This window comes from Pseudoalteromonas sp. S3178 (assembly GCF_005886985.1).
GTDB classification, from domain to species: domain Bacteria; phylum Pseudomonadota; class Gammaproteobacteria; order Enterobacterales; family Alteromonadaceae; genus Pseudoalteromonas; species Pseudoalteromonas carrageenovora.
The window spans coordinates 1-51,300 of sequence record NZ_PNCW01000014.1 but is presented as its reverse complement, the minus strand read 5'-3'; the positions used below and the strand labels follow the sequence as shown (position 1 = coordinate 51,300).

Sequence of the window (51,300 nt, the reverse complement as noted above, 5' to 3'; positions counted from 1 at the left end):
CTAAAAGCTAAAAGCTAAAAACTAAAAACTAACAGAGCAGTAAAACAGTCACAATTTAAGATTAAAACTATAAGTTACTCCATGTAGCAACCGTTCAAAGTGAGGAGAAAGTAATGTCAGCAGGATTAAAATTTAAACAGGCTATTGCTAATAACCGTCCATTGCAGGTAGTGGGTACTATTAATGCGTACACAGCTATGATGGCAGAAAAAATGGGCCACCAAGCAATTTACCTCTCTGGTGCAGGTGTGGCTAATGCCTCTTTTGGTATGCCTGATTTAGGTATGACTAGCCTTGATAACGTACTTGAAGATATTCGCCGTATAACCGGTGCAAGCGATTTACCACTACTTGTAGATGCTGATACAGGGTGGGGTGGCGCGTTTAATATTGCTCGTACCGTTAAAGAAATGTCCAAAGCAGGCGCGGCGGGTTTTCATATTGAAGACCAAGTAGCGCAAAAGCGTTGTGGTCATCGCCCTAATAAAGAAATTGTAAGCCAAGGTGAAATGGTTGACCGCATCAAAGCGGCGGTTGATGCTAAAACCGATAGCGACTTTTACATAATGGCCCGCACCGATGCGTTTCAAAAAGAAGGCTTAAGTGCCGCGATTGACCGCGCAGCAGCATGTGTTGAAGCGGGCGCTGATGCTATTTTTGCAGAAGCAGTACACGACCTTGCTGATTACCAAGCATTTTCGAAAGCGATTAATGTACCAATTTTAGCTAACATTACAGAGTTTGGCCAAACGCCTATTTACACTAAAGAGCAGTTAAGCGAGGTAGGTGTTGAAATGGTGCTTTACCCGCTAAGTGCGTTTAGAGCTATGAATAAAGCCGCACTTAATGTGTACTCTGCGATTTTAAATGAAGGTTCTCAGCAAAGCCAAATTGAGAATATGCAAACACGCGCCGAGTTATACGATTTTTTAGATTATCACACATACGAAAACACACTTGATAACCTTTTTTCATCAAAATCTGACAAATAATAACTATTAAAATCACACACAAATTTAAGATAGGAGAAGATCATGGTAGATAAAGCATTAGGCGGTGCAGGCTTACGCGGCCAAGTAGCAGGGCAAACAGCATTATGTACAGTAGGGCAAACAGGCTCTGGTTTAACGTATTGTGGTTACGATATTAGCGAACTTGCCGAAAAAGCGCAGTTTGAAGAAGTGTCTTTTTTACTTTCGCGCGGCGAGCTACCCACAGCCAGTGAATTGGCTGAATATAAAGCTAAATTAAAAAGCTTACGTGGCCTGCCAGATGCACTAAAAACCGTGCTTGAAAATATTCCTAAAGACGCGCACCCAATGGATGTTATGCGTACCGGTTGCTCTATGCTGGGTAACCTAGAAATGGAACTTGATTTTAGCCAAGCAAACGATGCGATTGACCGTATGGTTGCAGTGTTCCCAAGCATTATTTGTTATTGGTACCGCTTTACACACGATGGCGTTCGCATTGAAACACAAACTGATAACGACTCAGTAGGCGCGCACTTTTTAAATTTATTACACGACAAAGTACCCAGTGAGTTATTTGCTCAAGTAATGAATGTGTCACTAATTTTATACGCGGAGCATGAGTTTAATGCCTCTACCTTTACAGGGCGCGTGTGTGCATCAACGCTTTCTGATATTCATTCTTGTGTAACCGGTGCAATTGGCACGCTACGCGGGCCACTTCATGGTGGTGCAAACGAAGCCGCTATGGATATGATTCAAAACTTTACAAGTGCAGAGCATGCCGAGCAAGAAGTTATGGGCATGTTAGAGCGTAAAGATAAAATAATGGGCTTTGGCCATGCAATTTACCGCGAATCAGACCCGCGTAACGTAATTATTAAAAAGTTCTCTGAAAAACTAGCGGCTGAGGTGGGCGATGATGTGCTTTACCCAGTGTCGGTTAGATGTGAAGAGGTTATGTGGCGCGAGAAAAAACTGTTTTGTAATGCCGATTTTTTCCATGCATCGGCATATCACTTTATGGATATTCCAACCAAATTGTTTACGCCAATATTTGTTATGAGCCGAGTTACAGGCTGGACTGCACATGTTAAAGAGCAGCGTGCTAATAACCGTATTATTCGCCCAAGTGCCGATTACACAGGGCCAGACGCACGCAGTTACACGCCAATTGAATCAAGAGGCTGATTAGTTACACATAATACCAATCCGTAATAATTATTAATTAATCGGATTGGTATAGGGTGAGCAACACGCTCACCTTTTTGCCTTTTTATTTCCCGTCACCTATTAGCGAACATGTATTATGACCATAATTAATAACACCCAATACCGAAAACCCTTGCCTGGCTCAAATGTAGATTACTACGACACGCAAGCTGCAGTAGATGCAATAAAGCCAGGCGCTTATGCCACATTGCCTTACACATCGCGTGTACTTGCCGAAAACTTAGTGCGCCGCTGTGAGCCTGCTATGCTAACCGATGCGCTTGATCAGCTTATTGAGCGAAAACAAGATTTAGATTTTCCGTGGTATCCGGCGCGCGTAGTGTGTCACGATATTTTAGGCCAAACTGCCTTGGTTGATTTAGCAGGCCTGCGCGACGCCATTGCTGCAAAAGGCGGGGATCCGGCAAAAGTGAATCCGGTAGTACCAACACAGCTAATTGTTGATCACTCATTAGCGGTTGAGCACGCAGGCTTTGAGCCCGACGCATTTGAAAAAAACCGTGCAATAGAAGATAGACGCAACGATGACCGTTTTCATTTTATAAACTGGACTAAAACCGCCTTTAAAAATATTGATGTTATTCCGCCTGGTAACGGCATTATGCATCAAATTAACCTTGAAAAAATGTCGCCTGTTATTCAAAACCGCGATGGCATAGCATTCCCCGATACATTAGTAGGTACCGACAGCCACACTCCGCATGTTGATGCACTTGGCGTAATTGCTGTCGGTGTTGGTGGGCTTGAGGCTGAAAGCGTAATGCTTGGCCGCGCCTCTTACATGCGCCTGCCTGACATTGTCGGTGTTGAGCTTACGGGCACTCGGCAGCCTGGCATTACTGCCACCGACATAGTGCTGGCTATTACCGAGTTTTTACGCGCTCAGCGTGTGGTTTCGACCTATTTAGAATTTTACGGTGAAGGCGCCGATGCACTCACCCTTGGCGATAGGGCAACTATTTCAAACATGACGCCAGAATTTGGTGCAACTGCGGCAATGTTTTATATAGACGATAAAACAATAGATTATTTGCGTTTAACAGGGCGTGATGAAGAGCAAATAGCGCTTGTAGAAAACTACGCTAAAACGACAGGCCTTTGGAGCGATAGTTTAAAAACCGCAAAGTATGAGCGTGTTTTGACCTTTGATTTATCAAGCGTTGGACGCAATATTGCTGGGCCTTCAAATCCGCATCGCCGTGTATCAACGAGCGATTTAGCAAAAGAAGGTATATCAGGCAAGGTTGAAAACGAGGAAGGCTTAATGCCAGATGGCGCGTGCATTATTGCCGCTATTACCAGTTGTACTAACACCAGTAACCCACGAAACGTGATTGCAGCAGGGCTTATTGCGCGTAACGCAAATGCCAAAGGCTTAATGCGTAAACCGTGGGTTAAAACCTCTCTAGCGCCTGGATCTAAAGCGGTGCAATCTTATCTTGAAGAGGCAAACTTACTCCCAGAGCTTGAAAAGCTCGGTTTTGGTATTGTGGGTTTTGCCTGTACTACCTGTAACGGCATGAGCGGCGCATTAGACCCTGTTATTCAAAAAGAAGTAATAGATCGCGATTTATACGCAACAGCGGTACTTTCGGGCAATCGTAACTTTGATGGGCGTATTCACCCCTATGCTAAGCAAGCGTTTTTAGCATCACCGCCATTAGTTGTGGCTTATGCTATTGCCGGTACTATTCGTTTTGATATTGAAAAAGATAGTTTAGGTCAAGATCAAAACGGCAACGATATAACGCTAAAAGATTTATGGCCAAGTGATGAAGAAATAGACGAAGTAATAAAACAAAGCGTCAAGCCAGAGCAATTTAAAAAAGTATACGAGCCTATGTTTAATTTAACCGTAGATTACGGTGAGGACAATGACCCACTTTATGAGTGGCGCGAGCAAAGTACGTATATTCGCCGCCCGCCATACTGGGAAGGCGCACTTGCAGGTGAGCGCACCATGATCGGCATGCGCGCTCTTGCTGTACTTGGCGATAACATTACAACGGATCATTTATCGCCATCAAACGCAATTATGGCAAGCAGTGCCGCAGGTGAATACTTAACTAAAATGAATGTCCCAGAAGAGGACTTTAACTCGTACGCAACACACCGAGGCGATCACTTAACAGCGCAGCGTGCCACGTTTGCGAACCCTAAATTGTTAAACGAAATGGTGCTTGATGAAAACGGCGAAGTTAAACAGGGTTCATACGCGCGTTTAGAGCCTCAAGGCACTAATACCCGTATGTGGGAAGCAATTGAAGCTTATATGCAGCGTAAACAGCCGCTAATAATTGTAGCGGGTGCCGATTATGGCCAAGGCTCATCTCGCGATTGGGCTGCAAAAGGTGTAAGGCTTGCAGGCGTTGAAGTGATAGCCGCAGAAGGCTTTGAGCGCATACACCGTACTAACTTAATTGGTATGGGTGTTTTACCGCTTGAATTTAAACCAGGTACTACCCGCAAAACGCTTAACATTGATGGCAGCGAAAGCTTTGATGTAAAAGGCGATCCAACACCTGGCGCGACCATTGATTTGGTGATTACGCGTAAAAATGGTGAGGTACTAACGGTACCTATGAAGTGCCGACTTGATACGCAAGAGGAGCTTTCTATTTATGCTGCTGGTGGTGTATTACAGCGTTTTGCACAAGACTTTTTAGAAGCAACGCAATCAGCATAAGGGGCGTGCATTATGTTTAAACCACAAATTAAAGTACCAGCAACTTACATGCGTGGCGGCACCAGTAAAGGCGTGTTTTTTAAATTAACCGATTTACCAAAACCTGCCCAAGTGGCAGGTGAGGAGCGCGATAATTTATTACTACGTGTTATAGGCAGCCCCGACCCATACGGCAAACAAACCGATGGAATGGGCGGTGCTACCTCAAGTACTAGTAAAACAGTTATTTTAAGTAAAAGTGAGCAACCTAACTACGATGTTGATTATTTATTTGGGCAAGTTGCCATTGATAAGCCGTTTGTAGATTGGAGCGGTAACTGCGGTAATTTAACTTCGGCTGTAGGCGCATTTGCAATAACGAATGGCTTAGTTGATAAAAATAGAGTGCCCGAAAACGGCGTTGCTATTGTGCGTGTGTGGCAAGCTAATATTAAAAAAAGTATTTTAGTTCATGTGCCTATGACCAATGGTGAAGTACAAGAAACCGGTGATTTTGAGCTCGACGGTGTTACCTTTGCTGCCGCCGAGGTAAAGCTTGAATTTTTAGACCCCGCAGACGGTGATGGCGCGTTATTTCCAACAGGTAACGTAGTGGATGAATTAGAAGTACCGGGCGTTGGCACTTTAAAAGCCTCCATGATCAACGCAGGTATTCCTACTGTATTTATTAATGCAAGTGATATTGGCTATACCGGCACTGAGCTACAAGATGACATAAATAATGATGTTGCCGCGCTTGAAAAGCTTGAAACTATTCGTGCCTATGGCGCAGTAAAAATGGGGTTAATTACTAATATTGACGAAGCACAAGCGCGCCAACATACACCTAAAGTGGCATTTGTTGCAGGGCCTTTAGACTACACTTCGTCGAGTAATAAGCATATTAGTGCAAACAGTATTAACTTATTAGTACGCGCTATGTCGATGGGCAAGCTTCACCATGCCATGATGGGTACAGCCGCAGTTGCTATTGGTACTGCCGCAGCCATAGAAGGTACGCTTGTAAATATAGCTGCTGGTGGCGGTGCATTAAATGAAGTTAACTTTGGTCACCCCTCGGGCACGTTAAAAGTAGGAGCCGAAGCTAAAAATATAAAGAGCGACTGGCAAGTTACCAAAGCAAGTATGAGCCGAAGTGCTCGTGTACTGATGGAAGGGGTTGTAAGAGTTCCCGAGTAACTGCATTTTAAACTTAGGTTACTTATATCTAGCAGCTAAATCGTTAGATATAAGTACAATTATAAAGTGCCTTGTTTAGCCGTAATTATAGTAAATATAAACGGACTGTTTATATTACACCATCCATAAATCCTCTAAAACCAATTCTTTATTACTAATAAAAGCTAAAGTGTCATTTTTTTTCGTGTATCTGCCGCATTTACTTGAAGAATATTATTAACAAACTAAATTAAATGTAATATTCGTTTAATAAAATGAATATATTGTTTAAATGGACGTAGGTTCTTTATGAGTTCCCATAGGTATTTGAATCCTAAAGGTGCTGATAAAGAAGTTATGTACCAGTTAAATCAAAAATACTTACTTAAAATGTATAAATATGTAGCAAAACCACATAGCTTAATGGTATTTTTAAAGTTCTAGTAACAAAGGTTATGAATGTGTGCTTGTTTATTGTTTTTGTAAACATAAAGCGTATGCATATCATTATCAACTAAACTAATTTTGATACTCATTCCAGGCTATCAAGGAGAAATAAATGGCAAAGCGTATGATCAAATTTACACCTATTGCAGCTTCAGTTGCACTTACTTTAGGCTTAACAGCATGTGGTACTGATAACGATAGAAACACCTATGTGCCACCTGTTGAATCTTTCTCAGCAACTGGAGAAGCTCAATTTAGTGTTGAAGTTACCGGTAAAGCAGTTAAAGGCGCAATGAAAGGTGCAGTTGTTTCAGTTACTACTTTAGATGACTCAGGCCAAAGTGTTCCTGTTGCTTTTCGCTCTGCGGCTTCAGCAGAAGCTGAAACATTTTCAGAAGAAGGCTTATCTCAAGATGCTGCTGATGCAGCTGTAGAAGCAAGTAAGCAAGCTTCAAACCCTGACGTAGTTACCGATGAAAGCGGTCGTTACAGCATCTATTTAGAAAGTGACTTTATTGGTCCTGTATATATTACAGTAAAAACATCTGCTGAAGGCGATGATAGCTTTTTACGCTGTGATGCTTATGTAGGTTGTGGTGATTACGATGAAGCTCCAGTAGCTGATGACGTAAACGACGGTGACACTAAAATTGAATTTGGTGAATGGTACAAAACAGACTTAGAACTATCTGTAGTAAAATATATCCCAGCGGTAGAAGCTGATACATCGGGCGCAAGTGGCATAGCTGGCGAAGAAAATGTTGATAGCTCTTATAAAGCTAATGCAACTTTCTTAACAACACTAGTAGCAAGTATTCTTATTGAATCTGGTGCTTCTATTGATGAAAGTGCAATTGCATCTGCAAGCCTTGATACTGTTATACAGGTACTAGGTCCTGATGCAGCACTATTATTATCATCTATTATTGGTGATTTATCTAACGGTGGCGCAGTTGATTTAAGTGAAGTAGACGGTGAAGAAGAGCTAAGCGAAGGTATTTTAGCTATTGCGCAGCTCTCATCTTCAATCCAAGGCTTGCCTTCAATTGCAGATGTAATGAGCAGCATTAAAGCTGGCATCCAATCAGGTCAGTTCAAAAATAACACTGATGAAGGTATTGCTGCAATTGCTACAATGTTACAAAGTGCTGTGACAAGCACTTCAAATGTTTTTGTTGCGATTGCTACAGGTAGTGAAGACGATATTAAAGCTGCATTAGAAGCCGCTTACGCTGCAAAAATTCCAGCGCCTAGCGCAGGTGAAATTGTTGCATTTGCAGCAAACTCAGCTGGTATTGCTAAAAAAGCAAAAGAAGCTAAAGATAAAGCAGTTAAAAATGGTGCAGCAACAGACGCTGGACTTGCCGCTGCTGCAGAAAAAGTTAAAAAAGCATTAGAAGTAATAGGCTGTACTGATGCAGGTTGTACTGTAGATGAAGATTTTTACGTTGCTTTAGCTGCTGCTTTAACAGCAGAGATAACAGCTTCTCAAACTTCACTTACAGCACTTGAAATGGATATTGATAGCGCTGAAAGCTCACTTGAAGATGTACAAGCAATGGGTGGTGACGCGCTTACTGCAGATAACGCAGCAGCATTTGTAAGTGCCGTTACGCTTCTTAAAAACGAAGCAGATACAGCTGGTTTATCTGTTAAAGCTGGTTCTATTTATGTTAAATCTCAAGGTTATGTAACTGCAGCAAATGCTTTAGTAGCAGAGAGTTCTGATTATCAACAAGTTCTTGACTCTGCAACATCACTAAATACTGATGCGCTAACAGCTGTTACTGATGCAGTGGCCTATGATGTTGCACTTGCTGCATTAGTTGTTGAAGCTGATGCCGCAATTGAAGAGTTTGATATTGAACTTGCTGCTGCTAAGTTAGTAGCAGAAGACACTGCTGATGTAGCTGACGTTAAAAAGACTGCTGCAGATATGGCTGAAGCTACTTCTACAAGCGCACTTGCTACAGCTGAAGATGCAATGGTAGATACAGCTGAAAATGCAACCGAAGCTCAAGAGCTTGCAATGACTGCTGTTGAAGCTGCTTCAGAATTTGCGGCTGCAGTTGATGCTCTAGAAATTGCTATTACTCAAGCACTTGCTGCTGCAAATGACTACTTAGAACTTGAAGGCGAAGGTGCTCAAGCAATGGTAGATGCATTAGTAGCAATGCAAACAGCTGCTGAGGCTCAAGGCGAATTAGCAAATGAGCAATTTGTAACAGCTTATAATTTACAAATTACTGCTGAAGAAGCGGTTGCTAAATTTGCAGTACTTACTTCAGTTAAAGCTACTTCTGAGTCGCTTTCAACAATGACTGTACTTACTAACACTGGTGGCCAAGCAGTTATTGATGCCGCTGATGTTTTAGCAGACGTTATTGATGAGCTAGCTGATATGGGTAACTCAGGTGAAGGCACTTCTACTCGTCAACCTGAGTGGGATTACAATTATAGTTTAGATGATTTAACGCTAGTTCTTACAAACGACACAACTGATGAAATGATCAGCGCTGCCGCATCTTACCAAGGTGAAAAATTAGTAGTTGCTTGGGGAGCTACACTTGTAGGCGGTGATGCTACTGTTGAGCTAATGACTGCAGACACTCAAGCTACTGCACTTCAAGACTGTGTTGATTTCTCTGCTGGTACTATTGATGAAACGCAGATTGATTCATGTTTAATCTTCACTTTTGATGGTGAAGTAGATGCTGACACCGTTGATGATGCAGAAATCGTTAACACTGAAACCTGGAACCACGTTGAAATTATGGACGGTGAGTCTGGTTTTGCGGGTATGTTAAATATAACTGCTAATGATGCTACTGATATGGGTACAGTTACCCTTGAAGGTATGTCTGGCGACCTAGACTTTAAAGTTATGGGCATGGTTGATAGCAGTGGTGATGAAGACGAAAGTACATTAGATGTTATGGTTAAAGGTGATACAGCAATGGGTTACACTTTATCTCTAACTGGTATGGAGTCTGAAGGTTACACAGGTGATGTGAAGGCAATGTACAATGGCGAAATGATGTCATTTGGTACTGCGACTAAAGTTACTAACGGTGTATCAATCACTTACATTGATGGTGATGTAGTGCCTTACACAGATGTAGATTTAATCGACGCAAGTAAGTAATTTAAAACTATAAAAGGGAAAAGCTGTGCGCTTTTCCCTTTTTTTATAGAAAGCGATTTTATTATGAAAAAAAAAATTCTCTTGTTAGGATTTTCGACAGCTCTTATTTCTCCTCTTGCATCCGCAGATAATCAATTTCAAATTTTTACCCACTTTGACGCAGAAATTTATACCGAGGCACAACCAGTACAAGCTTTTGTTGATGATTTTGACGCGCCACTTAAATCAGGTGATAGTGCATTTACCTACAATATATTTGAAGTAGGTGTTGGTTACGGAAATTTTAAAGTTGGTCTACAAAGTCGTTACGATTACGTACTTAATTTTGATCCTGATACTGCGCTATATACTCATACAGAAAAAAACGATTTAGCTTTTGAAGATAGGTTTTACACTTATTATTTAGATGCTAAACAAGCAACCTCTAACGGTGTTTTTGTATCGTATGACTTTAAATTTTTAGACAAAAATGCATTAACGATTACACCTAAACTATCTATTTTTGCCAGTTCTCACTTTCAAGATGCAACTGTAAATGGTCAAATTTACAGTGATGAAGTTGAAGGGACCGTAACCGTAGACTACAACTTTTCAAAAGACATTTTATTTAAAGAATTTACTCCCTCACAAAAACCAGAAGGTTTAGGCTACAGTTTGGATATTTTTGCTGATTGGCAAGTAAACGATGAGCTTCAAGTAGGGTTTAGCGTAAAAGATTTACTTTATAAAACAGGTTACGACGATAGTGGTTCAGTAAAAGGGCAAACAACCGAGATCCCTTTTAGAGAAGATGATAATGGCGATATTGTTACTCAACCAACGGTTTTATTACAAACGTCTGCTTATGGAAACACTCAATCACATGATTTAGAAATGGAAATGCGTTTACAAGCATTTGCTGATTATAGAATTAATGAGCGCTTTTCAACTCAGCTAACAATTAAACGCTACGATCAAGACACATTTAATCAATTAAAAGGGCGTATTCACTTTTGGGACCATTGGAAAGTCCAAGCTGGTTACGAAACAAAAAGTGAGGCTTTTTTGGTTGGTATAGAAAACGAGTATTTTGGTCTTAATTTACAAACTGATAGTTTAGATTTAGATAAAGCCTATTATGCAAATGTGAATTGGTATATGAACATTAAGTTTTAAGGAATGAAGATGCTAAAACAAATTTTACCTTTAGGGGTTGCTATCGCATTAGTCGGTTGTGGTGGGTCTTCATCTGATAGTGAAGATACTCAAAGTGTTGCCGTTACTGTTGCTTCAACATCTTCCACTGTAAATTTTTATGTTGCAAATTGGCAGCCTTCTCAAGGCACTTTAAATGTTATAAATAGTGATGGTGTTGTTCAAGAGTCGATTGCTGTAGACAATATTAATACCGCAAGCGTTAGTGTAGATCCACTTACCTTTAACAGCTTTGAATTTATTCCAGATGATAGCACTTTAACATGCCCTCGTTTTACAGGTTGTGGTAGAACTGTTCGTGGAGATATTAACGATTTAAACGAAAACCGCTTGATTGATTATCAAGAGCCAACCGCTGTCACTTTAAACTACAAAGCGAGCGCTTTTAGTGCACCGGGTGAAAATACAGTTTATTTATCGCCACTCAGTAAAGTGATTTCTGATCAAGGCTATAGTGCTGTTGCAGCAAGTTTAGCAGCAACTCCTTTTTATCATTTAACACACAGTAATTTAAGTGCAAGTGTTGAAGCTGAAATGGTAACTAATGCATTTACTTACGCTGCAATAATTGCCGGTGCTACAGATACAAGCTTTAGTGTTGAGAATGCATTTACTGACTTTGCTACCAAGCAAGAAGATCAGCAAGCATGGCAGGATTATAGCGAGTTGGCAGCGCAATACGTTACTGATAATTTATTTAGTGATCAAGGTAATGCGTTATTACAAAACGTTGCCGGTGAAGTGAAACAAACGATAGCAAGTGTAACTACCTACTCTAATTGGCAAGAACGAACACAAGTTACGCAAAGCTTAGATTCAAGAGAATTACTTGTTGATACTCGTAATATTATAGGTGTTACAAGGCTTCAAGAAAAAAGTTACTCAGATGAGCTTGATTCTAAATTTGAAGAGCTTGAGGGCGCTTTTGATGAAGATACTCAACAAACGCTTGATGCACTGATTAATTCACTAAACGAAGTTATTACTAATTATTCGCCATTAGCAGACGATTCGACACCAGCAGGGCAATATAAACTTCGAGATCTAGATATAGATTATAGTAAATCGCCTTATACTTGGACTATAACCGGTACATATGATGATTTACCTATTACTATAGATTTATCTATTCCGACATTTCGTGTGAGCGGCGTACTAGGTGATAAAATTGAAGGCGTAATGACTGCTTCAATTACAAATGGTGCAACGGTACTTAGCGTTGACGTTAGCGAGTTACTGATACAGTTTGATGGAATTGACGAAGTTAACGAGTTAAACCCAGATGCCGAGACAGGAATTGCTCAGTTAACTACTAATGTCATTATAACTAAAGCTGCGGGTCAGCTTGATGGTGATTTATCGCTAAGTTTAGAGCGCTTTGTAAACTCATTTGGTGAAGTATCAAACACATTATCAACGTTTGATTTTGTTGGTAATTACGAAAGCAGTATTCAAAATACAGATTTTCATATTACGGCTGTAGAAGCTTCACCGTTTATAGGTGAAGAAAATGACGATTTAGCATTTACCTTTGAGCTAGATTTTCCTTTAAGTGGTGCAAGTGATTTTAAATTTGCTTATGTAGGTGAAGCCGCAAACTTATCAGAGCTTACTTCAACAGATATTTTTGTGAGTGTACAAAATAGAGCTTTAGATCTTCGTATAAGAGATGTAAGTGGCAACCTTAATCTTATTGCTAAAGGTGAAAATGGCCGTTGGTTAGATGTAAAACAAAAAGGTCGTAACTACAGTGGAGGTCTATATTTTGGTGATACTAAAATTGCTGAAGTTACTGCTGTGAGAGGAATCCCAGGTGTATTATTTCCTAACGGTGATTTCGAATCATTATTTTAAGTAGTATTTAGAGATAACTTATAAACATAAAGCCCAACACTAGTTGGGCTTTTCGTTTATTGAAAAGGTGTTTTTACAAAAACTCAATACTTACCGTTTCACCTTTTGCAATGCTACCGCTTTGTGCGGGTACTACAATTAAGCAATTTGCTTTACTAAGTGACGAAAGTACGCCTGAGCCTTGTTTATTAAATGGCGTTACAAGCAAGTCACCTTGCTCATTTGTTGTAGCTGTAGCGCGTTGAAAGTCGGCTCTGCCAGGACGTTTTTTAACAACTGAGGTTGTAATAGCATTAAAACGCATTTTAGGAGTTACTTGCCCAAGTCCAGAGAGCTTTTGTAGTGCAGGCTCTACTAGTTGATTAAACGTTACTGCGGCTGATACGGGGTTACCTGGTAAGCCAAAAAAGTAGCTGTTGGGTAACTTACCAAAAGCAAAAGGTTTACCTGGCTTCATGGCTATTTTCCAAAAATGGATATTACCAATTTCATTTAATACTTCTTTAGTAAAGTCAGCTTCGCCAACAGATACACCACCTGAACTTATTACAGCATCTGCTTTTTCATCTGCACTTAAAAAAGCTTGAGTAATGAGCGCTTTATCATCGCTGATGATACCTAAATCAAGGACATCTATGTTTTGTTGCTGTAATGCACTAATTATTACGGCCCGGTTACTTTCATAAATAGCGCCTTTTATAAGGAGCTGTCCAGGCTCAATTAGCTCATCACCTGTAGAAAACACGGCGACTTTTAATTTGCGAGTGACATTTATTTTGGCAATACCTAAAGAGGCGAGTAAGCCTACATCAACGGCTTTAAGTTTATCGCCTGCATTTAAAATAACGTCATTTATTGCAATGTCTTCACCGGCAAAACGAATATTTTCATTAACGGCAGGCTGCGCAGTAAATGTGATTTGATCACCATCAACCGATGCGTTTTCTTGCATTACAACGCCATTAGCACCCGGTGCAATGGCTGCTCCCGTCATTATTCTTACGCACTGTCCGGGAGTAAGTGTGCCTTCAAACGTTTGCCCTGCAAATACGCTCCCTACTTGTGTATAGGTTAAGCTTTTATCTGAAATACAAACAGCATAGCCATCCATAGCAGAGTTATTGTGAGCAGGCACATTAATATTAGATTTAACATCACTGGCTAAAACCCGGCCAACACTTTGCATTATGGAGATGGTTTCATTGTGCGAAATTGCATTGATAGAGCTTAGTATGTTTTGAATTGCCGTTTCTATTGGTAATAAACCGGGTGCATTGCAAACATCGTTCATATATATTGCTTACTTAAATCATTTTATTTTTAAAACAATACTTATAATGTCAAAGCTTTACAATACATGGCTGGGTTATTTTTTGGTTGTATTTTGCGTGTTCTCAAGCACGTTAAGTGCAAAAGAAACATTGCATGTCGCAGTAGCAAGTAACTTTAAAACTGTCTTACAAACTTTACTGCAAGAATCTCCTTTACCCGGCGTACAAGTAAAAATATCAGCGGCTTCCAGCGGGGTTTTATATTCTCAAATTGTACATGGTGCGCCGTTTGATGTGTTTTTATCAGCAGATGATGTTCGCCCGCAAGCATTAATAAAAGAAGGGTTGGCGAGTCAAGGTAGCTTAGTTACCTACGCGTTAGGTGAGCTTGCATTGTGGCAGCCCAATGCTAATAAAGTAAACAATAAAATAGCCATTGCTAACCCTCGTTTTTCACCTTATGGTCGTGCATCGCAGTTTTATGCTAATGCCAACTTTAAAAAGCCAATAAGTTACGTATACGGCAATAACATTACGCAGGCCTTTCAGTTTGTACAAAGTGGCAATGTGTCAATTGGGCTGGTGGCGGTGTCTACGTTAAAAGCTGCGTATAGCAATACACAAAACCCTAAGTATTTAGATTATAAAGTGCTAGAGGCGAGTGAATACCCCGATATTATCCAACAAGGCGTTATTATAAAATCGACAAAAAAAATGGCTAGTGCAAGAAAGCTTATGGATTTTTTAATGACAAGTAGCACTCAACTTAAGCTTATTAAATTAGGATACAGATCAAAGGACAGCAATGCTTCAAAGTGATTTAACTGCGCTGTGGTTAACAATAAAACTGGCCTTTATAACCGCTATATTACTACTCGTTTTTTGCATTCCGGTTGCTTATAAATTAGCAGGCTACAAAGGTAAATTTAAACCTTTTTTAGAGGCATTAATTGCTATGCCTTTAGTATTACCACCCACTTTATTAGGTTTTTACTTATTGGTTATTTTTTCGCCAGCGCACGCTTTTGGGCAGTTTTGGTTTTGGTTAACGGGTACCCAGCTTGCTTTTAGTTTTCAAGGTGTGGTTATTGGTTCTCTTTTTTATTCTTTGCCATTTGTAATGCAACCTTTGGTTGCAGGTTTTAAACAAATAAATCAAACCTATAACGAGGCTGCAATAGCGCTTGGGCTTAGTCATTTTAAGCGTTTTGTGTATTTAATTTTACCATTACTAAAGCCTAGTATTGGTAGTGCGTTTGCCTTGGGGTTTGCTCATACACTCGGTGAATTTGGTTTGGTATTAATGATTGGCGGTAATATTCAAGGGCAAACACAAGTTGTTTCAATTGCTTTGTACGACCATGTTGAATCGCTAAATTACGCGGCTGCGCATCAGCTCTCTCTTATTTTATTGGCTATTTCATTTGCGTGTTTGGTGCTGTTATTTAAATTTAATAAAAGCATAGTGGGGGTTAAACAATAACATGATTAAATTAACCCTATTTAAAGCACTTAATAACTTTGATTTAGATATAAACCTGCAATTAGAGTCGTTTAATATTGCAGGTGTTTTTGGTCCGTCCGGATCAGGTAAGTCTACATTGCTGCGCTGTATTAGTGGCCTTGAAGGTAAGCAAAGTATTTATATTAATAATCAGCCTGTGCATCATTTACCTAGTGATAAACGCGGAGTAACACTGCAAGTGCAATCTTGTCCGTTATTTCCTCATTTAGATGTTGCCGGCAATTTAGCATTTACCCAAAAGCACTGCGCTAATAGGCAAACCGACTTATCTGAGCAAGAAGTTATTACAGCTCTTGAGCTACAACCACTCCTTACACGCAACGTGCAAAGTTTATCGGGCGGGGAGCGCCAACGGGTGGTGTTTGCACGCACATTGTTAGCAGGTCAAAAACTTATAATTTTAGATGAGCCGTTTAGTGCGCTCGACTGGCCACTTCGCTTTAAAACACTAACAACATTAAGTGAGTTAGCAGCTAAATTTAATATTAAATTTATAATAGTGAGCCACTCTTTAAAGGAGCTACTGTTTTGCTGCGACACTCTAATTCAGCTTGAAAAAGGTAAGGTGATAAACCAAGGAGCAAGTACGTTAGTTGCCAAGGCTATTTATGCTAATAATAAGCAAACACCACTGAGCTTACTTAATTATGACATTATTAAATTTGATGAAAAATACGCTGTTTATCACCTTCAAATAAAACAAAGTGAGCAGCAGTTATTTGTATCCCCAAGCGCAGTTGAGCAGGGCGGCAAGCTAATTATTGAAAGCGAACAAATATCAATTAGTGCTATAAAACCAATACTCACAGAGCATAGTAACATATTGGTTTGTATACTTATTAATGCTGAAATGATTGATAGCAATTGGCAGCTTACACTTAATGTTGATGGGCAAACATTGTATTGCTTACTTTCAGCAAGAGTATGGGATCAAAGTAATTACAAAGAGGGCGATACACTTTACGCCGCTATTCATAACCTAGAGTAAAAAATTAAAACGCGAGTTACTTACTACAGGTGGGACACTGGCTATTTTTAGGAATTTTAAAGCGGTTAAACTCCATGCTGAGCCCATCCACCAGCAATAAATGTTCACTTAAGCCGCTTGGTAAACCCGCAAGTATTTTTAGTGCCTCAGTTGCCTGAATACTGCCAATTAGCCCTACAATAGGGGAGAGCACGCCAGATTCAGAGCAGCTTTGTGTTTGTTCATTAAAAAACTGCGACAAGCACTCGTAGCAATGGCTGTGTTGTTTCATGGTAAAGCAGGCAACTTGGCCTTCCATTCTAATTGCAGAGCCTGAAACTAGCGGTATCTTAGCCTTATAACAGGCGCTATTGAGTAAATTACGTGTAGGCAAGTTATCAGAGCAATCAATGACTATATCAATATTACTTAATAGCTCGTCAAGCTTTGACTGATCATCTAAAAATGCATCGATTGTATGTATATCTATTTCATCATTTAAGCTAGTTAACTGCGCTTTAGCGGCGTGTGTTTTTAAGCTACCTACATCTGTTTTTTTGTAAAGCACCTGCCTTTGCAAGTTTGTAGCATCGACCAGATCGTTATCTACAAGCGTTAATGTTCCCACACCTGAGGCAGCTAAGTACTGTGCAACCGGGCAGCCTAAGCCACCTAAACCCACTATAAGCGCATGAGATTGCCATAGTTTTTCTTGTCCATCTATATCAAGTTGTACAAGCATAATGTGGCGAGAATAACGTAATTGCTGTTGATAAGTTAATGGCGGTTTTTGCATAAATGTACGCTCAAATTTTTTTGTAACAATACCAAGTAGTTAAAACCTAGAGCAAGTAAAGCTTTAAAAATCTTTGCACTGTTAACGCCCATCGTTGCTACTTAAATAGTGCAAAGCGAAATTATTATCAATAGCGAAAATTGTAACTTACTGAATTTGTTATTTATTAATTGTTGGCTTAGTAATTGCTGACTGTGGTTAACGTTAATTTAACAATTCGCATAGTATAAATGCTACCAAAGTAGTATGTACTATTTAAAACAATAATCGTTACAAGGAAAAAATAACATGCAACCGAGTACTGGGTTTAATCTCATATCGTTTAGCGGAAAAATGAAAATACTTCACTTAAGCTGGATGGTGTTTTTTATCTCATTTTTTGTATGGTTTAACCATGCGCCATTATTGGGTGCTATTGCAGGTTCGCTTGGCATCACTATGGCTCAAGTTAAAACACTGCTTATATTAAATGTTGCCTTAACTATTCCTGCTCGTGTCGTGGTTGGTATGCTTACCGATAAATTTGGTCCACGTATTGTGTACGCAGCACTACTTATTGTGTGTAGTATTCCGTGTTTTATGTTTGCCCTTGCAACAACGTTTGAGCAAGCAGCTATCGCCCGTTTTGCACTTGGCTTTATTGGTGCGGGTTTTGTTGTTGGTATTCGTATGGTGAGCGAATGGTTCCCGGCAAACGAGTTAGGTACAGCCGAAGGTATTTACGGAGGCTGGGGTAACTTTGGCTCTGCAGCAGCCGCTATGCTACTACCAATATTAGCGCTTATGTTTGGTGGCGAAGATGGCTGGCGTTATGCGGTCGGTGTAACAGGCGTACTAAGTGTAATATTTGGTATTATTTGGTACATAAACGTAACTGATACGCCTAAAGGCGGTACATACTTCAAGCCTAAAAAAGTAGGGGCAATGGAAGTAACCAGTAAAGGCGACTTTGTACTACTGCTTATAATGAAACTACCTATGTACGGTGCTTTAGCGCTACTTACCTGGAAGCTTTCTCCTACTGGCGCAAATTTACTTTCTGAAAATTTTGTAATGGGTACATACGTGTTTTTAGTACTGCTTTATATTTACGAAGTGTATAAAACCTTTGATATAAACGGCCATATTTTTAAACAACCTGTTCCAGAATCACACCGTTACGACTTTAAGCAAGTGGCTGTTTTAAATATTCTTTATTTTACAACATTTGGCTCAGAGCTCGCCGTTGTATCTATGCTGCCATTATTTTTTATGGAAGTATTTGGCCTTGATATGGTGTACGCAGGCTTACTTGCATCAGCCTATGCATTTATGAACTTAGCCTCTCGTCCTGGTGGTGGTTGGATCTCAGATAGAATGGGTCGTCGTAAAACGCTTATTGTACTTACCACAGGCTTAGCTGTAGGTTATTTTGTTATGGGCTTAGTTGACGCTAGCTGGCCGCTTTGGCTTGCAGTTGCAGCTGCCATGGCGTGTTCGTTTTTTGTGCAAGCAGGGGAAGGTGCTGTATTTGCGGCTGTGCCACTTATTAAACGCCGTTTAACTGGGCAAATTGCAGGTATGACGGGAGCTTACGGTAATGTAGGGGCTGTTGTATATTTAACGGCGCTCTCATTAGTTGATTACCAAACATTCTTTATGATTATCGCTGCCAGTGCATTGTTAGGTTTAGGTGCATTATTTTTCATGAAAGAACCAGATGGCCACATCACTGAAGTAAACGAAGATGGCACCGTTGAACTTATTTCTGTGACTTAAGGCAACCTTATGTTTGATGAAACCCAAAAAGCCAGCGCACTTACAAACGAACTTAACGTTGAGTTTGGTGGGCACAGTAGCAAAGGTATAAAAACCGAAAACCAAGATGCGTTTGCTGCTCTTAATACTCAAGCGCAAGAAAAAGAGTCAAAAGGGGTTATTGCCTGCTTGGCCGATGGGTGCTCATCAGCAAAAAATGCTAAACAAGCGTCACAGTTATCGGTAACGCACTTTATAAATGAGTATTTAAATACACCGCCAAGTTGGGCCGTTAAAAAGTCGGTATCTAAGGTATTGGCCAGTTTAAATCAGTGGCTGTATTCGCAATCGGTTAACTACAATCACCTTGGCCAGCGCCAAGCAGATTGGATGACCACGTTTACAGCGCTTATTTTAAAATCGGCCACGGGTTATATTTTTCATTTAGGTGATACCCGAATTACGCGTTTACGTGCAAAAAGTATGGAGGCGATAACACGCGACCATAAAGTAAACGATACCCTAACGCGAGCTTTAGGCGCACAACTACATCAAGAAATTGATGTATACGAAGTTGAACTTAAAGCTGATGATATTTATATACTTACCTGCGATGGTGTACACGATGTGTTGCCATACAGTGATATACAAAAGCTAATTGATGAGCATACTAATTTAGAGCACGCATCAAAAGCAGTGACAGAGCTTGCCATAGCAAGAGGCAGTGATGACAACGTAAGCTGCTTACTTGTAAAAGTGAATAGTATTGCAAAACAAAATTTAGACGAGTTATATCACTCTTTAACTCGGCGAAAAATTCCGCCACCGTTAAAGGTTGGCCAAAAAATTGATGACTTTACTGTTATCCGTGAATTACACGCTAGTAGCCGCTCGCACATTTATTTAGTACAAAAAACACCCGATACGCCTCCTGTTGTATTAAAAGCGCCTTCGGTAAATTTTGAAGACGATGTGCACTACCTTCAAGGCTTTATAAGAGAAGGCTGGGTGGGGCAACGTATTAATCATCCCAATGTAATGAAGGTTTTAAATACGCAATCGCAAAGCCGATTTTTATATCATATTTGCGAATACATGGACGGGCAAACACTGAGTGATTGGAAGCATGATGTGCCGCATCCAGAAATTACCCAAGTGCGCAGTATTATTGAACAAATAGTACAAGCACTTAGAGCGTTTCAGCGTTTGGATATGGTGCATCGCGATTTAAAACTCGATAACGTGATGATAGACGCTCACGGCAAAGTAACATTAATCGATTATGGCACGGTAAGTGTTGCGGCTATGGATGAGTCGGTAAAGCAAATTGCTGATGATTGCCCGCAAGGTACGGTAGATTATACCGCACCAGAGACGCTTATTACTATGCACGCCGATTTTAAGAGTGATTTATTTTCGCTAGGCGTTGTTGCGTATGAATTATTATGTTCAAAATTGCCGTATCAGCCACTCGCGCATAATCACGTACCAAAAGATTACAGTCACTGGCAATACACAAGTATTCGTAAACACAGAGCAGATATCCCGTTTTGGTTAGATCAGGCTTTAATGAAAGCATTGGCTCCCAAACCCGAATTTAGATACCACGCATTTTCTGAATTTATAAGTGATATCAATAAACCTAATCCATATTTAAAAAGTACCGCCCCGAAAGACTCAATAATGAAACGCGATCCGGTTTTAGTCTGGAAAAGTATTTCGTTGTGTTTGTTTATAGCCTTGGTGTGTGTACTCATAATTAAAAATTAAGAGATAAACATGTTCAATCATAAAAAAAACTTACCTATTATTTTTATACTAGGTAGCTTAACTGCGCCTTCAATAAGTCAAGCGGCGCAAACCGATCTTAACTTTAGACTGCGTTTTGAAAGCGCAGAGCAAGATAACGCGTTAAAAGATGCAAGTAGCTTAACGCTACGTACACGCCTTACCCATAAAACAGATGAAGTGAATGGTTTTTCTGCACTTATTGAAGTTGAAGACAGCCGAAGCGTGTTAGGTGTAGACGATTACAACAATACACTGGGTAAAAATACCAATTACTCAGTAATAGCCGACCCAGAAACCACAGAAGTAGACCAAGGTTTTATAAAATACGCGAAAGATGCTTTATCAATTAAAGTGGGTAGGCAAGTAATAGCGCTTGATGGACAACGATTTGTGGGCCACGTTGGCTTTAGGCAAGACAGACAGACTTTTGATGCTGCAACAGTAAATTACACGTTTAATGATATTAACTTGCACTATAGCTACATAAGCAAGCGCAACCGTATATTTGCTGATAGCAAAGATATTGATTCATCAGATCACCTGATCAATGCAAGTTTTAAAACAAGCGTAGGTAAGGTGGTTTTATACAGTTATTTATTAAGTAACGACGCAGTAGATGATGACAGCTTAGATACCTATGGTGTTTCTTTTAATGGTAATAAAACGCTCAGCGATATTAAATTTTACTACAAAGCAGAGTACGCCACGCAATCTGCATCAACTAGCATGAGTGATTTTGACGCAGATTATTATGCGTTTGCAGGCGGTATTGATTTAGGCGGTTTAGGCATTGAAACCGTTACATTAAAAGCCGGTATTGAGTCTCTGGGTTCTGATAATGGCGATTATGGTTTTGCTACGCCGCTTGCCACAATGCATAAATTTAATGGTTGGGCTGATACGTTTTTAGCAACTCCTGCACAAGGACTTGATGACACTTATATAAGCTTAAATGGTAAAGCCTTTGACGGTAAATGGTTAGTGGCGTATCACAACTTTGATGCAAACGACAGCGTCAATGGGGTTGATGATTTAGGCTCGGAGCTTAATGTGCAATACGTTAAGCCTATTAATAAAACCTATGCCGTAGGCGCTAAATATGCTGATTATTCAGCAGGCGATAGCGCGGCAGGCAAAGTCGATACCCAAAAGCTATGGGTGTGGGTAAGCGCTAAATTTTAAGTATTTAACCTGAACTCTGGTTATTTAATCTAAAGCGTTACAAGTTGGTGCAATAGCGCCAGCTTGTGGTGCTTTCACTTCTTTTTTACTGCACCAATTTGGTTAAGTTACTGAAATATATTATTTATATATCTGGCTTGCATATTGCTATAACAACTACATAACAAATTATACGTTTGAAGTATTAATCTATGCATTTAGTACTTTAAATCAAACAGGTGATTTTAATGCCAAGCAAGCAGCGTGTTGTCGTCGTAGGAAACGGAATGGTCGGGCATCATTTTGTACAGCAGCTAGTATCGCAACAAGGTGATAGCAAAAATGTTGATATTACAGTACTCAGTGGTGAAGACCGCCTCGCTTATGACCGCGTTCAGCTCTCGTCATTTTTTAAAGGCAAAACCGAAGAAGATTTAGCACTTACCTGCAGTAAAACCTATCAAGATTGGCAAGTTAGTTTTCATACTCATTCTAAAGTGGTTGATATAAACCGTGATGCAAAAACGGTGACTACCTCAAAAGGCGAATCATTTGCGTACGACAAGCTAATACTGGCGACAGGCTCATTTGCATTTGTGCCACCCATTCCAGGTAAAGATCGTGAGCATTGCCTAGTTTACAGAACCATTAACGATTTACACGCTATAAAAAAATCAGCACAAGGTAGTAAAGTCGGTGTGGTTATTGGTGGCGGTTTATTAGGGCTAGAAGCTGCAAATGCGTTAAAACAGCTTGGTTTACAAACCCATGTAATAGAATTTGCGCCACAACTTATGGGCGTACAAATAGATGGTGCTGGTGGGCGGTTACTAAAAAATAAAATTACCGAGCTCGGCGTTACAGTGCATACCTCAGTGGCTACAGAGCAAATTATTGAAGGTGAAAACAGCCGTTATAAAATGTGCTTTAAGGGGGGGCAAACCCTAAAAACCGACATGATTGTATTTTCAGCCGGTATTCGCCCATATGATAATTTAGCTCGCGAGTTTAATTTAGAATTAGGTGAGCGCGGCGGCATTGTAATAAACAACCATTGCCAAACGAGTGATAAAAACATATACGCAATAGGCGAATGCGCCCTTTGGAATAACTTTATTTTTGGCCTTGTAGCACCGGGCTACGCTATGGCAAAAGTAGCGGCGGGGCATGTTTTAAAACAGCTTTCTTCAAGTACAGCTTCAAACACACCTTTAAGCAACTATTCAAACAATACTGATGAATTTAGCGGTGCTGATATGAGCACCAAGCTTAAATTAATGGGTGTTGAAGTGGGCTCAATTGGTGATGCCCATGCACGCAGTGAAGGCGCAATTAGCTATTACTTTGAAGATCAGCCAAACGGTATTTACAAAAAAGTAGTCACTAATGAGCAAGGCAACAAACTTATAGGTGCTGTACTTGTTGGCGATACCAGCGAATACGATAACTTATTGCAGTATCACTTAAATAGTATAGAGCTTAGTGTGCCCGCAGAGTCTTTAATAATGCCGCTTGCAGGAGATACTGGTGAGCTAAGCGCTGATGATTTACCAAGTGATGCCATTATTTGTGCGTGCCACAAGGTTACAAAACACACCATTGAACACGCTGTTATGCAAGGCTCTAGAGATTTAAGTGATGTGCAGCAAGTCACTAAAGCAAGTACTGGCTGTGGAGGCTGTGAAAAATTAGTGCAAAGCGTTATTAGTAGTGCACTTAATAATAAAATAGCCACCCTTATCCCTGTAGATGAACCTGTATCACAGAGCGCTTAACGCTAACAATATGAGAGCAGTATGGAAACTTTAAACACTTGTTCAAACACGCCTTTGCTTAAACAAACTACCTGCGCTTATTGTGGTGTAGGGTGCGGGGTTGATATTTCATTATTAAATAATACCCCAACAAAACTTGAAGGCACGCGCGAGCACCCCGCTAATTTTGGCCGTTTGTGTGTTAAAGGCACGCATTTGCTTGATACCACCGGCAGTGATAACCGCTTAACATCCCCCCTTATTGATAATGAGCCTGCCAGTTGGGATGCTGCAACAAAATATGTTGCTAATAGATTTAACGCCATTATTAAAGAGCATGGGCCGGAATCGGTTGCGTTTTATGTATCGGGGCAGTTACTCACCGAGGATTACTACGTTGCCAATAAATTAATGAAAGGCTACATAGGCTCAGGCAATATAGATACAAACTCAAGGCTGTGTATGTCATCGGCGGTTGCCGGTTATAAACGTGCTTTTGGTGAGGACGTAGTACCATGCACTTACGAAGATTTAGAGCAAACTGAGCTACTTATTTTAATTGGCTCGAATGCAGCTTGGACTCACCCGGTGCTTTACCAACGTATGGAGCGCGCAAAAAAGCTTAATCCAAACATGAAAGTAGTGGTTATCGACCCGCGAAAAACCGATACAGCCGAACTTGCCGATACCTTTTTAAATATAAAACCAGGCAGCGACGGGGCTCTTTATAACGGCTTACTTAATTATTTAAGTGAACATAACTATTTAGATACGCAATTTATTAACGAGCATACAAATGACTTTGAAACAGCGCTTGCAGAGGCTAAAAAGTGGAGTGTAAAAGCGGTAAGTGACTTTTGTGATATCGACGCACAGTTAGTCAGTGACTTTTACGCCTTATTTGCAAAAAGTCCAACCGCTATTAGTTTTTATTCAATGGGTATTAACCAATCAAGCTCAGGGGTTGATAAATGTAATGCCATCATAAATGCGCATTTAGCGTCAGGTAAATTGTTAAAACCTGGCTGTGGCCCGTTTTCAATAACTGGGCAACCTAATGCAATGGGTGGGCGTGAAGTAGGTGGCTTAGCAAATCAATTAGCAGCACATTTAGACATTGAAAACGAAGCGCATCAACAGTTAGTGCAGCGTTTTTGGCAATCACCAACAATAGCTAAAAAAGCAGGGTGTAATGCTATTGATATGTATGATGAAATCGCCAAAGGTAAAATAAAAGCTATTTGGGTAATGGCAACCAACCCTATGGTGAGCCTACCTAATAACGCAGCAATACAAAATGCACTTGAGCAATGTGAGCTGGTGGTTGTGTCTGACTGTATTGCCAAAAGTGATACGCTAAAATTTGCTAATGTGGCGTTTCCATCAACTGGATGGGGCGAAAAAAACGGCACAGTGACTAACTCAGAACGCAGGATATCAAGGCAACGCCCGCTAGTTGAGCCTTTCTCAGGGGCTAAAAACGATTGGCAAATAATGTGTTTAGTTGCCCAAAAAATGGGCTTTGAAGGATTTGATTTTACAGACCCAAGTGGCATTTTTGAAGAATGGGCACAACTTACTGATTTTGAAAATAGCGGTGAGAGGCTCTTAAATTTATCAGCGTTAGTGGGGCTTTCGCAGCAGCAATACGATAACTTAAAACCCGTTATGTGGCCGGTACTAAAAAATGAGCCATATAAAAACGGGCAGGTTTTTGCTAATAAACAATTTAGCACCGCAGATAAAAAAGCCCGCTTTATACCTATAACGCCCAAGCTTCCTGTGCAGCAAACATCAAGCGATTACCCTTTTGTAATGAACTCAGGGCGAATACGCGACCAATGGCATACAATGAGCCGCACCGGAAAAAGTACAGCGCTTTCTACTCATATAACCCGCCCATACATTGAAATAAACCCCATTGATGCCAGCAGACTAAATATAAAAGCAAACGATTTAATAACTGCCAATGCTAAAACTGGGCAGGTTACAGCTCATGCAAAAGTAACGGATGCCGTGCGTAAAGGCGAGTGTTTTATGCCTATTCACTGGAACAAGCAATTTGCCTCATCCGCTACGGTAAGTGGGCTTTATCAATCGGTTGTTGACCCTATTTCGGGCCAAGCTGAATGCAAACATGGTGCCGTTGATTTAGTTAAAGCGCAGTATGCTCAGTACATGCAAATTTTTAGCAAAACAGAGCTTAAAATAACCAGTGATTTTTGGCTTAAAGTTAACGCAAGTAATTGTGTTAACTACCAATTAGCACTTAATGAGGCACAAAATGACTTACTTTATTATTGCCAAACACTGACAGGGTTACAAGGGCAGTGGTCGGCAATGGGCAGTGCAAAAGCAATGCATATTCAATGTATTCAAAACGAGCAGTTAGTGTTTGTTGCGGTTGTTTCGTCAGCTCAAAAAGACATATCACTTGAGTGGATAAACCATTTATTTGCAGAGACTTTAATATCCTTTAGCCAATTACAGTCATTGCTGTATGCCACCCCCGATGAAGAGTTTACCCAAGGCGCACAAGTATGTAGCTGCTTTAAAGTACGTGAGCAGCCCATTATAAATGCCGTTAAAAGTGGTGCAAATACAGTGGATCAGTTGGGGGCTAAATTAAAATGCGGCACTAACTGTGGTTCGTGTAAAACGCAGTTAAGCCAATTAATAAAGCAACATGGTACAAAAAACGCTAACAGTATTGATGTTGCGGTTGTCATTTAAAGTGCTCTTTAGAAAAAATAACATAAACACCAAGGAAGCATATGCTTAATGATCAATTTGGTCGGCAGTTTAACTATTTGCGCCTCTCAATTACCGATGTGTGTAACTTTAGTTGCACCTATTGTTTACCAAACGGGTATCAGTGCGATACCCCGCGTAACTTTTTAAATAAAAGCGAAATAAACACCTTAGTAAATGCGTTTGCGCAACTTGGCACAAAAAAAGTCCGTATTACAGGCGGCGAGCCGTGTTTACGCAGTGATGTAACCGATATTATAAAGCAATGTAAAAACACGCCAGGCATAGAAAAAGTAGCCATAACAACGAATGGTTTTAACTTATTTAATAAAATTGATGAGTTTTACAATGCTGGCTTAGATGCGCTAAACATTAGTATTGATAGCTTAAACCCAAGCATGTTTAAATTAATTACAGGGCACGACAAGCTAACCCATATTCTAAAAGGTATAGACCGGGCAATTGAGCTGGGCATAAAAGATATAAAAATAAATGCAGTGCTTGCTAAGCAGTTTAATAAAAACCAATTGAAGGATTTTTTAGACTGGGTGAAGCATAAAAAAGTAACGGTACGCTTTATCGAATTAATGGAAACAGGCAATGGTGCCGCCTTTTTTGAGCAAAATCATTTAAGCGGGCTAAGTGTTAAAACGCAGCTTTTAGCACAAGGTTGGTTACAGGTAGTGAGAGGTAAATTAAACGGCCCTGCGGAGGAGTTTTGTCACCCTGATTTTGAGGGCCGAATTGGCTTAATTATGCCCTACAGTAAAGATTTTTGTAAAAGCTGTAACCGATTAAGAGTTTCGTCATTAGGCAAGCTACATTTATGTTTATTTGCTGAGCAGGGAATAGACTTACGCCCGCATTTAAATGCGCAAGATACACCAGCCACTGTAAACGCTATTCAAGCAGCAATGGGCAATAAAACCATTAGTCATGAGCTTGATAAGCGCTTAACGGGCGCCACAACCCATTTAGCTATGCTGGGCGGCTAAAATGAGCAATAAAACAGTGTTTACAGGGGTTGTACTCGCCGGAGGGCAATCATCCAGAATGGGTAGCGATAAAGCTAATCTCATTTTAAAAAATAAAACATTACTACAAAATGCATGTGAATTATTAAAAGCTGCAGGAGCTAGTAATGTACTTATAAGTCGTAATGTAAAAAGTGCTAATGGGCAATATATACCTGACATATACCCAGATTCTGGCCCGCTTGGCGGGATTTATTCAACCTTAATGGCAACAGAGCAGGATATACTTGTAACCGCTGTTGATATGCCATTGCTTACGTGCACGTTATTATCGCAAATTGCATCTGCAGGAAGCGATAACTCCCACTTTCAAACAAATCAGCCACAAATACATGCGTGGCACTTTGAAAATGAACCGTTACCCCTGTATATTCGTAACACCCAAAGCGTTAAACGTCATTTAAAACAATTACTCATAAACGCAAATAGTCATAAATCAATTAAACAGTTTACCCGTAGTATTGGTGTGCAAACGCTAAAATGTAATAAAGCGCACGCACTTGTTAATACCAATACACCGGCGCAATTTAAAGCTGTTAACGAGCAATTTGACCAACACAAACCTAATTTATTGAGAAGAACACTATGAGCCACACAACTGAGTCACAAATAGCATTAAACATTGCCGTAATGACAGTAAGCGATACACGCGATGAAATTACGGATACCTCAGGCCATTATTTAATTAAAGCCCTTAGCGAGGCTGGTCATCACTTAGCGGATAAAGACATAGTTAAAGATGATGTCTATCAAATGCGAGCAGTTGCATCGCAGTGGATTGCCGATGACACCATTCACGCTATTTTAGTAACCGGTGGTACGGGCTTCACCGAGCGCGACTCTACACCAGAGGCATTTGCACCGCTGTTTGATAAAAGCGTAGATGGGTTTGGCGAGCTATTTAGACATATTTCGTACGGCGAAATAGGTAACTCAACTATTCAATCGCGTGCGTTGGCAGGCCTTGCCAATAACACAGTTATTTTTTGTATGCCTGGCTCTACGGGCGCATGTAAAACAGCCTGGACAGGTATTATAAAAGATCAGTTAGACTCAATGCATAAGCCATGTAACTTTGCCCCGCACATTACCATTGGTAAAAAATGCGAATCGCGAGAGCAATAATATGCTGAGCCACGTAGACGAAAATGGCCAAGCAAACATGGTTGATGTATCGCTAAAAGAGGTTACTCTGCGCGATGCATCTGCCGAGGCCTACATTAAAATGAGCAAACAAGCTTTTGAGCAAGTTTTGCTTAATCAAAATAAAAAAGGTGACGTGCTAGGCGTTGCCCGTATTGCGGGTATTCAGGGCGCTAAAAAGTGCGCCGATTTAATTCCGCTTTGTCATCCGCTTGCACTTAGTAAAGTAGCTATTGATTTTGAGCTTGATGAAGCACATAGCCAAATTAAAGTAACTAGCTACTGTAAATTGGCGGGCAAAACGGGCGTGGAAATGGAAGCGCTCACCGCTGTATCCGTGGCTACCCTTACACTATTTGATATGTGTAAAGCCGCCGATCCGCTTATGGAAATACACGGTATGCGTGTAACGCAAAAAGCAGGAGGCAAGCATGGCAGCTGGCAGCGAGATTAATTTAAATGATACAGCTGCAGGGCATGTAAATGTGCTGTTTTTTGGCCAACTTAAAGAACGCCTAAAGTGCGATAAGTTAACCGTTGATATAGCGCACACCCTTAGCATTGCAGCGTTTAAACACATGCTGGTTGAGCAAAACCCGCATTGGCAGGCATGGCTTGAAGAGCGTGATGTATTGTGTGCGCTTAATCAAACTATGTCATCAAGCGATGAGCTTGTAAAAGCAGGGGATGAACTTGCTTTTTTCCCACCCGTTACAGGTGGCTAATGAGTATAAGTATTAAAGTACAAACGATGGATTTTTCAGTAGGCGAGCAACATGGCGCACTTTGTAGTAATAACAAAAGTGATGGTGCCGTAGTGACGTTTACAGGGCTTGTGCGAGAATTTAGTAGCGGCGATAACGTAATCGCGCTTGAGCTTGAACACTACCCAGGTATGACTGAGCAACTACTGCAGTCGATAGCCGAGCAAGCGCAAACACGCTGGCAACTTGCTCGCATAAGCATTATTCATCGAGTCGGTTATTTAGCCCTTGGTGAGCAAATTGTATTTGTTGGCGTAACCAGCCGCCACCGCCAAGCCGCCTTTGAAGGCGCACAATTTATAATGGATTACTTAAAAAACCACGCTACGTTTTGGAAAAAAGAGCATTTTAAAGACTCATCAAACTGGGTTGAGTTTAAACAAAGCGACAAGCAAGCGTTAAACAAGTGGGAAAAGTAGGTCTGTGTAAGCCTATATAAATGCGTTTATTTAATATTAATGAAAAAATTTATCTCAAAAAGAGAATCAATAGAGTCAGCTTACCTTTGGATAGCGGCTCTATTTATTTTTATAATTATGTTAGAGCTATTAACTGGCTGGTCAATGGGGTCCAAAAGCTCGCCGAGTCAATCTTTAAATATTAATCCGGAACAGTTTTGGTTTGAAATAAAATTTCACTGCAGTTTAGTTTCATGGGTAACTTTTAGAGCTTTTATTACATTCCCACTTTTTAGAGCGACATATAATGGCATGCTTCGCTATAGAGAAAAACACAGAATCATAGCAAATATCCTTTTCTATGTACTTACCCCTGTATTTGTAGTGTTTCTTATTTTAACTTTGTTATATATTTTTGACTTATAACCTTACTTTGTTGATCATCAAGGATGAATGATGAAACTTACGCACTCTTACTTTTAGCTATAATCAAAGGTTTAAGATGAAAATAATCTCTACCAATATCTCTAAAATAAAAACGGTTGTTCATAACGGAAAAGCCATTAAAACCGGTATTTTTAAAACGCCAACCAATGAGCCTGTTGTTATTGAAAAGCTAAGTATAATAGGTGATGAACAAGCCGATTTAGTCAACCACGGCGGGGTAGATAAGGCGGTTTATGCGTTTTCGCATAATCATTATGCTTACTGGAAACACACCCTTGAGAATGATGATTTAGCAGTAGGTGCCTTTGGCGAGAACTTTACAATATCAGAGCTAGATGAAGCTAATACTCATATTGGCGATCGTATTCGTGTAGGTACTGCACTGCTTGAAGTAAGCCAGCCGCGAGTGCCGTGCTTTAAGCTTGCCATTGCACTTAATAATAAACAAAGCCTAAAATTGTTTACTCAGTATTACCACACGGGTGTTTACTTTAGAGTGCTTGAGCCAGGTATGGCTAAAACAGGGGATGCAGTCACCATTGTTCATAAAGCTAAGCATAACATTTCAGTAAAAACGTTGTTTCAGGCGTTTTTTGATAAACAATATCCAGATTATGAAAGCGTATTACTCGCAGCACTTGAGCTCCCCGAACTTGCGCTTGAGTGGCAAACTAAAATTAAAAAGAAACTCGGTATATAACGCTTTATAAGTGTTATTAAGCTTTGGCTTGCCAACCATCTTCTTTTAAAAAATGTTGCTGTAAAAGGGTGAGTAAACTTTCGGTTACTGGGCCTGTAGGTTTACTTCTTGATACCACACAGCCTACAGGCGTTAGCCAACCGCCTTGCTCATGTACTACAGGTAGAGCAACAACGTTACCTTGTTTAAGTTGTTGCTTTATTGCCAAATCAGGTACCAACGCCCAGCCCACATTTTGTGTTACCAAATCTATGAGCGTTTGATGGGTATTTGCGTACCACACCTTAGCGCTTATAGCGTAGCTAAACCATAACTCTGATTGATTAAGGCTACGGTGAGCACATTGCCTATGTGCTTTTAAGTCACTGCTATTTACTTTACTAAGTTTAGCCAGCGCATGTTGCGGTGACGCAATCGTTAAAAAACGAGCTTGGCCTAGCAAAAAAAAGTCCATATCTACCTTTAATTCACCATCACTATATATGATACCTATTTGCGCTTTACCTGTTTTTACAAGCTCTTCTACATCAAACGTAGTGACCGATATTAGCTCAAAGTTTGTAATAGGGTACTGCTGTGCAAGGGGGGCTATTATTTTTAATATTCCGTGGTTACTTATACTTTCGTCAATAGCTATTACTACGTCTTGCTCGTAGTTTTTAGCAAGAGACTCAACTTTTTGATCGAAATAAGTTTGTTGGTGCAGTATTGAATAAGCCAAAGGGAGTAAGGTTTTTCCACCTTTTGTTAAAGTGGGAGTGTTTTTGTTACGGTCAAACAATGGTTGATCTATTGCAATTTCAAGATTAGAAATAGCTTGGCTAATACCCGACTGCGCTCGATTTAACTTTCGCCCTGTTGCTGAAAAAGAGCCAGTTTCTACTACGGTTACAAATATTTTTAGTTGCTCTAAGCTGTACATTTGATTCTACTTTATTTAGCACGATATATTCATCTTATCACTATAAGTGATGGTTGCTAACTTTTGTATCTCTATAAATCTGTCACTATTACTACACTTAAATATTAAGACATAAAAGAGGACACTATGACAGAGAAAATGGGGGCAACAGAGCGAGTATTCCAGGCAGTTTTGTTTGAGGTTTTAGCCGTGTCGTTATCAATTTTAGGTTTAGCGCTATTTACAGATCATGCAATTGGGGCTTTATCGGGCACTATGATTATTGTTGCGACAATTGCTATGTGTTGGAACTTTATTTTTAACTGGTTTTTTGACCGAGTGGCCACAGGCGCTAAAGAAAAACGCTCGTTATTGTTTAGAGTTTTTCACGTAATTTTATTTCAAGGTGGCTTGCTTATATTTACCATTCCGGTAATGGCATACATATTGAACGTTAATTTTTGGCAAGCATTTATAATGGATATTGGGGTTACTTTTTTTATAACCCTTTACGCTTTTACTTTTAATTTAGTGTACGACCATACACGCGCTTACATTTTACGATCCAAAAAAATCAGCGCATGCAGTCGATGCTTAACAATTTGTGTTAATCATCACTCAATTCAACAATTTTTTGAGCGACATTGTAAAGCGAGCTGTGGGAGTCCATAGCTTGTTTTTGCAATTGTTTATGGGCTTGCTCTTCGGTTAATTTTAATTGCTCTATTAATATATATTTTGCTTGGTGAATCACTTTTTGCTCGGTGATCACTCGTTTTGCATCAACCAGTGCTTGGTTAATTTGTTTAATATGTTGGCTTTGCTCTAAAATTAAGTCGTACATGGTTTTATTACTATTGAGCTTGCTTGCCGCTGTATTAGTCGGTTCATTGTTTTTAAGCGCTAACTGCCCGTCGGTTGCAGGCATATATTGTTGCTCTAAGGTATTGAGTATTTGTTTGTTGGAATTCAATTTTCGTTGTGCACATGCAATTTGCATTGCAGCAGAGTCGATTAAATGATCGCTAATGTTTTGCTCTATTTTATGCATAATATCAATACGCGTTGTGGTTACTTCGTACCACACTTCGCTAAGCTGCGATAAAGGCTGTGCATTTTCGTCATCAAGTTTTTGTAGCAAACTTCTTAGCTGATCTACTTGTTTATTTACAGGGTGCTCTATGAGTGAGCTATAACATTTAAGTAAATGATCGTCTGCGTACTCATTAAAAAACGAAAAACTATGGCTTTGCTCTTGAACAAAATGAGCGAGTTGCGTTTTTTGATCTTCTGTAAATTTACTCGCAGCAAAAGCTTGTGCTCCGCAAGCGCGCTCTTGGCCAGCGTATTCTTTACCTTGCATAAAATTAAAATAAGCAACTAATAGACGAGTAACATGTGGATCGCTTGCACCATCAGCAGCTTCTAAAATAATATTTAATAAGCTAGCTATAAGTTGCGTAAATGATTGAGTTGCATGTACAGGCGTTACGTTTTGTCTGCCTATTTGGTGGCGCAAAGCGGGTAGCACGTCTAGTGCCTGTAAGCTGTAAGTAATTAAATTATATAACCTTGAATGACCCGGGTCGGCATTATCAGATATAAAGGTTGTTTTAAGAGAATCATAAAAGGTATCTTGAGCGCTTTGTGTAATGGGTATTTGCTGTGTGAGCTCATTGCTAAAACGTAAGCTTTTTGAGGCCAAAAAGATGTTGCTCATAGCACGTTCTTTTTGTAACTGGTGCACAAAATCACCTAGCTTGGTGAGCGAGGCACAGCTATTTTGCAGTTGCTTTAAAGCGTGAATTTCTTGGTACTTTGCCGCTAGTAAAAACTGTTTTGTGAGAGGATTGCTTGTCTGCATAGGTTTTGTTCCGCACTTTTTTGTTTTTAAAGTGCAACCCTTGTTCCAATCATGAAAAAAATTAACTATTGAATTTAAAATCAATCTAAAACAGCCGCTTGTGGTTATATTTTTATTTTAAAAGTATTAATCACTTTATTTTAAGCACGCAGATTTACCCTTTTTGGTGCATAAAAAGGGAATATTGCACTGCTAACATTGTATATAAAAAAGCACGCTTACCCCTGGGGAGGAAATAAGCGCGAAAAGTGCATTATGTATTAAATCTGCATTAAGTATTGACCGTTTGAACTAAAAGCTCAGGGGTAATAGCCATTTTATGGTTTATTACTTCTCCAACAATTATAAGAGTAGGGCCTTGCAGGTTATGACTAAGCTGATCGTTTACTATATTTTCTAATGTACTGGTAATTACTTTTTGCTTACTCGTTGTGGCGTTTTCGATAAGTGAGATTGGCGTAGTACTTGGCCAATTTACCGATTGAAGGCCGCTACTTAGCTCTTTTAATCGTCCTAAGCCCATATAAACCACTAAAGTTGGATTATTGTTACGTTGCACAAAGGCGTAATTGCTCCAGTTAGGCAGTTTTTTAGGATCTGCAAATTGGGCAGTTAAAAACGTGACGCTTCGCGCTACATCACGTGCTGTAAGCGGAATGCCTGTATAGGCAGAGGTCGCACATGCAGTGGTAACACCAGGTACAATCGCAAAGTTAATATTATGCTTTGTAAGCGCATCAGCCTCTTCGTTTATGCGAGCAAATATACTCGGATCGCCCCCTTTTAAACGTACTACGTTTAACCCTTGTTGAGCATATTTAACGAGTAGGGCGCAAATATTGGCCTGTGTCATTGAATGCATACCGGCTCGTTTGCCTACAAATACACGCTGCGCTGTTTTAGGTAATGTTTTTAGTAAATCTTCGCTTACAAGCCAGTCATATAAAACGACGTCGGCTGTTTGTATTAAACGCTGCGCTTTTACGGTAATTAGCTCAGCATCGCCCGGACCTGCTCCAATAATATAAACATGGCCGTTTTTGCCCCCTTTGCGAGTATGCTCAACGCCATTGGTAAGTTTGTTTACAAATTTGTTTAGCCAACCATTTTCAATACCCGAAAAATAAGAAAGCACGCTCATAATAATCTCCTTAAGCAACCGCTTTAATTACTTTCGGCTCGGCGCTTATAAGTACGTTACCATTTTCAATTTTTGCATCAAAAACCGGTAAATGTATTGCTTCGGCCTCTAGGCACTCGCCTGTTGCTAAACAAAAATGCTGTTTATATAACGGCGAAGCCACAACCAGTTTTCCCTCTATAGAGCCAATAATACCGCGCGATAATACATTCGCTTTTCCAATTGGGTCGTAGTTACTAATGGCAAACACGCTTTGTGTGTTTTGTGGTACATAAAAAATGGCCACTTGCTGATTATTAACTAATGCGCATACACCACTGTTAGCAACTAGGTCGTCGATTGTTCCAATATTATGCCAAGACATCAGCTTGCTCCTCTTCAAGTTCCATTACTGGAATACGGTTTTGAGTAATTAGTTGTTCGCGTTTTTCAGCGTCTGTAGCTGGGCGAATTTGATTACGTTCTTGTACAAATAAAATATTGTCATCGGGATTAGGGCTATTAACAAACTGGCGAAAGCGCTTAGAAGCTTCAGGGCTTTCTACTGCTTTTTTCCACTCACACGCGTATGTTTGAGTAATAAGTTCCATTTGTTCTTCAAGCTCTTGGCAAATACCTAAGCTGTCATCTATTACTACACTTTTAAGGTAGTCTAGGCCGCCTTCAAGGTTTTCCATCCATACAGACGTACGCTGTAATTTGTCGGCGGTTTTTATGTAAAACATTAAAACGCGGTCTATGTATTTAATAAGTGTGGCTGTATCTAAATCGGTAGCAAATAAATCGGCGTGACGAGGGCGCATTCCGCCATTACCACACACATATAGGTTCCAACCGTTTTCGGTGGCAATAATACCTATATCTTTACTTTGTGCTTCGGCGCATTCACGGGTACAACCCGACACGGCCATTTTAAATTTATGTGGTGAGCGTAACCCTTTATAGCGGTTTTCAATTTCTATTGCGTGGCCAACACTGTCTTGTACACCATAACGACACCAAGTACTTCCCACACATGACTTAACCGTTCTAAGAGACTTACCATAAGCGTGGCCTGTCTCAAAGCCAGCTTCAATGAGTCTTCCCCAAATAACGGGTAGCTCTTCTAAACGTGCGCCAAATAAATCGATGCGCTGCCCACCAGTCACTTTACAATAGAGGTTAAAGTCTTTTGCTACTTGGCCAATGACAATGAGTTTGTCGGGTGTTATTTCGCCGCCTGCAATGCGCGGTACTACAGAGTAAGAACCGTCTTTTTGCATGTTAGCAAGGTAAGTGTCGTTAGTATCTTGCAGACCAACATGGGCAGGTTCTAAAATAAAGTCATTCCACGTTGAGGCTAAAATAGAAGCGATTGCAGGCTTACATATTTCACAACCATGGTGCCCACTACCGTGTTTAGCTAATAAATCATCAAAGGTTTTAATGCTTTCTACTTTAACCATATGCAGTAGCTCTTGGCGCGAATACGCGAAGTGCTCGCACACATGGTTGTTTACTTCAACACCACGACTTGCAAGCTCATCATCTACTACCGATTTAAGTAAAGCGGCACAGCCACCACAACCACTGGCTGCTTTTGTGCACGATTTAACAGCAGCTAAATCGCATGAGCCACCATCAATAGCACCCACAATGTCGCCTTTACTCACGTTATGACACGAGCAAATGGTGGCGGTATCGGGTAGGGCGCTGCCCGCTAATGAAGGTGCGCCAGCGCTGTCCGGTAAAATTAAACACTCAGGATGTTCTGGTAAGTCCATGTCGTTTAACATGTACTGAAGTAGCGTATCGTAATCACTAGTATCGCCAACAAGTACTGCACCAAGCAGCTTATCGCCGGTTTCATTTAGAATGATTTTTTTATAGCAGTCTCTAATTGGATCTTGGTAAATAAGCTCTTTGCAGTTAGGTGTTTTTGCATGAGCATCGCCAATAGAGCCTACTTCAACACCGAGTAGTTTTAATTTAGTGCTCATATCGGCACCTGAAAATTCAAGTTCGCCGCCACTTAGCTGGCTTGCTGCAACGCGGGCCATGTTGTAGCCAGGTGCCACTAAACCAAATAGTTTTTTGTCCCACAAGGCACATTCGCCAATAGCTAAAATATCAGGGTCTGAAGTTTGGCACTGGTTATTAATAATAATGCCGCCACGCTCGCCAAGTTCTAGCTCAGCCACCTTGCCCAGTTGATCATAAGGGCGAATACCGGCAGAGAACAAAATTAAGTCTGTTTCTAAAAACGTACCGTCTGAAAAGTTTAATCTAAAGCGGCTAGTTTCACCTTTAACAATTTCGCTGGTTGCTTTTGAGGTATGAACAGTAACGCCTAGTTTTTCTATTTTATTTTTTAACAGCGTTCCGCCTTGCCCGTCGAGCTGAACAGCCATAAGCTGCGGTGCAAACTCAACAACATGGGTATCGAGCCCTAATTGTTTAATTGCGTTTGCGGCTTCAAGCCCTAATAACCCCCCCCCAATAACAACACCGCTTTTACTTGCTGCGGCACTGGCTTTTATTTGCTCTAAATCCTCTAGTGTGCGATAAACCAAGCAATGGGGTTGATCGTTCCCCTTAATTGGCGGCACAAACGGGAACGAGCCCGTAGCAAGTACAAGCTTATCGTACGGGTATTGATCGCCAGTTTGAGTAGTTACTACTTTATTTACTCTATCAATGCCTTCAACCCACTGTTTAGTATGCACATTAATATTAAGTTGTTGATAGTTGTCTAAAGTTGTAAGTGCTAAATCGGCGGCTGTTTTGCCATCAAACACGCTTGATAAATAAACGCGGTCGTATGCAAGATTTGCTTCTCCACAAAGTACTGTAATATTTGCTTTGTCATCGCTTTGGCGCATTTGCTCAACAAAATGATGTCCGACCATACCATTGCCGATAATGAGTATTTTTTGCGAGGTTTGCATTAGGCATTCCTTAATGTGACGGTTTAAATTTTAAAAACAAAAAAGCCCGCCACAGATACAAATTCATGTAACTGCGAGCGGGCTTCTTTGCCTGTGGTCATAACAACCTAAATGTATGCCGTTAAAATAACGGGCTTGTTAACTAATTGTTTGCAAAAACACGGCCATGTTTTTAAGTGGCTGTTTTTAAAGAGGTAGCTTTGTTTTTATGTGTTTTAATTTTACTATTTTGTTTTACTTTGGTGCGTAACTAGCACTACGGCAGTGCAAGTATTGTCTTTATTATGTGCATTATCAGTCAATAAAAGGCGCATTATCATTCATAGTGTATTGGGTTAAATTTAACCCATAAAATACGCACACCAATTTATGAGCAAAATGACTAACACAAACCCAATAGATGATTCACCGTTTCATGAAGGTGAACTGGCAATACAAGACAAACTTGGTAAACGAGAAATAATGGCTACATTTGGCAAACGTGCTGTTCGCTCCTTTATGCCAGAGCAGCATCAAGCTTTTTTTGAACAGTTACCATTTTTGGTTGCAGGCAGTGTTGATACAAACACCGATGTGTGGGCCTCTATTGTTTCAGGTAAACCAGGTTTTTTAAGTACCCCAACATCCACGTCGTTATTAATGACGCACGCAGTTGATAAAAACGACCCCTTAAATAACACGCTAAAGGTTGCAGGTTCGCCCATTGGTTTATTAGGTATTGAACTAAGTACACGAAGGCGTAACCGTTTAAACGTGCACGTAGGCGAGGTAATTAGCGATAATCAGGTGAGTTTTAATGTTGATCAATCTTTTGGTAATTGCCCGCAGTATATCCAAACGCGCGACTTAACGTTTAATAGAGATCCTTTATTTAAAAGTAATGCGGTACAAAAAGTTGAATTTAATACGCTTGATAACGCCGCAACTAGGTTAATTGACGCAACAGATACATTTTTTGTTTCAAGTTTTATAACTGCTAAAAACAACCCAAAAATTGAAGGTGTTGATGTTTCTCACCGTGGTGGAATGCCGGGTTTTGTAAAGCGAGAAGGCAACACATTAACGATTCCTGATTACGCTGGTAATAATTTTTTTAATACCTTGGGTAACTTTTTAATAAACCCAAAAGCGGGTTTGTTATTTCCTGATTTTGATACGGGCAATGTATTAATGCTTACCGGCAGTGTTGAAATTTTATGGGACGGGCACCCAGAGCTTAAAGGCTTTATTGGCGCAGACCGAGGTTGGAAATTTACGCTTACTAAAGGAATCTGGCTTAAAAACTTACTTCCGTTTAGTGCTAAATTTGATGCTTACTCACCTAACACTAAAATGACAGGCACATGGCTTGAAGCTGATAAAAACAAACAAGCCGAAAAACTAAAACATACGTGGCAGCCTTTAAAAGTAACTAAAATAACGAAAGAAAGTAATGTAATTACCTCCTTTTATTTAGAAGGGCATAACAATACAACCTTGTTACCGTTTAAAGCTGGGCAGCATTTAACTGTACAAATACCGTGTAAAAATAGTAGCAATAATAGTAATAGCAAACCTGTTATTAGAACCTACACCTTGTCATCAAGCCCGCATGAACTATTTTATAGGTTATCGATTAAAAAAGAGCTCAGTGGCGAGGTGTCGCACTATTTTCATAATAACGTAAAAGTAGGCGACGTTATTTTAGCTAAATACCCACAAGGGCAGTTTTTTATTGACCCAACCAGCATTAAACCTGCGGTGCTAATTGGTGGCGGAATAGGCATTACACCTATGATCTCAATGGCTAAACATATTGCACACGAAGGGTTAAGAACCCGCTATACACGCCCTTTGCATATTTTTCACAGTGCTAAAAATAAACAGCAGCGTGCGTTTTACAGCGAGCTAAAAACACTTGCAGATACGAGTGGCGGCGCAATTGATTACTACTCACTTTTATCTCAACCTGAGCTTGATGAAAAGCAAGGCAATGGCTCTAATTTAAAAGACGAAAGCTTTGATTTAAAAGGGCGCATAAATGCGGATGTGTTTAGGTATTATTTACCACTTGATGATTACGAGTTCTTTTTATGCGGACCTGAAGCGTTTATGCAACACGTATATAACGAACTGTTATTGCTCGGTGTGCAGGATAAAAACATATTTGCAGAAGCATTTGGACCCTCTGCTATTAACCGAAAAGTGCTTAACACAAGCGAAGCTCCTAATAAAAGTAATGAGATGAGCGTAGAAGAAGCAGACAACACCGTAATTAAATTTAGTAAATCGGGCTTTGAACAACGTTGGAACAAAGGCGATAACACTATACTTAATGTAGCCGAATCCCATGGTTTAGAACCTGAGTTTGGATGTAGAAACGGCAGCTGCGGCAGTTGCGCCGTAAAAATAAACGCAGGCGCTGTGGTTTATCGAAATAACGTAAGTTACCCGGTAGAGACAGGGCAGGCGCTAATTTGCTGCGCCGTACCAGCTAAAGGCGTGGAGGTGCTTGATTTAGAGCTGTAGCGTTTTAAAATATAGCTCTAAATGTTTTAATCAAACTTGAGAAGTAAAGTTCTGAGGAGTTCAGCTTGTTACAACTGCTTAATATAATCAAAAATTAAAAATATCTATAAATGATTTTTTGCAGGATAAAGGCTTGTAGTCATCATCGCTTTAAAATGGTTTTATAGTCATTATTTATGTGTTCAAAAACTAATATATTGAGGTACTTTTTGTTTAAATAGCTTAATTAGCGCAGGTTCCATATATTCATAATTATCTGGAATACCTAAACAAATAACACGTTGCTCTTTTAAATACTTTTTATAATGTGTACGTAGCTTCTTTATCTGTGCTTGCTCCATAACAAAAATACAATGGGCCCAAACAACATCTTCAATACCTAAAGGTATTTCTGCATTATTATTTAATCCTGCAGAGCGAACATTAACATTTGGTAAATCTGAAAATACGGATTCTGCTGTTGGGCTTCTTAGTTTATTTTGACTACATACAAAGAGTAAGTTCATTTATTTCCTTAGAGAAACATATAACGTCTGCTTAGATAGGCTGAAAAATGCTTTTTAATTAGTGGCTTACTTAAGTTTAGCACTCTTTTTACTTGTGTTTTTTGGTTTTTCATGTGCTATTTTTCGATCAAAGCAGGTTGAACTTATATTCTTACATCTAGAAACTACAAAAGCATAATTTGATGGAATAATTCGAAATCTGTACTAGAAAAATTAACACTTCCGGAGCCATGATGGACAGAAGTTTTCTACAAACTTTATTTTTCAATTATGTAGATTCAATTTCCCTTTGTTAATTAGAACTCCAATAAAATCGGGAAGACGTTTCACGTATTTTTTGCTCTCATAGGATTATCTAGGTATTTTTTTCTCAAACAAATTCAATTCAAACCTCTCTCTGGCATATAGCTATTTTATCAGAAGACATTTCATTTATTTTCATATGTAAATATCATTATATCCAGTGAAACTCTACAAATAGAGAATAGCATATCCTATTACCGATTATAAATATCATCACTGAATCTCAAATATCACTTAAACAAGCACAAAAAAAGAGGCTCAATAGCCTCTATCCAAACAATATTAAAAACTTAAAACTAAGCGAGTAAACCCGCTTTTGTTTCAGGCATTGCTATAAAGCCATCGAGTTTACGAATGTTGTTTAGCCATCTTAAAATATTTGGGTATTGCTCAAGTGATACGCCGCCCTCTGGTGCGTGTGCTATGTACGAAAAGTTGGCAATGTCGGCAATAGTTGGCTGAGTGCCTACCAAGTACTCGCGGTTTTGTAAGTACGCATTCATGGTTTTAAATAATGTATGGGCGATGTTTATCGCGTTTTGATGATCAAGCTCTGCGCCAAATACAGTAACTAAACGCGCCGAGCATGGACCTGACGCCACAAGCCCCGCAGCAACACTCAACCAGCGCTGAATGTGCGCTTGAACAGTAATATCTTCTGGATACCAGGTTCTGTTAGCATCAAATTTTTGTGCTAAGTACAGCAAAATAGCGTTTGAATCGTTAATAATGTCGTCGTTATGTTTAAGCACTGGTACTTGCCCAAAAATATTCATTTTTAGAAAGGCAGCTTGCTTTTGCTCGCCGTTTTGCAGTGCAACATCAACCATATTTACATCAAGTTTTAAAAGCGATGTAAATAACTCTACACGATGTGAATGACCAGATAAAGTAAAACGGTATAGCGTTAGGTTGCTCATAGGTTGTCCTGTTTTTTAATTTGAATAGTGATTTTTTAATAACGCTATTCTTTCACTATTATCTGCTTTGAAAAACCGAGCTAGTAAGGAATAAATGTCAATGCTATATTGACAATCATGGATACTATTATCGGCATTAAAACAATCATCGCGGTTGTTGAAACAGGCTCTTTTACAGCCGCAGGCGACAGACTAGGGCTTTCATAGGCACTGGTTAGTAAATACGTGGGCATTGTAGAGCAAGACCTAGGGGTTAGATTATTTAACCGCTCCACGCGTAGAATTTCGATTACCGAAGCGGGGCAAAGTTATTACGCAAGCGTAGTACCTGTAATTGAAAGCTATAGCGAAATGCTCGATAACTTATCGGGTCAAACAGCACTTGCTAGCGGCAAACTTCGGGTGAGTGCGCCGGTGTCGTTTGGTGAATCAAATCTTGCGCCGTTAATGCCTGAGTTACTGAGCCGCTATCCCGATTTAAGTATTGATTTAGTGCTTTCTGATAAAACAATTGATTTACTAGAAGAGGGGGTTGATTTAGCAATAAGAATTGGCAGTGTGTCTGACTCTAATTTAATCGCGAGGCAAATTACCAGTTACCCTTTAATTTTATGTGCGTCAGCAGATTATATAAAACACTTTGGTGAGCCAGTGAGTGTTGACGAGCTTGAGCAACACGCCACGGTGATTGATAGCAACTTTAAAATAGGTCGCCATTGGCCGATAGTTTCACCTAGTGGCGAGGCATTAACGGCAAACGTAAACTCGCGAGTTTCGGTTAATAATCCGCAAGCTGTAAAAGAGGTGGTTGTAGCGGGTGGCGGTATTGGCTTAATCCCTGAAATAGTGGTGAGAGACGATATTGCATCGGGCAAGCTTGTACAGGTTATGCGGGATTATAAAACCTTTGAATTTGGCTTATTTGCTATTTATCCACATCGAAAATTTGTTGCGCAGAAAGTTAAAAGCTTTATTGAGTTTTTGTTCGAAAAGTTTAGTTGAATAGCTTAAGGGCCAGTGGCCCTTAAGCGCTATTCGTTTAAAAACTTTTAAATTAATAGCTTACTCATTTGCATTTTTAATGGTGCTCTTGAGCGCTTGCTCCAGTGCTTCAAGTCGGGTTTTAAATATAATGGTTTCGCTGTGCTTGGCATTAATACTATTTAATACCTGTTGTACGGCTTGGTTTGCACCACAAATATATAAACTACGACCTGATGAGAGCGCATCGGTGGTCACTGTTTCTACCGCCATAGCAGCCGATACATCCATAGTTGGGACGCGCGAAAAGTCGAGTATTAGCACTTTAGAGCCTGGTTTTACGCTTTCGCGAACATGATGTCCTACATCGGCAGCGGCGCCAAAACTAAGTGGTCCACCAAAACTAAATAGTAAAACTTTGCCTTTAGTTTGCTTAAGTAGCTCGTTTTCGGCTTCGTCTTCTAAATTTTCAGGTAGGTTATTAAGCTGCTCTAGCTGAATTTGTGCAATTTGACGGACAAATGCGAGCGCTGCTAAAACAACACCAACGCCTACAGCTGTTATTAAATCTACAAATACGGTTAAACCTAACACTAAAAGCATAAGAGCAAAGTCCCAACGCGGACCTTTATGAGCGCGTTTTAAGTAACTCCAATCAACAATATCTAGACCTACCTTTACTAAAATACCCGCCAGTACTGCATGAGGTATTTGGCTTGCAAGTGGGCTTAAACCTAAAATTACAGCTAATAATACAAGTGAATGGATCATGCCTGAAAGACGCTCTTTACCACCACTTCTTATATTAACTACGGTACGCATGGTTGCACCTGCGCCGGCAATACCACCAATTAAACCTGCTACCGTATTACCAATACCTTGGCCTACTAATTCTTTATTTGAATTATGGCGAGTTCGGGTCATGTTATCGGCAACAAGTGAGGTTAATAAGCTATCTATAGAGCCTAAAATAGCTAAGATCACTGCGGCTTCGAGAACTAAAAATATGCTTTGTGTATCGTAAGCGGGTAAGTGTAAGCTCGGTAAGCCTGTGGGGATTTCGCCTAAAATTGGTACACTAATAAATAAACTTGCTAAAGTCCCAATCACTAAAGCCGCTAGCGCACCAGGTATGTATTTGCCTAATTTTGCAGGCCATTTATAGGCAATAAATAATGTACCAATACTCAGTGCTAAAGTAGCAAAGTTAATATCAGCCAGTGCTGTTGGTAAGTAAGATAGGGCACCAATAGTACCACCTGGCGGCTCATGGCCAAACACTCGACCCAATTGTAAAATAATAATAATTGCGCCAATGCCGGTCATAAATCCAGAAATAACAGGGTAAGGAACTAAGCGAATATATTGCCCAATACCTAAAAAGCCAAAGGCAATTTGTATTAAGCCCGCTAAAATTACCGCTGTAAATATAAGTTCAGCATTACCCGATAAGCTCGCAAATAAACCCGCAAGTACCACAACCATTGGCCCCGTAGGGCCCGATATTTGAGAAGGTGTACCACCAAAAAGGGCAGCAAAAAAACCAACGGCCATAGCACCGTATAAACCAGCCATGGGACCAAGCCCCGAGGCAACACCCAAAGCAAGGGCAAGAGGTAGAGCAACAACCCCTGCGGTAATACCGCCGGTTATGTCGCCTCGAACATTTGAGAATAAACTCTTCATTATTGCTCTTCTTTAGCGATAGTTTCTTCGTAGGTGTCTTTTACGGGTTTAAATTCTCTTGTTGCTTCGTCGTAGGTTTTAATTTCAGCCGATTCAAAGTCGTACACCCAACCGTGTAATTTAATTTGGTCAGTTGCTATTTTTGCCGCAACTGCAGGGTGAGTTTTAATATGCTGCAATTGCTGAATTACGTTTTCTTCGGTTACAAGGCCTAAATGCTCTTCGTGAGTAAGTGAACTACATCCGCATTTTTCTTTAACAACTTCTGTTGCTACACGGCTGTGACCTAACCATTCTTTAACATGGGGCAAACTTGCTAGGCCTTCAGTGTTAATTGCGCCTTTCATTGCGCCACAATCAGAGTGACCACAAATAATAATGTGGGTAACACCTAATGCTGCCACTGCAAATTCGATTGATGCGGTCATACCGCCAGTTTGATTACTATGAGGGGGGACGATATTGCCCGCATTACGACAAATAAATAATTCACCAGGCTCAGTTTGGGTTACTAAGTTAGGATCGATGCGAGAGTCGGCACAGGTAATAAACAACACTTCTGGGTTTTGGCCATTTGCTAGCTTTTGAAAAGCTTCTTTTTTAGCGGGAAAAACGTCTTTCTGAAATTTAGCTACGCCCGAAATAATATGTTCCATGAACAGCTCCTATTTTGTGTAATACCAATTTGAAATAATACTTAATCATTTTATGGGGTTAAACGTGTTGCTACCTGCATTAAAATATTCTTATTTACGACTGCATGGATGCAGAAGGTAGAGCAATGCAGGAGCAATTGCCGAGAACAACTTAATAGCCAATTTTTTCCTAGCTATCAACTCGTTTTTCAACCCTCAAAATAGCTCACTTAATTAAGCGACTTGATATAATTTAATATTTTAATTTTTTGCATAGTTATTCTTGCCTGATAAATTTATAGCAGTATAGGTATGTTCGTGATAGCTTTATGCTATCAGACGAATTTTAAGTAAATGATAAATGAACCAAGGTCCGCTAAAGTCTCCTTCAATTTCACAAATAAAATATTTTGCCAAAGTTGCAAAAACGCTGAGTTTTAGACGTGCAGCGCAAGCGTTAAAAATTAGCCAGCCTACGTTAACCAATCAAATAGCGGCACTTGAAAAAATGCTTAATTTACAGCTGTTTGAACGCTCACGAAGCGGGACGGTTTTAACACCCCAAGGGCGAGCGTTACTTTTTCAGGCTGAGGTTTTACTCCAAGCAAGCATGCGTTTTGACGAACTAGCCAGAGACTTAAATGATGACTCACAAACAACGTATCGATTAGGCGTGCCACCTTCGGTAGGGCCTTATTTATTGCCACATATTTTACCAGAGTTGCATAAAAAGTACGCTCAATTGAAATTTTATGTTCGCGAAGACACCTCTGCAAATTTACTACAAGGGCTTTATAATGGCGATTACGATTTAATACTTACCGACAAAGTACAAGAATCAACCCAATTAGTAGAAGCTCCTTTATTTATAGAACCCCTTAAATTTGTGATGGCAAGTGATCACGAGTTAGCCGGAAACGCTATTATTGACCCTGTTAATATTAAAGGTGAAGTCGTGTTAACACTTGAAGGATCGCATCATTTTCACGATCAGGTGCAAGAGCTTTGCCATGAGATGGGGGCGGTTTTACACCGAGACTATGAAGGCACTAGCCTAGATACACTCAGGCAAATGGTGGTCATGGGTATGGGGTCTGCTTTTTTACCTGGCTTATATATTCACTCAGAAATACATCGTCCAAATGAGCTGCAAGTGTGTGAGCTAAGAGATATGCGCATAATTCGCCAGCATAACCTTATTTGGCGAAATACATCGTCGAGCCGTGTGTTTTTTAGAGAGCTAAGCCAATATATTCGCACGGTTATGAAAACTAAATTAAGTGATGTAGTAAGCGTTACTGACCAATAATTTATAGCAAGTAGGTTTTTGGCGTTGTATATACTTATAATGGTGGGCTTTTGAAGCGTAATTTCTCTTTTTAAATATGTTAATAAATATTTTAATCCGCGTTTTGGTTAGCGCTTAGCTGGTACAAATAAAGCCTAAAGCATGCTCACTCTAGGCTTTAATAATCATCAAAGGCTTCAAAAACTATTTAAGCACTACCACGGGTACATTACTATTTTCGAGCATTTTAATAGTGTTACTGCCTACAAAAAATTGCCTTAACTTTGAATGAGCAAATGCCCCCATTACTATTAAATCAATATTATTTTGCTCTTGGTATTGCATAAGCGAATGAAAAATATCGCCTTCTAAAAAATTAGCTGTTACCTCAAAACCTTTAGATGTAAGCATTTGCTGTGCGTTTTTAAACTTTTTATTCAGCTCGGGCTGGTTGTTTTTAATACTCACTAAGTGGCAATGTAAGCCATGTAATAAACCACCATCAATAACCTGTTTAAGGGCTTTGTCGGCAGTTTCACGGCCATCGTAAGCAATCATAAATGATTTTGGCGTATTAAATGTAGTGGGCAACATTAATATAGGTGCCGCAGAGCTGCGTACTAATGTTTCGGTATGTGAGCCCAGCGCACTCATATTTTGGCTATGGCCCATACCACATCGACCAATAACAATTAAACGGGTATCGGCTTTGTAATCAATAACGGCATCGTATATGTCGCCATGGCGCTTAATTAACTCAACATGGTTTAAACCTGCATTTTTAACTTGCTCGCTTAGCGAGTTAAGTAACTCATCTGCTAATTTTAATGAGACTTTTGCGCGTTGCTCGTCAAGCTTAGTCATTTCATCAAGTAAAAGTGATTGCGCGCCAAAGCCAATAGTGCCCGTGTAGTCGCCAGCTCTTTGCTCTAGCTTCTTTTCAAGCGTATGTACAAGGCAAATTGGTTTATTAAGCTTTTTTGAAGCCCAAATAGCGGCATCAGTCACCGCATGTGTAATTGCAGAGCCATCTACACAAGTGATAATTTTATTCATTGCATTCTCCTTAATGTCCGCCAAGTAATTTTTCGACTTCTTTAGGGTCGTTGTGCACGCCAAATTTATCGACTACGGTTTCGGTAGCGCTGTTCATACCAATAATGTTTACTGTTGCGCCTTCACGTCTAAATTTAATAACGACTTTATCAAGTGACGATACCCCGGTTATATCCCAAAAATGGGCGTGGGTTAAATCTATAACAACATTTGCTACTGCATTTTTAAAATCAAACGATGCAATAAACTGTTCCGCAGAGGCAAAAAACACTTGGCCAACAACTTCATAAGTTACTTGGTTATTTGTTTCATCGTGCTTAGCTGTTACAGCCATAAAACGGCCAATTTTGTTGGCAAAAAACAGCGTGGCTAGCAAAACACCTACTAATACACCCATGGCCAAGTTATGTGTGGCTACAACCACAATAACAGTTGAAATCATCACTACATTTGACGACAGTGGGTTCTTTTTTAAATCTTTTATCGATGTCCACGAAAATGTACCAATCGATACCATAATCATTACTGCAACTAGGGCCGCCATAGGAATTAATCGCAGCCATTCATCTAAAAACACCACCATAACAATTAAAAATGAGCCTGCAATAAAGGTAGAAAGCCTGCCTCGGCCACCCGATTTAACATTAATAATTGATTGCCCAATCATGGCACAACCAGCCATACCACCAAATAAACCCGCACCAATATTGGCAATACCTTGGCCTTTACACTCTTTATTTCGATCGCTTGTGGTATCGGTTAAATCGTCAACAATAGTTGCGGTCATCATCGACTCAAGTAAACCTACAACGGCTAGGCCAATAGAGTAAGGTAAAACAATTTGCAGTGTTTCAAGCGTTAGCGGTACATCGGGCCATAAAAATATAGGCAGGGTATCTGGCAGTTCACCCATATCGCCCACGGTTCTGATATCAAGGCCTAAATAAATACACACAAGTGTTATTACAACAATACACACAAGTGGGGAAGGGATAATCTTGCCAATGGTTGGTATATACGGGAACAAGTAAATAATACCCAAGCCCGCTGCGGTCATAGCGTAAACATGCCAAGTCACATTGGTAAGCTCAGGCAACTGTGCCATAAATATTAAAATAGCCAGCGCGTTTACAAAACCAGTAACAACAGAGCGCGATACAAACCGCATTAACTCACCGAGCTTTAAAAACCCAGCAAATATTTGTAGTACGCCGGTAAGTAAGGTAGCAACAAGTAAATATTCAAGACCGTGGTCTTTAACCAGCGTGACCATTAGTAGTGCCATTGCACCGGTGGCTGCAGATATCATACCTGGACGACCGCCTACAAAGGCAATAATAACCGCAATACAAAATGAGGCGTATAACCCCACCTTAGGATCAACACCTGCAATAATAGAAAAGGCAATAGCTTCAGGTATTAGCGCAAGCGCTACAACAATACCAGCAAGCACATCGCCACGAACATTAGAGAGCCAATCTCTTTTTACGTGATCAAACATGTAAGTAACCTAATTAGTTAGTTTCCCAAAGTATAGGGGAATATTTTATTTAAATATCAGGGATTCTCGCGCAGAGGCGATAAGGTTGCACATAATGTGCGGATTAAAAAGGGGGGAGTGGTTGCCTAGGGCGGCGTAAGTTTCAAAAAAAGCTCCTATTAGTTTGTGTTAACTGTAATGCCTTGAAAATAACATAAACTAAAACCTAATTCTTTTAGTTTTTATATTGAATGTAGTGATATGACTTGTTGATTACGTTTTATAACTTTGTAATTTATAACGTTAGCTCGCTTTAAGTTTGTGGGCAGACTTTAAACTGTACATGCGTTCATCGGCTAAGGTTAAGCATTCAGTATGATTTTGGCATTCATCGCTTGAAGCTATTCCATAACTAATGCCTGATTGTGGCCACTGTTGTTTAATAGTGTGATGGAGCGAATTTAGCTTTTCTTTGAGCGCTACTGTTATTTGGCTAAGCTCAGCTTTATTCGCTACTTTACATAGCCAAATAAATTCATCTCCTCCGGTTCTAAACACAGCTGTGTTATGTGGTACATGATTTTTCATTAAATTTGCTGCATTTACTAAAAATTCATCGCCTTTTGTATGCCCTAATGCATCATTTATTTTTTTGATGCCATCGCAATCTATAAACACAATTACGTAAGAAGAAATTGATAGCTTGGTTAACTCATCATCTAATAATAAGCGATTTCCTACTTGAGTTAGTGGGTCAAAGCGCGATTGATAAAGTATGATGTTAAACTCGTGCTGCTTTAATTTTAGCCACTCAGATAAAGACAATAGTATGCATACACAATCTATAGCCAAGGCACTAAGTACAAAGATTTCGGATGATGAAGCGTTTATCATATTAAAATGAAACGCGACATAAACAGCCAAAGATAGGCTATAAAGTAAGTTACCAAACAAAAAGTACTTAGCTCTAAAGTCGTTTAAGCTTAACATTGCAAAGCCTGTTGTTATGCTAAGCATCACCCATGTTGCAGCTAATAAATGCGCCACATAAAACACAATATAAAACGGCATAAACACACTGCACACACCACATACAAGCGATGCATAAGTAAAATATTTTAACGCACTACCTAGTTTATTTGTTTTTTCTTTATCAAAATTAAACAAGTAGTAGGTATAGGCGGAGGCGCAACTGATTGCAAAAGCAAATAAGTACATGCCTAAATAGTGTTTATTAAAAGTAGGACTGGTATATATTGCGTTTACAGCACCCGATGCAAAAGCCCAACCTAGACCATGCAAGCCTACATAACCTGCACAAAACAACGCGACTTTTTGCTTTACTCTTAAAAACATTACAAAGGCCATAACAGCAAGTGTAAGCATGACCGAAATAGCGATAAGAGTAAGTGAGTTTACATAAAACTGGTGATGCAAAAATGCAGGTTCGCTTAATACTTTTAAATCAACTGGGGTTGGATAGCGCTTAGCATCTAAATATATCCATAAATAGCCTCTACCAGCGTTCGCAAAAGACAACTTAAAAGCTTGGCCATGCATTATAATAGCGGGTTGGTTAATATGAGATTGCGAAAAATCAGCAAGCTTGATTAAATCACCGTTATCACTTTGCCAATAGGCCACACCAACGTCGATAAAATTAGCTTGTGGGAGTATGTACCAATCTGAGGGGGTATTACTTTGAAGCGCTATTTTAGTCACAACAGCGCCGTTTTTTCCAAGTAAGTTATTTGTTTCAGTACTGTTTTTGTATAAGGAAACTATTTGCTCTGCAGACGGTGCAGTATCTGATGATGTAGTGGGCCGCCATAAGTTATCATCGCTGAGAGTCGTTGTATCAGTATTCAGAGGGAGTGCACAAGTATAAGCACTAAACAAAGTACACAAAAATAATAGTGCTAAAACAACAACCCGATCCATATGAATACCCACTTTCCAATCCCACTAAGTGATTATATGCAATTTGTAAATAAATAGCATATAAATCAATCAAAATAACTATTTAAGGTAGCGGTATAAAATTAAAACATAAAGGTTATTTTATTTTTATTACTTTGAAGTGGTACGACTGAGTGGATTAGAACTACTGACCTTTGGACCGGGTGTTCAAGAGTAGGTAGTGCTTTTTCTTTGGGTTTATTATTACTTTGAAGTGG

The 51,300-nt window shown here is 39.9% G+C and carries 39 protein-coding genes and 1 pseudogene; 26 read left to right on the top strand and 14 right to left on the bottom strand.

Annotated elements, in window-relative coordinates; all coding sequences use genetic code 11:
• Positions 1-113: 113 nt before the first annotated feature.
• The 7 genes from prpB (at position 114) to CWC11_RS03325 (ending at position 12,688) form a co-directional block, all read left to right on the top strand.
• Positions 114-992, top strand: a complete 879-nt coding sequence (gene prpB / locus CWC11_RS03355; RefSeq protein ID WP_138681556.1) for a methylisocitrate lyase — start codon at positions 114-116, stop codon at positions 990-992.
• A gap of 42 nt (positions 993-1,034) precedes the next feature.
• Complete coding sequence (gene prpC, locus CWC11_RS03350; RefSeq protein WP_138681555.1) at positions 1,035-2,162, top strand: bifunctional 2-methylcitrate synthase/citrate synthase; 1,128 nt, start codon at positions 1,035-1,037, stop codon at positions 2,160-2,162.
• A 118-nt stretch (positions 2,163-2,280) separates the two neighbouring features.
• Entirely contained in the window at positions 2,281-4,890 is a 2,610-nt protein-coding gene (gene acnD / locus CWC11_RS03345) for a Fe/S-dependent 2-methylisocitrate dehydratase AcnD (RefSeq protein ID WP_138681554.1), read from the top strand.
• Positions 4,891-4,902: 12 nt separating this feature from the next.
• The gene (gene prpF / locus CWC11_RS03340) at positions 4,903-6,069 is read left to right on the top strand and encodes a 2-methylaconitate cis-trans isomerase PrpF (protein ID WP_138681553.1); all 1,167 of its coding nucleotides are present in this window, start codon (positions 4,903-4,905) and stop codon (positions 6,067-6,069) included.
• 538 nt (positions 6,070-6,607) lie between these two features.
• A complete protein-coding gene (locus tag CWC11_RS03335; RefSeq protein WP_138681552.1) occupies positions 6,608-9,640 on the top strand; it encodes a coiled-coil domain-containing protein in 3,033 nt (1,010 codons plus the stop codon).
• A gap of 63 nt (positions 9,641-9,703) precedes the next feature.
• On the top strand, positions 9,704-10,795 hold the full coding sequence (locus tag CWC11_RS03330; RefSeq protein ID WP_138681551.1) for a hypothetical protein: 1,092 nt from the start codon (positions 9,704-9,706) through the stop codon (positions 10,793-10,795).
• A 9-nt stretch (positions 10,796-10,804) separates the two neighbouring features.
• A complete protein-coding gene (locus CWC11_RS03325) occupies positions 10,805-12,688 on the top strand; it encodes a hypothetical protein (RefSeq protein ID WP_138681550.1) in 1,884 nt (627 codons plus the stop codon).
• Positions 12,689-12,761: 73 nt separating this feature from the next.
• Here the strand turns inward: CWC11_RS03325 and moeA are convergent, their stop codons facing one another.
• Positions 12,762-13,979 carry a molybdopterin molybdotransferase MoeA gene (gene moeA, locus CWC11_RS03320; protein WP_138681549.1) on the bottom strand — a complete coding sequence of 406 codons (1,218 nt, stop codon included), beginning with the start codon at positions 13,977-13,979 and terminating at the stop codon, positions 12,762-12,764.
• Between the two features lie 46 nt (positions 13,980-14,025).
• Between moeA and modA the strand changes: the two genes are divergently transcribed.
• The 3 genes from modA to CWC11_RS03305 are packed head-to-tail and all read left to right on the top strand — an operon-like array spanning position 14,026 to position 16,472.
• The gene (modA, locus tag CWC11_RS03315; protein ID WP_138681548.1) at positions 14,026-14,778 is read left to right on the top strand and encodes a molybdate ABC transporter substrate-binding protein; all 753 of its coding nucleotides are present in this window, start codon (positions 14,026-14,028) and stop codon (positions 14,776-14,778) included.
• Positions 14,765-15,442: a molybdate ABC transporter permease subunit gene (modB, locus tag CWC11_RS03310; RefSeq protein WP_138681547.1), complete on the top strand. Its 678-nt coding sequence runs from the start codon at positions 14,765-14,767 to the stop codon at positions 15,440-15,442. Before modA ends, modB begins: the two co-directional genes overlap by 14 nt.
• A 1-nt stretch (position 15,443) precedes the next feature.
• Positions 15,444-16,472, top strand: coding sequence for an ATP-binding cassette domain-containing protein (locus CWC11_RS03305; protein WP_138681546.1), 1,029 nt, complete (start codon positions 15,444-15,446; stop codon positions 16,470-16,472).
• Between the two features lie 16 nt (positions 16,473-16,488).
• Here CWC11_RS03305 and CWC11_RS03300 read toward each other — a convergent pair whose 3' ends face one another.
• Entirely contained in the window at positions 16,489-17,247 is a 759-nt protein-coding gene (locus CWC11_RS03300) for a HesA/MoeB/ThiF family protein (protein WP_138681545.1), read from the bottom strand.
• Positions 17,248-17,535: 288 nt separating this feature from the next.
• Here CWC11_RS03300 and CWC11_RS03295 point away from each other — a divergent pair, with 288 nt between their 5' ends.
• The 12 genes from CWC11_RS03295 to CWC11_RS03240 all read left to right on the top strand — a co-directional run bounded on the left by CWC11_RS03295 (position 17,536) and on the right by CWC11_RS03240 (position 30,927).
• Positions 17,536-19,005: a NarK family nitrate/nitrite MFS transporter gene (locus CWC11_RS03295; protein ID WP_138681544.1), complete on the top strand. Its 1,470-nt coding sequence runs from the start codon at positions 17,536-17,538 to the stop codon at positions 19,003-19,005.
• A 9-nt stretch (positions 19,006-19,014) separates the two neighbouring features.
• Positions 19,015-20,754: a bifunctional protein-serine/threonine kinase/phosphatase gene (locus CWC11_RS03290; RefSeq protein ID WP_138681543.1), complete on the top strand. Its 1,740-nt coding sequence runs from the start codon at positions 19,015-19,017 to the stop codon at positions 20,752-20,754.
• A gap of 9 nt (positions 20,755-20,763) precedes the next feature.
• On the top strand, positions 20,764-21,957 hold the full coding sequence (locus CWC11_RS03285; RefSeq protein ID WP_138681542.1) for an alginate export family protein: 1,194 nt from the start codon (positions 20,764-20,766) through the stop codon (positions 21,955-21,957).
• 227 nt (positions 21,958-22,184) lie between these two features.
• The gene (locus CWC11_RS03280; protein ID WP_138681541.1) at positions 22,185-23,711 is read left to right on the top strand and encodes an FAD-dependent oxidoreductase; all 1,527 of its coding nucleotides are present in this window, start codon (positions 22,185-22,187) and stop codon (positions 23,709-23,711) included.
• A gap of 21 nt (positions 23,712-23,732) precedes the next feature.
• The gene (locus CWC11_RS03275; RefSeq protein WP_138681540.1) at positions 23,733-26,423 is read left to right on the top strand and encodes a nitrate reductase; all 2,691 of its coding nucleotides are present in this window, start codon (positions 23,733-23,735) and stop codon (positions 26,421-26,423) included.
• A 41-nt stretch (positions 26,424-26,464) separates the two neighbouring features.
• Positions 26,465-27,436, top strand: a complete 972-nt coding sequence (gene moaA / locus CWC11_RS03270) for a GTP 3',8-cyclase MoaA (RefSeq protein ID WP_138681539.1) — start codon at positions 26,465-26,467, stop codon at positions 27,434-27,436.
• Between the two features lies 1 nt (position 27,437).
• Entirely contained in the window at positions 27,438-28,064 is a 627-nt protein-coding gene (locus CWC11_RS03265; protein ID WP_138681538.1) for a molybdenum cofactor guanylyltransferase, read from the top strand.
• Positions 28,061-28,600, top strand: a complete 540-nt coding sequence (gene moaB / locus CWC11_RS03260) for a molybdenum cofactor biosynthesis protein B (RefSeq protein ID WP_138528494.1) — start codon at positions 28,061-28,063, stop codon at positions 28,598-28,600. The genes CWC11_RS03265 and moaB overlap by 4 nt, the downstream gene beginning before the upstream one ends.
• 1 nt (position 28,601) lies before the next feature.
• Complete coding sequence (gene moaC / locus CWC11_RS03255) at positions 28,602-29,072, top strand: cyclic pyranopterin monophosphate synthase MoaC (RefSeq protein ID WP_138681537.1); 471 nt, start codon at positions 28,602-28,604, stop codon at positions 29,070-29,072.
• The gene (locus tag CWC11_RS03250) at positions 29,050-29,343 is read left to right on the top strand and encodes a MoaD/ThiS family protein (RefSeq protein ID WP_138681536.1); all 294 of its coding nucleotides are present in this window, start codon (positions 29,050-29,052) and stop codon (positions 29,341-29,343) included. Before moaC ends, CWC11_RS03250 begins: the two co-directional genes overlap by 23 nt.
• Complete coding sequence (moaE, locus tag CWC11_RS03245; RefSeq protein WP_138681535.1) at positions 29,343-29,801, top strand: molybdopterin synthase catalytic subunit MoaE; 459 nt, start codon at positions 29,343-29,345, stop codon at positions 29,799-29,801. The genes CWC11_RS03250 and moaE overlap by 1 nt, the downstream gene beginning before the upstream one ends.
• A 481-nt stretch (positions 29,802-30,282) precedes the next feature.
• On the top strand, positions 30,283-30,927 hold the full coding sequence (locus CWC11_RS03240; RefSeq protein WP_138681534.1) for an MOSC domain-containing protein: 645 nt from the start codon (positions 30,283-30,285) through the stop codon (positions 30,925-30,927).
• Between the two features lie 16 nt (positions 30,928-30,943).
• Here the strand turns inward: CWC11_RS03240 and CWC11_RS03235 are convergent, their stop codons facing one another.
• A complete protein-coding gene (locus CWC11_RS03235) occupies positions 30,944-31,849 on the bottom strand; it encodes a LysR family transcriptional regulator (protein ID WP_138681533.1) in 906 nt (301 codons plus the stop codon).
• A gap of 126 nt (positions 31,850-31,975) precedes the next feature.
• On the opposite strand from CWC11_RS03235, the gene CWC11_RS03230 reads away from it, so the two are divergent.
• A complete protein-coding gene (locus CWC11_RS03230; RefSeq protein ID WP_212748080.1) occupies positions 31,976-32,500 on the top strand; it encodes a PACE efflux transporter in 525 nt (174 codons plus the stop codon).
• Here CWC11_RS03230 and CWC11_RS03225 read toward each other — a convergent pair.
• The 4 genes from CWC11_RS03225 to nirB all read right to left on the bottom strand — a co-directional run bounded on the left by CWC11_RS03225 (position 32,436) and on the right by nirB (position 37,760).
• Positions 32,436-33,692: a nitrate- and nitrite sensing domain-containing protein gene (locus CWC11_RS03225; RefSeq protein ID WP_138681532.1), complete on the bottom strand. Its 1,257-nt coding sequence runs from the start codon at positions 33,690-33,692 to the stop codon at positions 32,436-32,438. The two genes, CWC11_RS03230 and CWC11_RS03225, sit on opposite strands and share 65 nt — an antisense overlap.
• 271 nt (positions 33,693-33,963) lie before the next feature.
• On the bottom strand, positions 33,964-34,833 hold the full coding sequence (gene cobA / locus CWC11_RS03220) for a uroporphyrinogen-III C-methyltransferase (protein ID WP_138681531.1): 870 nt from the start codon (positions 34,831-34,833) through the stop codon (positions 33,964-33,966).
• 10 nt (positions 34,834-34,843) lie between these two features.
• A complete protein-coding gene (gene nirD / locus CWC11_RS03215) occupies positions 34,844-35,197 on the bottom strand; it encodes a nitrite reductase small subunit NirD (protein ID WP_138681530.1) in 354 nt (117 codons plus the stop codon).
• Positions 35,184-37,760 (bottom strand): nitrite reductase large subunit NirB, encoded by a 2,577-nt coding sequence (nirB, locus tag CWC11_RS03210; protein WP_138681529.1) that lies wholly within the window; start codon positions 37,758-37,760, stop codon positions 35,184-35,186. The genes nirD and nirB overlap by 14 nt, the downstream gene beginning before the upstream one ends.
• Before the next feature lie 378 nt (positions 37,761-38,138).
• Between nirB and CWC11_RS03205 the strand changes: the two genes are divergently transcribed.
• Positions 38,139-40,268: a 2Fe-2S iron-sulfur cluster-binding protein gene (locus tag CWC11_RS03205; protein WP_138681528.1), complete on the top strand. Its 2,130-nt coding sequence runs from the start codon at positions 38,139-38,141 to the stop codon at positions 40,266-40,268.
• A gap of 182 nt (positions 40,269-40,450) precedes the next feature.
• Here the strand turns inward: CWC11_RS03205 and CWC11_RS03200 are convergent, their stop codons facing one another.
• Positions 40,451-40,774 (bottom strand): low molecular weight protein tyrosine phosphatase family protein, encoded by a 324-nt coding sequence (locus CWC11_RS03200; protein WP_138681527.1) that lies wholly within the window; start codon positions 40,772-40,774, stop codon positions 40,451-40,453.
• A gap of 599 nt (positions 40,775-41,373) precedes the next feature.
• Positions 41,374-41,997 (bottom strand): glutathione S-transferase, encoded by a 624-nt coding sequence (locus tag CWC11_RS03195; RefSeq protein WP_138681526.1) that lies wholly within the window; start codon positions 41,995-41,997, stop codon positions 41,374-41,376.
• 117 nt (positions 41,998-42,114) lie between these two features.
• On the opposite strand from CWC11_RS03195, the pseudogene CWC11_RS03190 reads away from it, so the two are divergent.
• Positions 42,115-42,999 (top strand): annotated as a pseudogene (locus tag CWC11_RS03190) (LysR family transcriptional regulator).
• A 60-nt stretch (positions 43,000-43,059) separates the two neighbouring features.
• Here the strand turns inward: CWC11_RS03190 and CWC11_RS03185 are convergent.
• Both CWC11_RS03185 and CWC11_RS03180 read right to left on the bottom strand, forming a co-directional pair.
• On the bottom strand, positions 43,060-44,664 hold the full coding sequence (locus tag CWC11_RS03185; protein ID WP_138681525.1) for a SulP family inorganic anion transporter: 1,605 nt from the start codon (positions 44,662-44,664) through the stop codon (positions 43,060-43,062).
• Positions 44,664-45,320: a carbonic anhydrase gene (locus tag CWC11_RS03180; protein ID WP_058549767.1), complete on the bottom strand. Its 657-nt coding sequence runs from the start codon at positions 45,318-45,320 to the stop codon at positions 44,664-44,666. The genes CWC11_RS03185 and CWC11_RS03180 overlap by 1 nt, the downstream gene beginning before the upstream one ends.
• Before the next feature lie 340 nt (positions 45,321-45,660).
• Here CWC11_RS03180 and CWC11_RS03175 point away from each other — a divergent pair, with 340 nt between their 5' ends.
• Positions 45,661-46,608, top strand: coding sequence for a hydrogen peroxide-inducible genes activator (locus tag CWC11_RS03175; protein ID WP_138681524.1), 948 nt, complete (start codon positions 45,661-45,663; stop codon positions 46,606-46,608).
• Positions 46,609-46,791: 183 nt separating this feature from the next.
• Here CWC11_RS03175 and CWC11_RS03170 read toward each other — a convergent pair whose 3' ends face one another.
• The 3 genes from CWC11_RS03170 to CWC11_RS03160 all read right to left on the bottom strand — a co-directional run bounded on the left by CWC11_RS03170 (position 46,792) and on the right by CWC11_RS03160 (position 51,064).
• A complete protein-coding gene (locus tag CWC11_RS03170) occupies positions 46,792-47,643 on the bottom strand; it encodes a universal stress protein (protein WP_138681523.1) in 852 nt (283 codons plus the stop codon).
• 10 nt (positions 47,644-47,653) lie between these two features.
• Positions 47,654-49,144: a SulP family inorganic anion transporter gene (locus tag CWC11_RS03165; RefSeq protein WP_138681522.1), complete on the bottom strand. Its 1,491-nt coding sequence runs from the start codon at positions 49,142-49,144 to the stop codon at positions 47,654-47,656.
• A 282-nt stretch (positions 49,145-49,426) separates the two neighbouring features.
• Positions 49,427-51,064: a sensor domain-containing diguanylate cyclase gene (locus CWC11_RS03160; RefSeq protein WP_138681521.1), complete on the bottom strand. Its 1,638-nt coding sequence runs from the start codon at positions 51,062-51,064 to the stop codon at positions 49,427-49,429.
• Positions 51,065-51,300: the final 236 nt, after the last annotated feature.

What these genes read in the sequence shown, in the direction of transcription:
- CWC11_RS03325 (WP_138681550.1), top strand. Translation starts at nt 10,805, where the DNA reads ATGCTAAAACAAATTTTACCTTTAGGGGTTGCTATCGCATTAGTCGGT.
- CWC11_RS03290 (WP_138681543.1), top strand. Translation starts at nt 19,015, where the DNA reads ATGTTTGATGAAACCCAAAAAGCCAGCGCACTTACAAACGAACTTAAC.
- CWC11_RS03235 (WP_138681533.1), bottom strand. Translation starts at nt 31,849, where the DNA reads ATGTACAGCTTAGAGCAACTAAAAATATTTGTAACCGTAGTAGAAACT.
- CWC11_RS03185 (WP_138681525.1), bottom strand. Translation starts at nt 44,664, where the DNA reads ATGAAGAGTTTATTCTCAAATGTTCGAGGCGACATAACCGGCGGTATT.
- CWC11_RS03305 (WP_138681546.1), top strand. Translation starts at nt 15,444, where the DNA reads ATGATTAAATTAACCCTATTTAAAGCACTTAATAACTTTGATTTAGAT.
- prpB (WP_138681556.1), top strand. Translation starts at nt 114, where the DNA reads ATGTCAGCAGGATTAAAATTTAAACAGGCTATTGCTAATAACCGTCCA.
- moaE (WP_138681535.1), top strand. Translation starts at nt 29,343, where the DNA reads ATGAGTATAAGTATTAAAGTACAAACGATGGATTTTTCAGTAGGCGAG.
- CWC11_RS03200 (WP_138681527.1), bottom strand. Translation starts at nt 40,774, where the DNA reads ATGAACTTACTCTTTGTATGTAGTCAAAATAAACTAAGAAGCCCAACA.
- moaA (WP_138681539.1), top strand. Translation starts at nt 26,465, where the DNA reads ATGCTTAATGATCAATTTGGTCGGCAGTTTAACTATTTGCGCCTCTCA.
- modB (WP_138681547.1), top strand. Translation starts at nt 14,765, where the DNA reads ATGCTTCAAAGTGATTTAACTGCGCTGTGGTTAACAATAAAACTGGCC.
- CWC11_RS03230 (WP_212748080.1), top strand. Translation starts at nt 31,976, where the DNA reads ATGACAGAGAAAATGGGGGCAACAGAGCGAGTATTCCAGGCAGTTTTG.
- CWC11_RS03295 (WP_138681544.1), top strand. Translation starts at nt 17,536, where the DNA reads ATGCAACCGAGTACTGGGTTTAATCTCATATCGTTTAGCGGAAAAATG.
- CWC11_RS03280 (WP_138681541.1), top strand. Translation starts at nt 22,185, where the DNA reads ATGCCAAGCAAGCAGCGTGTTGTCGTCGTAGGAAACGGAATGGTCGGG.
- CWC11_RS03170 (WP_138681523.1), bottom strand. Translation starts at nt 47,643, where the DNA reads ATGAATAAAATTATCACTTGTGTAGATGGCTCTGCAATTACACATGCG.
- cobA (WP_138681531.1), bottom strand. Translation starts at nt 34,833, where the DNA reads ATGAGCGTGCTTTCTTATTTTTCGGGTATTGAAAATGGTTGGCTAAAC.
- nirD (WP_138681530.1), bottom strand. Translation starts at nt 35,197, where the DNA reads ATGTCTTGGCATAATATTGGAACAATCGACGACCTAGTTGCTAACAGT.
- prpF (WP_138681553.1), top strand. Translation starts at nt 4,903, where the DNA reads ATGTTTAAACCACAAATTAAAGTACCAGCAACTTACATGCGTGGCGGC.
- CWC11_RS03205 (WP_138681528.1), top strand. Translation starts at nt 38,139, where the DNA reads ATGACTAACACAAACCCAATAGATGATTCACCGTTTCATGAAGGTGAA.
- CWC11_RS03225 (WP_138681532.1), bottom strand. Translation starts at nt 33,692, where the DNA reads ATGCAGACAAGCAATCCTCTCACAAAACAGTTTTTACTAGCGGCAAAG.
- CWC11_RS03335 (WP_138681552.1), top strand. Translation starts at nt 6,608, where the DNA reads ATGGCAAAGCGTATGATCAAATTTACACCTATTGCAGCTTCAGTTGCA.
- CWC11_RS03250 (WP_138681536.1), top strand. Translation starts at nt 29,050, where the DNA reads ATGGCAGCTGGCAGCGAGATTAATTTAAATGATACAGCTGCAGGGCAT.
- CWC11_RS03265 (WP_138681538.1), top strand. Translation starts at nt 27,438, where the DNA reads ATGAGCAATAAAACAGTGTTTACAGGGGTTGTACTCGCCGGAGGGCAA.
- moaB (WP_138528494.1), top strand. Translation starts at nt 28,061, where the DNA reads ATGAGCCACACAACTGAGTCACAAATAGCATTAAACATTGCCGTAATG.
- prpC (WP_138681555.1), top strand. Translation starts at nt 1,035, where the DNA reads ATGGTAGATAAAGCATTAGGCGGTGCAGGCTTACGCGGCCAAGTAGCA.
- CWC11_RS03330 (WP_138681551.1), top strand. Translation starts at nt 9,704, where the DNA reads ATGAAAAAAAAAATTCTCTTGTTAGGATTTTCGACAGCTCTTATTTCT.
- CWC11_RS03160 (WP_138681521.1), bottom strand. Translation starts at nt 51,064, where the DNA reads ATGGATCGGGTTGTTGTTTTAGCACTATTATTTTTGTGTACTTTGTTT.
- CWC11_RS03300 (WP_138681545.1), bottom strand. Translation starts at nt 17,247, where the DNA reads ATGCAAAAACCGCCATTAACTTATCAACAGCAATTACGTTATTCTCGC.
- CWC11_RS03180 (WP_058549767.1), bottom strand. Translation starts at nt 45,320, where the DNA reads ATGGAACATATTATTTCGGGCGTAGCTAAATTTCAGAAAGACGTTTTT.
- CWC11_RS03165 (WP_138681522.1), bottom strand. Translation starts at nt 49,144, where the DNA reads ATGTTTGATCACGTAAAAAGAGATTGGCTCTCTAATGTTCGTGGCGAT.
- modA (WP_138681548.1), top strand. Translation starts at nt 14,026, where the DNA reads ATGTCAAAGCTTTACAATACATGGCTGGGTTATTTTTTGGTTGTATTT.
- moaC (WP_138681537.1), top strand. Translation starts at nt 28,602, where the DNA reads ATGCTGAGCCACGTAGACGAAAATGGCCAAGCAAACATGGTTGATGTA.
- CWC11_RS03285 (WP_138681542.1), top strand. Translation starts at nt 20,764, where the DNA reads ATGTTCAATCATAAAAAAAACTTACCTATTATTTTTATACTAGGTAGC.
- CWC11_RS03195 (WP_138681526.1), bottom strand. Translation starts at nt 41,997, where the DNA reads ATGAGCAACCTAACGCTATACCGTTTTACTTTATCTGGTCATTCACAT.
- moeA (WP_138681549.1), bottom strand. Translation starts at nt 13,979, where the DNA reads ATGAACGATGTTTGCAATGCACCCGGTTTATTACCAATAGAAACGGCA.
- CWC11_RS03240 (WP_138681534.1), top strand. Translation starts at nt 30,283, where the DNA reads ATGAAAATAATCTCTACCAATATCTCTAAAATAAAAACGGTTGTTCAT.
- CWC11_RS03275 (WP_138681540.1), top strand. Translation starts at nt 23,733, where the DNA reads ATGGAAACTTTAAACACTTGTTCAAACACGCCTTTGCTTAAACAAACT.
- acnD (WP_138681554.1), top strand. Translation starts at nt 2,281, where the DNA reads ATGACCATAATTAATAACACCCAATACCGAAAACCCTTGCCTGGCTCA.
- nirB (WP_138681529.1), bottom strand. Translation starts at nt 37,760, where the DNA reads ATGCAAACCTCGCAAAAAATACTCATTATCGGCAATGGTATGGTCGGA.
- CWC11_RS03175 (WP_138681524.1), top strand. Translation starts at nt 45,661, where the DNA reads ATGAACCAAGGTCCGCTAAAGTCTCCTTCAATTTCACAAATAAAATAT.